The 57671-nt window shown below is 58.4% G+C and carries 48 protein-coding genes and 1 pseudogene (1 of these 49 running past the window's edge); 31 read left to right on the top strand and 18 right to left on the bottom strand.

Features of this window, described 5'->3' with window-relative positions:
- A protein-coding gene (locus MFP24_RS04235; RefSeq protein WP_249229359.1) for a (Fe-S)-binding protein crosses the window boundary here: on the bottom strand, window positions 1-219 show its beginning. Its footprint begins 501 nt before the window's first position; the window shows 219 of its 720 coding nt (coding positions 1-219); its start codon is at window positions 217-219; the stop codon falls past the left edge of the window.
- Window positions 220-308: 89 nt separating this feature from the next.
- A complete protein-coding gene (locus MFP24_RS04230) occupies window positions 309-1847 on the bottom strand; it encodes an L-lactate permease (RefSeq protein WP_249229360.1) in 1539 nt (512 codons plus the stop codon).
- 177 nt (window positions 1848-2024) lie between these two features.
- Between MFP24_RS04230 and MFP24_RS04225 the strand changes: the two genes are divergently transcribed.
- Together MFP24_RS04225 and tilS are read left to right on the top strand one after the other, a co-directional pair.
- Window positions 2025-2414: a VOC family protein gene (locus tag MFP24_RS04225; RefSeq protein ID WP_249229361.1), complete on the top strand. Its 390-nt coding sequence runs from the start codon at window positions 2025-2027 to the stop codon at window positions 2412-2414.
- Window positions 2404-3744, top strand: a complete 1341-nt coding sequence (gene tilS / locus MFP24_RS04220; RefSeq protein WP_249229362.1) for a tRNA lysidine(34) synthetase TilS — start codon at window positions 2404-2406, stop codon at window positions 3742-3744. The genes MFP24_RS04225 and tilS overlap by 11 nt, the downstream gene beginning before the upstream one ends.
- Window positions 3745-3800: 56 nt before the next feature.
- On the opposite strand, the gene rof is transcribed toward tilS, so the two are convergent.
- Both rof and MFP24_RS04210 read right to left on the bottom strand, forming a co-directional pair.
- Window positions 3801-4061, bottom strand: coding sequence for a Rho-binding antiterminator (gene rof / locus MFP24_RS04215; protein ID WP_249229363.1), 261 nt, complete (start codon window positions 4059-4061; stop codon window positions 3801-3803).
- A complete protein-coding gene (locus MFP24_RS04210; RefSeq protein WP_249229365.1) occupies window positions 4048-4248 on the bottom strand; it encodes a YaeP family protein in 201 nt (66 codons plus the stop codon). Before MFP24_RS04210 ends, rof begins: the two co-directional genes overlap by 14 nt.
- A gap of 234 nt (window positions 4249-4482) precedes the next feature.
- On the opposite strand from MFP24_RS04210, the gene MFP24_RS04205 reads away from it, so the two are divergent.
- Window positions 4483-5037 carry a YaeQ family protein gene (locus tag MFP24_RS04205; RefSeq protein WP_249229366.1) on the top strand — a complete coding sequence of 185 codons (555 nt, stop codon included), beginning with the start codon at window positions 4483-4485 and terminating at the stop codon, window positions 5035-5037.
- Between the two features lie 93 nt (window positions 5038-5130).
- Window positions 5131-5535, top strand: a pseudogene (locus tag MFP24_RS04200) (copper resistance protein NlpE N-terminal domain-containing protein); the annotation flags it as partial.
- Window positions 5536-5592: 57 nt separating this feature from the next.
- Here MFP24_RS04200 and mutS read toward each other — a convergent pair.
- The 3 genes from mutS to MFP24_RS04185 form a co-directional block, all read right to left on the bottom strand.
- Window positions 5593-8157 (bottom strand): DNA mismatch repair protein MutS, encoded by a 2565-nt coding sequence (mutS, locus tag MFP24_RS04195; RefSeq protein ID WP_249229367.1) that lies wholly within the window; start codon window positions 8155-8157, stop codon window positions 5593-5595.
- Between the two features lie 293 nt (window positions 8158-8450).
- Window positions 8451-9779, bottom strand: coding sequence for a D-serine ammonia-lyase (gene dsdA / locus MFP24_RS04190; protein ID WP_249229368.1), 1329 nt, complete (start codon window positions 9777-9779; stop codon window positions 8451-8453).
- A 30-nt stretch (window positions 9780-9809) separates the two neighbouring features.
- Window positions 9810-10406: a short chain dehydrogenase gene (locus MFP24_RS04185; protein WP_249229369.1), complete on the bottom strand. Its 597-nt coding sequence runs from the start codon at window positions 10404-10406 to the stop codon at window positions 9810-9812.
- A 270-nt stretch (window positions 10407-10676) separates the two neighbouring features.
- On the opposite strand from MFP24_RS04185, the gene MFP24_RS04180 reads away from it, so the two are divergent.
- The 10 genes from MFP24_RS04180 to MFP24_RS04135 all read left to right on the top strand — a co-directional run bounded on the left by MFP24_RS04180 (window position 10677) and on the right by MFP24_RS04135 (window position 20766).
- Window positions 10677-11510, top strand: coding sequence for an amino acid ABC transporter ATP-binding protein (locus tag MFP24_RS04180; RefSeq protein ID WP_249229370.1), 834 nt, complete (start codon window positions 10677-10679; stop codon window positions 11508-11510).
- 12 nt (window positions 11511-11522) lie between these two features.
- The gene (locus tag MFP24_RS04175) at window positions 11523-12194 is read left to right on the top strand and encodes an amino acid ABC transporter permease (protein WP_249229371.1); all 672 of its coding nucleotides are present in this window, start codon (window positions 11523-11525) and stop codon (window positions 12192-12194) included.
- A gap of 7 nt (window positions 12195-12201) precedes the next feature.
- Window positions 12202-12870, top strand: coding sequence for an amino acid ABC transporter permease (locus tag MFP24_RS04170; protein WP_249229372.1), 669 nt, complete (start codon window positions 12202-12204; stop codon window positions 12868-12870).
- Window positions 12871-12895: 25 nt separating this feature from the next.
- The gene (gene dapA, locus MFP24_RS04165; RefSeq protein ID WP_249229373.1) at window positions 12896-13774 is read left to right on the top strand and encodes a 4-hydroxy-tetrahydrodipicolinate synthase; all 879 of its coding nucleotides are present in this window, start codon (window positions 12896-12898) and stop codon (window positions 13772-13774) included.
- Window positions 13775-13854: 80 nt separating this feature from the next.
- Complete coding sequence (locus tag MFP24_RS04160) at window positions 13855-15336, top strand: aldehyde dehydrogenase family protein (protein ID WP_249229375.1); 1482 nt, start codon at window positions 13855-13857, stop codon at window positions 15334-15336.
- 11 nt (window positions 15337-15347) lie between these two features.
- On the top strand, window positions 15348-16373 hold the full coding sequence (locus tag MFP24_RS04155) for a proline racemase family protein (RefSeq protein WP_249229376.1): 1026 nt from the start codon (window positions 15348-15350) through the stop codon (window positions 16371-16373).
- 427 nt (window positions 16374-16800) lie between these two features.
- Complete coding sequence (locus MFP24_RS04150; protein WP_249229378.1) at window positions 16801-18075, top strand: NAD(P)/FAD-dependent oxidoreductase; 1275 nt, start codon at window positions 16801-16803, stop codon at window positions 18073-18075.
- A 117-nt stretch (window positions 18076-18192) separates the two neighbouring features.
- The gene (locus tag MFP24_RS04145) at window positions 18193-19038 is read left to right on the top strand and encodes a transporter substrate-binding domain-containing protein (protein ID WP_249229379.1); all 846 of its coding nucleotides are present in this window, start codon (window positions 18193-18195) and stop codon (window positions 19036-19038) included.
- A 149-nt stretch (window positions 19039-19187) separates the two neighbouring features.
- Entirely contained in the window at window positions 19188-19895 is a 708-nt protein-coding gene (locus tag MFP24_RS04140) for a GntR family transcriptional regulator (RefSeq protein ID WP_249229381.1), read from the top strand.
- Between the two features lie 220 nt (window positions 19896-20115).
- The gene (locus tag MFP24_RS04135) at window positions 20116-20766 is read left to right on the top strand and encodes a DUF421 domain-containing protein (protein WP_249229382.1); all 651 of its coding nucleotides are present in this window, start codon (window positions 20116-20118) and stop codon (window positions 20764-20766) included.
- A 55-nt stretch (window positions 20767-20821) separates the two neighbouring features.
- On the opposite strand, the gene MFP24_RS04130 is transcribed toward MFP24_RS04135, so the two are convergent.
- From MFP24_RS04130 to MFP24_RS04115, 4 genes are read right to left on the bottom strand one after another with little or no spacing between them, the layout of a single operon-like run.
- Window positions 20822-22474: a dipeptide ABC transporter ATP-binding protein gene (locus MFP24_RS04130; protein ID WP_249229383.1), complete on the bottom strand. Its 1653-nt coding sequence runs from the start codon at window positions 22472-22474 to the stop codon at window positions 20822-20824.
- On the bottom strand, window positions 22471-23379 hold the full coding sequence (locus tag MFP24_RS04125; protein ID WP_249229385.1) for an ABC transporter permease: 909 nt from the start codon (window positions 23377-23379) through the stop codon (window positions 22471-22473). The genes MFP24_RS04130 and MFP24_RS04125 overlap by 4 nt, the downstream gene beginning before the upstream one ends.
- The gene (locus MFP24_RS04120) at window positions 23376-24326 is read right to left on the bottom strand and encodes an ABC transporter permease (RefSeq protein WP_249229386.1); all 951 of its coding nucleotides are present in this window, start codon (window positions 24324-24326) and stop codon (window positions 23376-23378) included. The genes MFP24_RS04125 and MFP24_RS04120 overlap by 4 nt, the downstream gene beginning before the upstream one ends.
- Entirely contained in the window at window positions 24326-25981 is a 1656-nt protein-coding gene (locus MFP24_RS04115; RefSeq protein WP_249229388.1) for an ABC transporter substrate-binding protein, read from the bottom strand. The genes MFP24_RS04120 and MFP24_RS04115 overlap by 1 nt, the downstream gene beginning before the upstream one ends.
- Before the next feature lie 407 nt (window positions 25982-26388).
- On the opposite strand from MFP24_RS04115, the gene MFP24_RS04110 reads away from it, so the two are divergent.
- Window positions 26389-26730, top strand: coding sequence for a zinc ribbon domain-containing protein YjdM (locus MFP24_RS04110; protein ID WP_249229390.1), 342 nt, complete (start codon window positions 26389-26391; stop codon window positions 26728-26730).
- Between the two features lie 115 nt (window positions 26731-26845).
- The gene (gene mltB / locus MFP24_RS04105; RefSeq protein WP_249229391.1) at window positions 26846-27937 is read left to right on the top strand and encodes a lytic murein transglycosylase B; all 1092 of its coding nucleotides are present in this window, start codon (window positions 26846-26848) and stop codon (window positions 27935-27937) included.
- Window positions 27938-27952: 15 nt separating this feature from the next.
- Here the strand turns inward: mltB and MFP24_RS04100 are convergent, their stop codons facing one another.
- A complete protein-coding gene (locus tag MFP24_RS04100; RefSeq protein WP_249229393.1) occupies window positions 27953-29104 on the bottom strand; it encodes an alpha/beta hydrolase in 1152 nt (383 codons plus the stop codon).
- A 155-nt stretch (window positions 29105-29259) separates the two neighbouring features.
- On the opposite strand from MFP24_RS04100, the gene MFP24_RS04095 reads away from it, so the two are divergent.
- The 5 genes from MFP24_RS04095 (at window position 29260) to MFP24_RS04075 (ending at window position 35539) form a co-directional block, all read left to right on the top strand.
- Window positions 29260-30906 carry a multidrug ABC transporter permease/ATP-binding protein gene (locus tag MFP24_RS04095; protein ID WP_249229394.1) on the top strand — a complete coding sequence of 549 codons (1647 nt, stop codon included), beginning with the start codon at window positions 29260-29262 and terminating at the stop codon, window positions 30904-30906.
- Window positions 30907-31090: 184 nt separating this feature from the next.
- Window positions 31091-32140 carry a type II asparaginase gene (locus MFP24_RS04090; protein ID WP_249229395.1) on the top strand — a complete coding sequence of 350 codons (1050 nt, stop codon included), beginning with the start codon at window positions 31091-31093 and terminating at the stop codon, window positions 32138-32140.
- 301 nt (window positions 32141-32441) lie between these two features.
- Window positions 32442-32963, top strand: a complete 522-nt coding sequence (aroL, locus tag MFP24_RS04085; RefSeq protein ID WP_249229396.1) for a shikimate kinase AroL — start codon at window positions 32442-32444, stop codon at window positions 32961-32963.
- A gap of 155 nt (window positions 32964-33118) precedes the next feature.
- Complete coding sequence (ppnP, locus tag MFP24_RS04080; protein ID WP_009114072.1) at window positions 33119-33403, top strand: pyrimidine/purine nucleoside phosphorylase; 285 nt, start codon at window positions 33119-33121, stop codon at window positions 33401-33403.
- 345 nt (window positions 33404-33748) lie between these two features.
- Window positions 33749-35539 (top strand): methyl-accepting chemotaxis protein, encoded by a 1791-nt coding sequence (locus MFP24_RS04075; RefSeq protein WP_249229398.1) that lies wholly within the window; start codon window positions 33749-33751, stop codon window positions 35537-35539.
- 55 nt (window positions 35540-35594) lie between these two features.
- Here the strand turns inward: MFP24_RS04075 and rdgC are convergent, their stop codons facing one another.
- The 3 genes from rdgC to sbcD form a co-directional block, all read right to left on the bottom strand.
- Window positions 35595-36506, bottom strand: coding sequence for a recombination-associated protein RdgC (gene rdgC / locus MFP24_RS04070; RefSeq protein ID WP_249229399.1), 912 nt, complete (start codon window positions 36504-36506; stop codon window positions 35595-35597).
- Between the two features lie 146 nt (window positions 36507-36652).
- Window positions 36653-40336: an SbcC/MukB-like Walker B domain-containing protein gene (locus MFP24_RS04065; RefSeq protein WP_249229400.1), complete on the bottom strand. Its 3684-nt coding sequence runs from the start codon at window positions 40334-40336 to the stop codon at window positions 36653-36655.
- A complete protein-coding gene (gene sbcD / locus MFP24_RS04060) occupies window positions 40333-41559 on the bottom strand; it encodes an exonuclease subunit SbcD (RefSeq protein ID WP_249229401.1) in 1227 nt (408 codons plus the stop codon). Before sbcD ends, MFP24_RS04065 begins: the two co-directional genes overlap by 4 nt.
- 217 nt (window positions 41560-41776) lie before the next feature.
- Between sbcD and phoB the strand changes: the two genes are divergently transcribed.
- From phoB to proY, 5 genes are all read left to right on the top strand, one after another.
- On the top strand, window positions 41777-42466 hold the full coding sequence (phoB, locus tag MFP24_RS04055) for a phosphate response regulator transcription factor PhoB (RefSeq protein WP_009114067.1): 690 nt from the start codon (window positions 41777-41779) through the stop codon (window positions 42464-42466).
- A gap of 27 nt (window positions 42467-42493) precedes the next feature.
- Window positions 42494-43816, top strand: a complete 1323-nt coding sequence (gene phoR / locus MFP24_RS04050) for a phosphate regulon sensor histidine kinase PhoR (RefSeq protein ID WP_249229402.1) — start codon at window positions 42494-42496, stop codon at window positions 43814-43816.
- A gap of 238 nt (window positions 43817-44054) precedes the next feature.
- Window positions 44055-45161 carry a cobalamin-independent methionine synthase II family protein gene (locus MFP24_RS04045; protein ID WP_249229403.1) on the top strand — a complete coding sequence of 369 codons (1107 nt, stop codon included), beginning with the start codon at window positions 44055-44057 and terminating at the stop codon, window positions 45159-45161.
- Between the two features lie 801 nt (window positions 45162-45962).
- Window positions 45963-47282: a branched-chain amino acid transport system II carrier protein gene (gene brnQ, locus MFP24_RS04040; RefSeq protein WP_249229404.1), complete on the top strand. Its 1320-nt coding sequence runs from the start codon at window positions 45963-45965 to the stop codon at window positions 47280-47282.
- A 72-nt stretch (window positions 47283-47354) separates the two neighbouring features.
- Entirely contained in the window at window positions 47355-48716 is a 1362-nt protein-coding gene (gene proY, locus MFP24_RS04035; protein WP_249229405.1) for a proline-specific permease ProY, read from the top strand.
- Window positions 48717-48772: 56 nt separating this feature from the next.
- On the opposite strand, the gene MFP24_RS04030 is transcribed toward proY, so the two are convergent.
- The 3 genes from MFP24_RS04030 to MFP24_RS04020 all read right to left on the bottom strand — a co-directional run bounded on the left by MFP24_RS04030 (window position 48773) and on the right by MFP24_RS04020 (window position 51639).
- Complete coding sequence (locus tag MFP24_RS04030; protein ID WP_249229406.1) at window positions 48773-50044, bottom strand: mechanosensitive ion channel family protein; 1272 nt, start codon at window positions 50042-50044, stop codon at window positions 48773-48775.
- A 201-nt stretch (window positions 50045-50245) separates the two neighbouring features.
- Window positions 50246-50848, bottom strand: coding sequence for a peroxiredoxin C (locus MFP24_RS04025; protein WP_249229407.1), 603 nt, complete (start codon window positions 50846-50848; stop codon window positions 50246-50248).
- 209 nt (window positions 50849-51057) lie between these two features.
- The gene (locus MFP24_RS04020; RefSeq protein ID WP_249229415.1) at window positions 51058-51639 is read right to left on the bottom strand and encodes an acyl carrier protein phosphodiesterase; all 582 of its coding nucleotides are present in this window, start codon (window positions 51637-51639) and stop codon (window positions 51058-51060) included.
- A 112-nt stretch (window positions 51640-51751) separates the two neighbouring features.
- Between MFP24_RS04020 and queA the strand changes: the two genes are divergently transcribed.
- From queA to secF, 5 genes are all read left to right on the top strand, one after another.
- Complete coding sequence (gene queA, locus MFP24_RS04015) at window positions 51752-52819, top strand: tRNA preQ1(34) S-adenosylmethionine ribosyltransferase-isomerase QueA (RefSeq protein ID WP_249229408.1); 1068 nt, start codon at window positions 51752-51754, stop codon at window positions 52817-52819.
- Window positions 52820-52925: 106 nt separating this feature from the next.
- Window positions 52926-54071, top strand: a complete 1146-nt coding sequence (gene tgt / locus MFP24_RS04010) for a tRNA guanosine(34) transglycosylase Tgt (RefSeq protein ID WP_249229409.1) — start codon at window positions 52926-52928, stop codon at window positions 54069-54071.
- A gap of 100 nt (window positions 54072-54171) precedes the next feature.
- Window positions 54172-54504, top strand: coding sequence for a preprotein translocase subunit YajC (gene yajC, locus MFP24_RS04005; protein WP_009114057.1), 333 nt, complete (start codon window positions 54172-54174; stop codon window positions 54502-54504).
- 27 nt (window positions 54505-54531) lie between these two features.
- Window positions 54532-56379 carry a protein translocase subunit SecD gene (gene secD, locus MFP24_RS04000; protein ID WP_249229410.1) on the top strand — a complete coding sequence of 616 codons (1848 nt, stop codon included), beginning with the start codon at window positions 54532-54534 and terminating at the stop codon, window positions 56377-56379.
- Between the two features lie 10 nt (window positions 56380-56389).
- Entirely contained in the window at window positions 56390-57358 is a 969-nt protein-coding gene (gene secF, locus MFP24_RS03995; protein WP_249229411.1) for a protein translocase subunit SecF, read from the top strand.
- Window positions 57359-57671: the final 313 nt, after the last annotated feature.

Here is a 57671-nt window from a genome sequence, read left to right as displayed (position 1 = left end):
AATCGGATAATCATTCTCTTCCAGCGCCGCGATCAGCGACTTCATGGCGGGTTTGGCGTCCTCGACGTAGCCGCTGTTCAGCGCGGGCTGGCCGCAACATCCTTGTTTTTCAGGGAAAAAAACCTTACAGCCCAATTGCTCGAGCAGCAACACCGTGTCACGCGCCATCTTGGCCTTCAAGGCATCGCCGAGGCAGGTGACATAAAAATTGATGTTCATTGACGTTTGCTCCATTGCTAACGGTTAAAACAGCCGTACTGATAATTTTTATTTTTGAAATTATTTTTTAATTCAACGCCTTATTAAGGCTAGTAGAAAAAGTAGTACAGCGCGCTCACTTTAAACCCGAGAATAATGATGTAGATCAAGCAGTAGCGCAGCACGCCGGACATGATGGCGCTGCTTTGTCCCTCCATGCGCGTCGCCGAAACCGCTATCGAGATGCTTTGCGGCGAGATCATTTTTCCGCCCGTCGCGCCCGAGGTGTTGGCCGCCGCCAGCAACAGCGGGTCGGCGCCTATCTGCTGAGCCGCGGTGGTTTGCAGTTTGCCGAACAGCACGTTGGAGTTGGTATCGCTGCCGGTGACGAAAGTACCCAGCGCGCCGATCAGCGGCGCGATGAAAACGAAGCCGCGTCCGGTGACCGCCACCAGCGAATTGGCGACGTCGCCGATCATGCCGCTGATATCCATTACCGTCGCCATGGCGACGATGGCGCAAATGGCGATGATGGAGTTTTTCAATTGCACCAGGGTGCGCCATAGCACCGTCAGCATCACGCCCGGTCGTGCGCCCTGAATGGCGCCGCCGATCAGCGTCGCCAGGATAATCAGTACGCCGGGGGTTCCCAGCCACTCAATCTTCAGCAGCAGCGTTTGCCCGCTGCTCAGCACCAAAGGGAACTGGCTGGAAATCAGACCGACGATTCGTTTCAGCGCGGGAAACAGCGGAGAACACAGCAGGATAAAAATAAAGGTCAGCAGATAGATGGCGCCCGCGCGCAGCATCTGCCGGCGGCTATAGGTCGTCCGCGGCGCGGCCTGTTCCGCCTCCGCGCGCCGCGCGGCGGGGCGGCGTTTCGCCAGCCACATGACGACCGCCATGCTCGCCAGGCTGCCGGCGAAGGCGGGCAGTTCGGCGCCGATGTATGCCGCCACCAGATACTGCGGCACCAGCGAGGCGACGCCGCACATCAGGGTGATGAAGACCACGCCGCGCAGCGCGCGAATACCGCCGTTGGTGATGGCGACGACGACGAACGGCAACAGCAGATTGAACAGCGCCAGCTGGATGATCACCATGCCGCCAAGGTCCGTTACCGGCAGCCCGGTCTGTTGCGCCAGAATCGCCACCGGAATGCCCACGGCGCCGAACGCGGTCGGTACGGTATTGGCCACCAGCGAGGCGATGGCGGCCTTGAGCGGGTCGAATCCCAGGGCGATCAGCAGGCTTATCGGAATGGCGACGGCGGTGCCGAATCCGGCGGCGGCTTCCAGAAACCCGCCGAAACACCAGGCGATGAGCAAAACCTGAATACGCGGATCGTCGCTGATGGCCGCCAGCCAGTTTTTCAGCACCTCCATGGCCCCGGTTTTCTGCATCAGGTTATAGCTGTAGATTGCGCCGAGTATCACGATTACAATCGGCCATAGCCCTTTGATTGCGCCATAGGCGGATGACAGCAGCAGATCCGACGGCGATGACTGCCAGTACCAGCCGGCGATAATCAGCGTCAAAATCAGGGAAAGCAGAACGGAGTAGTGCACGGGTGTTTTCAGCCATAAAATCATGACGATCAATGCAATTAACGGCGAGCTCCCCAACATAAACATCTGCGGGTCAAACATACCGACTCCTCTTTTTTATCTGTTAGATTTATTACTGAGTCCGCTATTGAAGTGCGGACTGTATCAGCAGTCGGGTGAGAGGGGTCTGTGAGGTGGATCGTTTCAAGTGAACGGGATGATAAAATTTGTAGCATCAAATGATATAGATCAATCTGCGACAGAGAATAGGACGGCGTTATGTTACAGCTGAAAGGTATTCATCATATTGCCATCATCGCTGCCGATTATGCGCGGAGTAAAAGTTTTTATTGCGATATCATGGGCTTTACCCTGATCAATGAGGTCTATCGGGCGGAGCGGGATTCCTGGAAAGGCGATTTGGCGTTAAATGAACGTTACCTGATTGAGCTGTTTTCTTTCCCCGCGCCGCCGCCGCGGGTCAGCCGGCCGGAAGCGTGCGGCCTGCGGCATCTGGCCTTTGCGGTTGACGATGTGGAACAGGCCATTAGCGCGCTGACGCAGGCCGGCGTGGAATGTGAACCGATTCGCATCGATGCCGAAACGCAGCGCCGGTTTACTTTTTTGCGCGATCCCGATGGATTGCCCCTGGAACTGTATGAACGATGAAGCGTTGAACCCTGCCGCTCCCGACGACGCGCTGCTTGCCGCGCTGGCGTCGCAAACCGCCGGGCATCGGCGGATCCTGGTGGCGTACAGCGGCGGGCTGGATTCCAGCGTGCTGCTGCATCTGCTGGTGAGGCTGCGTCAAGAGCGCCAACTGGATATCCGCGCGGCTTACGTGCATCACGGTTTAAACCCGCTGGCGGAGAACTGGGCCGAACACTGTAGTCGCCAGTGCCGGCAATGGCGGGTGCCCTTTGCCCGGCTGGCGGTGACGGTGGCGGCGCAAAACGGCGGGATTGAGGCGGCGGCGCGCGAGGCGCGCTACCGGGCGTTGCGAACGCACCTGCGGGACGATGAGATTTTGCTTACCGCGCAGCATCTTGACGATCAAAGCGAAACGTTTTTACTGGCGCTTAAACGCGGCAGCGGCCCGGCGGGGCTGTCGGCGATGGCCGCCAGCGCGGCGTTGGGCGAACACAGGCTGCTGCGTCCGCTGCTGGAGTTTACCCGGCAACGGCTGGCGCAGTATGCGCGCCATCATCAGTTGGAGTGGATTGAGGATGACAGCAATCAGGATGAGCGCTTCGATCGCAATTTTCTGCGTCATCGGGTATTGCCGCTGTTAACGCGGCGCTGGCCGCATTTCCCCGCGGCGGCGGCGCGCAGCGCGCGGCTTTGCGCCGAACAGGAACAGCTGCTGGATGAACTGCTGGCGGCATCGCTGCGGGAACTGCGCCGGCCGGACGGTGCGCTGAGTATCGAGGGGCTGCTGCCGCTGAGCCCGCTACGCCGCTTTGCGCTGCTGCGCCGCTGGCTGGCCGGGGAGAACGCGCCGATGCCGTCCCGCGAACAGCTGCAGCGGCTGTGGGACGAGGTGGCCGTCAGCCGTCAGGATGCCGAGCCGGTATTGCAGCTTGGTCGGCGGCAAATCCGCCGTTTTCGTCAGCATCTTTACCTCTTGCCTTTGCTGCCGGCGGTGAAAGGCCGCGTCGTGCCGTGGTCATCGTTCACTACTCCGCTGACGCTGCCGGAGGGATTGGGGCAACTCTCTCTGGCGGATAAGGGCACGGCGGTGCGGGCGCCGGCGGAGGGCGAACGGGTCAGCGTCCGGTTTGGCGCCGCCGGCGTGGTGTATGCGGCGGGGCGGCGACACGGCCGGCAAATCAAGAAGCTGTGGCAGGAGCTGGCGGTGCCGCCATGGTGGCGCGATCGCACGCCGCTGGTGTTTTACGACGAGCAACTGATTGCGGCGGTCGGGCGGTTTGTTACCTGGGAGGGTCGGCCGAAAGAGGGGGAGCCGGTGTGGCATTTCGTCTGGCGCGAAGGCGGCTAAAACGCAAACGGACAACGCAGGGTTGTCCGTTTAAGCGCCAAGCCGACGGAGGCAGGCTAGGATTCGCTGACCACCACTTTTCCTATTTCCGGGTGGCTGAAGCTGACGATGTGGTCGAGGCGCAGTTCGCGCGTGGCGCCGGACTCCTCGATCACCAGATATTCGACGTGCTTGCGTAAGATCAGGTCACTGGCTTTACCGGTAACGGTTTCACCGCTACGCAGTTCCAGCGTCAGCGTGAGATTCTGCTGGCAGGTGGCTTCCAGATTTTCGTAATCATCACAGTTAATGGGTTGATATTCGTTACTCATTGACATAATCGCTCACCAATAAGTTAGCGGCGGCATAAGCCGCCTGTTCCCTGACAGAGGAGGGCAAATCGCCGTTGGCGGCGATGCCGTCCAGGGTTTTCAATACACAACCCAGCGCGTCGGGTATATAGCCCAGATCGCCGCTGGCGATCTCTGAGTATAAGCGGCGTACCAATTCACAGTATTCTTGCACTATATATCCTCCCTTGAAAGCTTAACCCGGTAGACATTCATGCTGTTACGACACCCGATGCTGTAAAGCCTACGAAGATAAACTCTATTTATCAAACCGACTATAGCATAGGCTCCGGCAGGATATCAGTATTACTCGGGAGCCTAATCTGTCGGTTACGTGGCGTATATCACCTTTACTGTGATGATAGAGGCAACTCAAGTACACTAGGGTGAAATAGACTTGAGGTCACAGATGGCATTAAAAGCAACGGTTTATAAGGCGGCGGTGAATATTGCGGATATGGATCGCCATTTTTTCCATGACGTCAATCTGACTATCGCCCGGCACCCCTCGGAAACGGATCAGCGCATGATGCTGCGTTTGCTGGCGTGGATCTGCCACGCGGATGAAAATCTGCGTTTTACCAAGGGGTTGAGCGCCGACGATGAGCCGGAGATCTGGCTACGCGACGACACGCTGCAGCTGCTGTTGTGGATAGAACTGGGGCTGCCGGATGAAAAGCGGCTGAAAAAAGCCTGCGGCCAGTCGCGCTCGGTGGTGCTGTACGCCTACAGCGAACGCGCCGCGCAGGTGTGGCGGCAGAACGTCGCGGGCAAGGTGGCCGGGTATCCGAATCTGACCATCCGTTTTCTGGACGATAGGCAACTGGCCCTGCTGACGGCGCTCGCCCAGCGCAATATGGCGCTACAGGCGACGCTGCAGGAAGGGACCATCTGGCTATCGGATGATAAGAATAGTCTTGAAATTTCATTTGCCGAGTGGCAAATCGCCGCAACGGAGGGATGATCGCCGGTAACGTTCTTTTTCCGGACGCAGGCTGCGGCCTGATGGCGCCGGCGATGGATATAATAAGCAAACCAACACGGCAGGAGGGTAAGGGTGAAAAAACTGGCTATCGGTGTGCTGCTGATCTCGGTGATCTCTGCGCTGATTGGGTGTCATACGCGTTCGCGGATTCAGGAAGCGCCGCTGCAGCCGATGGCGCAAAGCTATCGCGGCGTGTTGCCTTGCGCGGATTGCGCGGGGATCGATACCTCGCTGTTTCTGGACCAGGACGGCACCTTTATCCTGAAAGAGCATTATCAGACGACGCGCGCCGGACAGACGACCTTTGCGGAACAGGGGCAATGGCAGCGCACGGCGGATAAACTGGTGCTGACCGACAGCCAGGGTGAAAAACGCTATTTCCGTCCGACGGATAACGGGCTGGAGATGCTCGACAGACAGGGAGTGCCGATCCAGTCCGGCAATTCCTATCGGCTGACCGCCTCCGACGGGGCGCTGTGAGCGGGCCGGATCGCAATGGGCGCGGCGGGCGCTGATCTCTCAGCGCCCTGGCGCTTACAGCATTTTCTTCAACTGATACAGCCAGTCCAGCGCCTGACGCGGCGTGAGCGCGTCGGGGTCGATGGATTCCAGCGCCTCAAGCGCCGGGGAGGACTCATCATTGGCCAGCAGCGCCAGCTGCGCGCCGTCGATATGGCTGGATGAGGCGTTGTTGGAGAGCGTTTCCAGTTCTTTAAGCTTCTGACGCGCGCGCTTGATGACGTCTTTCGGCACCCCCGCCAATGCGGCTACCGCCAGGCCGTAGCTCTTGCTGGCCGCGCCGTCCTGTACGCTGTGCATAAAGGCGATGGTGTCGCCGTGCTCCAGCGCATCCAGATGGACGTTCACCACGCCTTCCATTTTTTCCGGCAGATTGGTCAGCTCGAAATAGTGGGTGGCGAACAGCGTCATGGCCTTGATGCGATTCGCCAGATTCTCGGCGCAGGCCCAGGCCAGGGACAAACCGTCGTAGGTCGAGGTGCCGCGTCCGATTTCATCCATCAGCACCAGGCTGTTTTCCGTGGCGTTGTGCAGGATGTTGGCCGTTTCGGTCATCTCCACCATAAAGGTCGAGCGTCCGGAGGCCAGATCGTCCGCCGCGCCGACGCGGGTGAAAATCCTGTCCACCGGACCGATGGTCGCCCGATCGGCCGGTACGAAGCAGCCGATGTGCGCCATCAGTACGATCAGCGCCGCCTGACGCATATAGGTGCTTTTCCCGCCCATATTGGGGCCGGTGATAATCAGCATGCGGCGCTGCGGCGACAGCGACAGCGGGTTGGAAATAAAGGGTTCGCTAAGCACCCGTTCCACCACCGGGTGGCGGCCGCCGCTGATTTTTATGCCGGGTCTGTCGCTGAGCGTCGGACACACGTAGTTCAGCGTGTCGGCGCGCTCCGCCAGGTTCGCCAGCACGTCCAGTTCGGCCAGGGCGGCGGCGCTCTGCTGCAGATCCGCCAGATGGGGCAGCAGCAAATCGAAGAGTTCGTCATAGAGCGCTTTTTCCAGCGCCAGCGCCTTGCCTTTGGAGGTCAGCACCTTATCTTCGTACTCTTTCAACTCGGGGATGATATAGCGCTCGGCGTTTTTCAGCGTTTGGCGACGAACATAGTGGATAGGCACCAGATGGCTCTGGCCGCGGCTGACCTGAATGTAATAGCCGTGAACGCCGTTAAACCCGACCTTCAGCGTATCCAGCCCCAGCTTTTCCCGCTCGCGGATTTCCAGCTTATCCAGATAATCGCTGGCGCCGGCGGCCAGCGCGCGCCATTCGTCCAGTTCGGCGTTGTAGCCCGGCGCAATCACGCCGCCGTCGCGCACCAGCACCGGCGGCGCCTCAATGACGGCTCGTTCAAGCAGATCCCGCAGCTCGTCGAACTGCCCGATCTGCGCGACCAGGCGGCGGATAGCGTCGCTTTCCAGCGGGGCCAGCTGCGCCCGGATATCCGGAAATTGCTGAAAGGCGTGCCGCATGCGCGCTAAATCACGCGGGCGGGCGGAACGCAGCGCCAGACGCGCCAGAATACGCTCCAGATCGCCCACCTGCCGCAGGTAGGGCTGTAATTCCGGCGTAATATCCCGCAGCGCCGCTATCGCCTGCTGACGCTGCGTCAAGGCGGCGATGTCCCGGCTGGGCATATGGATCCAGCGTTTCAGCATCCGGCTGCCCATCGCGGTCACCGTGCAGTCAAGGACGGCCGCCAGCGTATTTTCCGTGCCGCCGGAGAGATTTTGCGTCAGTTCCAGATTGCGCCGCGTGGCGGCATCCATAATGATGCCGTCCTGCTGCCGTTCCATGGTGATGCCGCGAATATGCGGCAGGGAGGTGCGCTGGGTATCCTTGGCGTATTGCAGCAGACAGCCCGCGGCGCGCAGCGCGAGTTTGGCCTGCTCGACGCCGAAGCCGTTGAGATCCCGGGTGCCGAACTGCAGATTGAGCTGCTGGCGGGCGGTATCGAGCTCGAACTCCCACAGCGGACGGCGGCGTAAACCGTGGCGCTGCTCAATCAACGACATGGATTCAAACGACTCGGGGTAGAGCAGTTCGGCCGGATTGGTGCGCTGTAATTCGGCGGCCATGGTTTCGCTATCGGCCGGTTCGGTGACCCGAAAACGTCCGGAGCTGATATCCAGCGTGGCATAGCCGAAGCCGCGGCCGTCTTGCCAGATCGCCGCGAGAAGATTGTCCTGTTTTTCCTGCAGCAGCGCTTCATCGCTGATGGTGCCGGGGGTGACGATACGCACCACCTTGCGCTCCACCGGCCCTTTGCTGGCGGCCGGATCGCCGATCTGTTCGCAAATGGCGACCGACTCGCCCAGTTGCACCAGCTTGGCCAGATAGTTCTCGACGGCATGGTGCGGCACGCCGGCCATGGGAATAGGCTCTCCGGCGGAAGCGCCGCGTTTGGTCAGCGAGATATCAAGCAGCTGCGACGCCCGTTTGGCATCGTCATAAAACAGCTCGTAAAAGTCGCCCATGCGATAGAACAGCAGAATTTCCGGATGTTGCGCCTTGAGCTTGAAATACTGCTGCATCATTGGCGTATGGCTGGCAAGGTCCTTGTCAATCGACTGATTCATATTGATTTTACTCGGTTTTTCACTCTATCTGTTAGCTCTGGAGGCGCTGGGAAAATGGTCGAGCCTTATCTTATCACCGACACCCCAGATTATTCACCTGTACGAGGCGGGGTGAAAATCAGCGCAACGGCGAATATACAGGATTCGGCGGCGGATTGATTGCGGCGGAGGTCGCGCCCACGGCGGTAAAGCACCACCGGACGTTATCAGAGCCGCGATGGAAAATGTATCTGATTTTGCGAATATTGATCGGGCGCGCGAAGCGGCTCGCAACTTTGTCGAGGTAAAGCGCGTTAGCGTCCTTTCGCCAGGTACTGCGCCATTTCCGCTTCCGGCACCATCCCCCCGCCGGTCGCCCACACCAGATGCGTGGCGTTATTTAATCGCCCCGCGCTGAATGCGTGCATCCGCTGGTAATCCGTCGAGGCGCAAACGCGCTGAGGTCCGGCCATGCCTGCCAGCGCCGACGGCTCCAGGCGAATGCCTTCTTCCTGCGCCAGCCAGCCCAGCATGTCATACATGGTTTGATCGTCGAGGGTATAGAGCCCGTCAAGCAGTCGCTCCATTGCCCTGCCGACAAAACCCGAGGCGCGCCCTACAGCCAGACCATCCGCGGCCGTCAGGTTATCGATGCCAATTTCCTGTACGGAAATAGCATCGTGCAGACCGGTGTAGACCCCAAGCAGCATGCAGGGTGAATGGGTAGGTTCTGCGAAGAAGCAGTGTACATTGTCGCCAAACGCCAGTTTTAGGCCAAACGCCACGCCGCCGGGACCGCCGCCGACGCCGCATGGCAGATAGACAAACAGAGGATGGTCGGCATCCACCACGCGCCCTTGCCGCGCGAACTGCGCTTTCAGGCGCTGCCCGGCGACCGCATAGCCTAAAAATAGCGTGCGGGAGTTTTCATCGTCGATAAAGAAACAGTTCGCATCGGACTCCGCCGCCTTACGCCCTTGCTCCACGGCCACACCGTAATCTTCCTCGTATTCCACCACCGTTACGCCGTGACTGCGCAATTTGGCTTTTTTCCATGCGCGCGCGTCGGCCGACATATGCACCGTGACGTTAAAGCCGATGCAGGCGCTCATGATGCCGATCGACAGTCCCAGGTTACCGGTCGAACCCACGGCGATGCCGTACTGGCTAAAGAACCGTTTGAATGCTGGGGAGAGCAGAATGCCGTAGTCATCTTCGGTGGTCAGCAGGCCGGCGGCCAGCGCCAGTTTTTCAGCATGCGCCAGTACTTCATAAATGCCTCCACGGGCTTTGATGGAGCCGGAAATCGGTAAGTGGCTGTCTTTTTTCAGCAATATTTCGCCGCTGATTTTCTGTCCGTACTCTTTTTCCAGCCGTTTTTGCATGGCGGGAATGGCGGCCAGCTCGGACTCGATAATCCCGCCGGTTGCGGCGGTTTCGGGGAACGCTTTTGCCAGATAGGGCGCAAAACGGGTCAGGCGGGCATGGGCGTCCTGAACATCCTGCTCCGTCAGGCCGGCATAGGGCAAACCATCGGCCAGAGAGGTGGTGGCCGGGTTAAACCAGGTCGTTTCCTTGAGCGCGACCAGTTCCTCCACCAGAGGATACCGGGCGATTAATGCGTTTATGTCGGCGTTTTTCATAGTACGTCTCGTTATCCTCGCGAAAAGGGTTTACCACACCTGATAGATCCGGCCGCTTTCGACGCCTTCCACGCTGCGGCGGTAGGCTTTGGCGACGCGCTCGCCGGGGGCGCTTTCAAATCCGGGGAAGAACGGACCGTAGCTGTCCAGGGATTCGGTCAATACCGTAGGGCTCACGCCGTTGAGCCTGATGTTGCGCAGCTCGCAGGCGGCCGAGAGGATAAACCCTTCCAGCGCGGCGTTGACCGTGGTGGCATTAACGCCGTCCCGGATGGGGTTCTGGGCCAGAACGCCGGTCGTCAGGGTGATCGAGCCGCCCGCCGAGAGGTGATGCTGCCCCTGGAGGACGATGCGGACCTGGCCCAGCAGCTTGTCCTGTAGTCCGATCTGGAATTGTTCGGCGCTCATGCCGTCGAGCGGGCCGAAGTGGACGTTGCCGGTGGCGCTGACGATGGCGTCCAGCGTGCCGACATTGGCGAACAGCGCCGAGACGCTGTCGTCCGAGGTCAGGTCCACCTGAAAATCTCCCGAATGCCTCCCTGCCGTCAGAATATGATGATCCTTGCCAAGCTCGCGGGCGACGGCGCTGCCGACGGCGCCTGAGGCGCCGATGATAAGTATTTTCATAAATGCTCCTTTAACTGCCATGGGTTTAACTCTGGACCCTGTTGCGCAATAAGCCGTGGAACCGACGCGCGGCGGCGGAACCGCAGTCTGTTTTACCATATCCGTCCGACCGGTTCCCCCCTGTTATCGCGGATGTTAAATATAAGTAAATAGTATTATTTAGCGTTATTCGTTTTGTGATTTTATAATTTCATTCTAATGCATACAATTTTGCACACAATAGTGATGGCAAAATAAATGTGCTTTTCAGCGCGCTGTGGAGGAATGATGATGAGTACTGGTTATTTAACGGCGGTCGAAAAGCATTCTGCGCAGCAAAAGACGCAAAATTCCGAGGATTACGCCAGCGGAGACTTTATTCAGCTACAGAAAGTGAATAAAGCCTACGGCGATTTGTCGGTGATGAAAGATTTTGATCTGACGATGAAAGCCAGCGACCGGCTGGTTATTATCGGCCCCAGCGGAAGCGGAAAAAGCTCTTTATTAAGAGTATTGATGGGGTTGGAGGGAATAGATTCCGGGACGATAAACTTTCAGAAGCAGCACTATATTACCGGCAGCGATTTCAAAAAAGTCAATATTCTGGATTTCAATATTCAAAGACAGATTGGCATGGTTTTTCAGCACTATACCTTATTCCCGCATTTATCGGTGCTGCATAACCTGATCCTGTCGCCGGTGAAAGTTCATGGCGTAACCAAAAAAGCGGCGATCGACAAGGCGATGTCCCTGCTGGCCAGATTCGGCCTGGAAAGTAAACGCAGCGCCTACCCCAGCCAGCTGTCCGGCGGGCAGAAGCAGCGCGTCGCCATCGCCCGCGCGCTGATGCTGGAGCCGAAACTGATGCTGTTCGACGAGGTGACCTCGGCGCTGGATCCGGAAATGGTGACGGAAGTACAGAAAGTGATGATGCAGCTGGCCGAACAGAATATGGCGATGATTATCGTCACGCACGATATGCATTTCGCCCGCCATATCGCCACGCGCGTGGTTTTCTGCGCCGAAGGCAAAATCGTGGAGCAAGGCCCCCCGGAAAGAATATTTACCCAGCCTGAAGAGGCGCGCACCCGCGAGTTTTTAGAGAAAGTCCTCCACCTTGATTAAATGAGGCCGGCAATGAATTACCAATTCGATTTTCATTTTCTCAACGGCAGTTTTCCCGCCCTGTGGGATGGATTAATGGTGACGCTGGAGCTGGCGCTGCTGGCGAATATTATCGGCCTCACGCTGGGTTTTCTGGTCTGCCTGATGGCGATGAGCCGGGTATTTATTTTCCGCTGGCCCGCGCTGTTATTTATTGAGTTTTTCCGCTGTACGCCGGTGTTATTGCAGATTGTCTGGTTCTACTACTGCGTGCCGATACTGTTTAATCTTTTTATCGATCCGCTGTTTATGGGGATTCTGGCGCTGGGGCTTAATTTGACCGCTTTCAACGCCGAGGCCTATCGCGCCGGCGTCCAGGCGGTGCCGCGCGAACAGCGGGACGCCGGCGTCGCGTTGGGTCTGCGGCCGTGGCAGCAGACGCTGTATGTGGTGCTGCCGCAGGCGTTCAGATCCGCGCTGCCGGTGTTGATGACCAACGGCATCTCCATCCTGCAGCAGAGCGCGCTGGTCGCCATTGTCGCCATCGCCGACCTGATGTACGTGGGCAAAAGTATCGCCACCGAATCCTACCGCCCGCTTGAGATCTATTCATTGATCGCCCTGATCTATTTCGCCTTGTCGCTGCCGGTTTCGCTGGTGGTCGGCGGTATTGAACGCCGTCAGAACGCGGCGAGCGGACGCTGAGGTAGCTATGATGACTCTCGATTTTTCAATCGTTTTTTCCTACTGGCGGGTACTGCTGGACGGCCTGGGGCTGACGCTGGCGTTTACGCTGAGCAGCGCGCTGATTGGCTGCCTGGCGGGGTTTTTGGTGGCGTCGGTGCGGCTGTCGCGCTTCAAAATACTCGGCTGCCTGGTCACGCTGTACGTCGAGTTTTTTCGCGGCACGCCGCTGCTAATCCAGCTGTTCTGGGTGTTTTTCTGCTTTCCGGTGTTATTCCGCATCGATATTCCCCCTTATGGCTGCGTGATGATATCCCTGGTGCTCTATATGGCCGCCATCAGCAGCGAAACATTCCGCTCTTCGCTCAAGTCCATCGAAAGAGAGCAGTACGACGCCTGCACGGCCCTCGGACTCGGCTGGCGGGTGAGAGTGTCATACGTCATTTTCCCTCAGGCGCTGCTACGGGCCGTTCCCCCGCTGCTTTCCAATATCGTCAGCCTGTTTAAAGAGAGCGCGCTGATTTCGTCGGTGGGCGTGGCGGACCTGATGTTCGTCGGACAGAACATATCGAACAGCACCGCGCGTCCCGTTGAGTTTCTGAGTGCGGTCGCGGTGATCTATTTCGTCGTCGCCTTTCCGCTGACGCGCCTTGTCGGCGTGATAGAGCAGCGCTTACTGCGCCGTTATGCCATGTAATTTTTCATTAACTGGAGATGTGAATATGCAACTGACCGGCATTCTTCCCGCCCTGGTGACCCCGTTCACCGCCAAGGGCGCCGTGGATTACGACACCCTGGCGGCGATTCTGGAGTATCAGCTGAAAGCGGGCGTCAACGGGTTTGTTCCGCTGGGATCCACCGGCGAATATTACGCGCTGACCAACGAAGAGCGGCGCCAGATCCTCAGGACGGTGCGCAGCGTGGTCAACGGCCGCGGCACGCTGATCGCGGGGGCGAACGGCTCCTGCACGCGCGAGGTGATCGAGCAGGTAAAGCAGGCGGTCGACGAGGGCTATAGCAATCTGCTGATTGCGCCGCCTTATTACGCCCTGCCTTCGCAGGAAGAGCTGATCGGCCATTACCAGGCGATCCTCGACGCTTTCCCGCAGATCAATCTGGTGCTTTATAACTACCCGATTCGCACCAACGTCGAAGTGGGATTCGGCGTGCTGGAGGCGTTTAAGGATCATCCGCGGGTGGTCGGCATCAAAGAGAGCAGCGGCAGCGTGCAGCGCGCCATCGAAATCAGCGACAGCTACGGTGAAAACTATCAGCTCTCCTGCGGCTCCGACGACGTGGCGCTCGATTTCTTCCTCTGGGGCGCCTCAAGCTGGATATGCGGGCCGGCCAACTGCTTCCCGGAAAAGATTGTCTCCTTCTACCGCCGCTACGCCGCCGGGGATCTGGCGGGCGCTCAGGAGGTGGTGCGCGCGCTGTTCCCGGTGATGGCGAGCATGGAAGCCGGAAAATTCATTCAGAAGGTGAAGTATGGCTGCGAACTGGCGGGTTTCGCCGTCGGGAATGCGCGTATGCCGCTGCAGCCGCTGACGGAAGAGGAAAAGACGGCGTTCCGTGAGGTGTTTACCGCGGCTAACCGCTGAATTCGTTCGCGAGCCGTTACGTGAAAACGGCCCGCGGCGCTGAAACTGAATTCCCGGCCTTTGGCCGACGGAGTGTACGTATGCAGTTGTTTAACCAGCTTTATATTGACGGTAAGTGGGTGGACCCGGTGCAAGGCGGCCGCTTCGCCACCCTCGATCCCAGCAGCGAAGAGGTCATTTCTCAGGTGGCCGCGGCGACGGCGGAAGATATCGATCTGGCGGTGAACGCGGCGCGCCAGGCGTTCGACCAGGGGCCGTGGGGCGCGACCACGGGCCGGGAGCGGGCCGGCGTGCTGCGCCGCATGGCCGATTTGATTCGCCGGCGCCAGCAATTCCTGGCCGAACTGGAGGTGCGCGATAACGGCAAGCCGCTGCCCGAAGCTCTGTGGGATATCGGCGACACGGCCGGTTGTTTTGATTTCTACGCCGATCTGGCTGAAAAACTGGACCAAAACGGCGAACAGCCGGTGCCGTTGCCCGATGAGCGCTTCAGCTCCGTTGCGCGCAGGGAGCCGGTAGGCGTCTGCGGCGCCATTATTCCCTGGAATTTCCCCATGCTGATGGCGGCGTGGAAAGTCGCCCCCGCGCTGGCGGCGGGCTGCACGGTGGTGCTCAAACCGTCGGAAGTCACGCCGCTCACGGCGCTGCAACTGGCGGATATCGCCGATAAGGCCGGCTTGCCGCCCGGCGTGCTGAATGTGGTCACCGGGCTGGGGGCCGAGGCCGGCGCGCCGCTGACGGAGCATGAGGGCATCGACAAGCTGGCGTTTACCGGCAGCGTGCCGACGGGCAGAAAAATCATGCAGGCCGCGGCGCGGGAGATTAAAAACGTCAGTCTGGAACTGGGGGGGAAATCGCCTTTTCTGGTGTTTGCCGACAGCGACGTCGACGCCGCGGTGGAGTGGATCCTGTTCGGCATTTTCTGGAACAAGGGCGAGGTTTGCTCGGCGACCTCCCGGGTGCTGGTGCAGCGGGAGATCTATGACCAACTGATGAGCCGGCTGATTGAAGAGACGGAAAAAATCACCATCGGCAACGGCATGGAGAAGGGCGTTCTGCTGGGGCCGCTGGTGAACGGCGACCAGTATCAGAAAGTGCGCGACGCCATCGAACGAGGGAAGCGGGAGGGAGTCCGGCTGGCGACGGGCGGGGCGCGCCCGCTGCACGTCGACAAAGGCTATTTTATCGAGCCGACGGTATTTGCCGATGTGCCGACCGACAGTTGGATCTGGCGCGAAGAGATCTTCGGTCCGGTGGTGTGCGTGCGCGCTTTCGACAGCGAAGCGGAGGCGATCGCGCTGGCCAATGACTCCCGTTTCGGGCTGGCGGCGGCGGTGATGTCAAAGGATCTGGCGCGCTGCGATCGCGTCGCCCGCCGGTTGCGCGCCGGCATCCTGTGGATCAACTGTTCCCAGCCCACCTTTACCGAAGCGCCCTGGGGCGGCGTCAAGCAGAGCGGCATCGGCCGGGAGCTTGGCGAATGGGGATTGAATAACTACATGGAGGTCAAGCAGATAACCCGTTACGACAGCGCTGAACCCTGGGGCTGGTATCTTAAATAAGGAACGCAACCATGCGCTGGAAAAAAACGCTGCAACTGGTGGATGTGCACTGCGAAGGCGAGATAGGCAAAGTGATCACCTCGGGCGTAATCGATATTCCCGGCCGGACGATGCTCGATAAAATGAACTACATCAACGAGGTGGATGACAGTATTCGCCGCATGGTGACGCTGGAGCCGCGCGGATGTTTGCAGATGTCGGTGAATCTGCTGCTGCCGCCCACCGTGCCCGGCGCCCATGCGGGGTTTATCGTGCTGCAGGCGGACAGGGCGCACCCGATGTCGGGCAGCAACTGCATTTGCGTGGTGACGGCGCTGCTGGAGCTGGGCATGGTCGAGATGCAGGAACCGCAGACCAGGGTGGTTCTCGACACGCCGGTGGGGCTGGTCACCGCGCTGGCCAGCTGTTCGGCGGGCCGCTGTACCGGCGTGACGCTGGATATGGTGCCGGCATTCGTTGAAAAGCTGGACGCGGGGTTCGCCGTCAAGGAATTCGGTGAAATCAAGGCCGATATCGCTTTCGGCGGCGTCTATTACGCGCTGGTCGACGTGGAGCAGGTCGGGCTGCCGATCGCGCCGGAAAACGCCAGAGCCCTCGGCGGCTATGGGATCATGCTGCGCGACAGTATCAATCGGCAGATTCAGGTGCGCCATCCGCTGTTTGAACAGGTTCGGGGCATCGCCTATGTCATGTTCCGCAGCAAAGAGGAAGGAAACGTCTGGCGAACCTGCACCACGCTGCCGCCCGGACGCGTCGATCGCTCTCCCTGCGGCACCGGCAGTTCGGCCAATCTGGCGGCGCTGCATGCCCGGGGCGCGGTCGAAACGGGGAGTAAACTGATTTCGCGTTCGATCATCGGCGGCGAGTTTCACATCGAACTGCTGGGCACGACCACGGTCGGCGATAAGATCGCCGTCTTGCCCAGAGTTACCGGGCGCGCCTGGATTTACGGCATTCAGCAGTTGGGTATCGACCCCGATGACCCGCTGGCGGCGGGGTTTATGCTGAGCGATACCTGGGGACCGGCTTTATCCTGAAATATTTTCCGGGAGGATTAAATCGGCCGTAAAAAAATAGGAAAAATATTAGGAAAAATAATATTTCGCGTTATTGGATAAATTAAATTCCATCGGTTTTCGACGGAATGGTCGCGTTCGGCCAAATAAAAATCCGTTCAAAATAAGAAATAAATATGCCGTCTGCTATTTATTTGCGTTAAATGAATGGCAGCGTATTGAAAATAAATAAATATATCTGGGAATTATTTTTTGTGCCGGTTAGCGCTTAAAAGATAAAAAAATAATATTGGATTCCAGCTGGTTTTTTATGTTGTTATGCCATAAATATTATGTGTACAGTTTTGTATGCATAAAACGGAACCACAGTATTAATTCAGCCGGTGAAATAAAAATATTTCGTCGACAGGTCGCTTTTTATTAATCAGCAGGCGTCGGGGTGAAGATAATGAATGGCAGCGTAAAGGGTGAAGCACCAAAATCGGTGGTGGTCGGGGGAGGCATTGTCGGGGTCTGTTGCGCCTTGTACCTGCAGCGCGAAGGCCACAGCGTTTCGCTGGTCGATCCCGCTCCGCCCGGAGACAGCACGGCCAAGTGGAGCTGCGGGTTGATGGCGGTCAGCGAGATTATTCCGCTGTCCAAGCCCGGCATTCTCAAGCGTATTCCCGGCTGGCTGCTGGATCAAAAAAGTCCTCTGGCGCTGCGACCGTCCGCGCTGCCGACCGTTTTTCCCTGGTTTCTGCGTTTCGTCAGCAATGCCCGCCACAGCCGGATCGGCGCCATCGCCCATGCCATGTCCACGCTGTCGCACCAGGTTTATCAGGATTACACGCCGCTGCTGGCGGAGTGCGAGCAAAAGAATCTGCTGGGCGAGTATCCGGTGATCGAACTGTTCGATACCGCGGCCGGCATTGAGGACGAGCGCGCGCTGCTGGAGCTGCGCCAGCAGCTGGGGTTCAAGCTGGAGATACTCAACGGCGATCGGATCGGGGAGCTCGAACCGGCGCTGGCGGGGAAATTCCGCTACGGCCTGCTGCTGCCGGACTGGCGGGCGGTGCGGGATACGGAAGGATTTATCGCCTCGCTGACGGAAAGCTTTATCCGCCAGGGGGGACGTCGTATTTCCGGCGTCGTCGAGCGTATTGACGAGTCCGACGGGCGGGCCAGCGGCATCAGGCTGAGTGACGGCCGGGGGCTTCCCGCCGACCATGTGGTGATCGCGGCGGGCACCGGGGCGCGGGCCTTCTTTAAACAGCTGGGGGTGAATATTCCGCTGACCGGCATCGCCGGCTATCAGGTATTGCTCCCCACGCCGGAGGTGGACATCCGCCATCCGCTGATCTACGCCGACGGCGGGTTCGGTTTTACCCCGATGACGCGCGGCTTGCAGATTGGGGGAACCATCGAGTTTGCCGGCGCCAACGCCGAACCGAATTTCAAACGCGCGGAGATCATTCTCGAACGGGCGAAACGGATATTGCCGCAGTTGAATACCGCGAATCTGGAATACGGCATCGGCAATCGTCCGTTTCTGCCCGATACCAAACCGGTGATCGATCGCGCCCGGCGCCTGCCCAACGTGCTGCTGGCGCTGGGGCACGGTCAACTGGGTCTGGTTTTGGGCGCCACCACCGGCCGTCTGATCGCCGATCTGGCCGCCGGACGGCGGCCGGCGCAGGATCTGACGCCGTTCAGCGCCGGCCGCTTCTCGTCGGGCGGCTAAGCCGGGTCCGGGGGAAATCGCATCCGCCTGCGCGGGTGCGCAATATGGCGCGCCGTCAGGCCGAGGCGCCGTGTTCAGGGTTACTTCGTAAACCACTAGCGTTCAGGGGAAAATACCATGAAAAATATCATTTTTCGTCATATCCGCAGGCTGTCGTACTCTTTGTTCGGCGCGGCGCTGCTGCTGCCGCAACTCCCCGCGCAGGCCGCCGAGCAGGGGTTCTGGCAGCGGGTGCAAAGCGCGGGCGTGCTGCGCTGCGGCGCGGCCACCGCTCCCCCCTATGTTATGCGCGACGCAAAAACCGGCGCTTACAGCGGCTACTTCGCCGAACTGTGCCGGGACTTCGGGGAAAAGGTGCTGAAGGTGAAAGTCCGTTTTGTGGATGCCAGCTGGGACACGATGGTGGCCGGGCTGCAGAGCGACAAATGGGATCTGGCCATGGCGCTCAATCAGACGCCGGAACGCGCCCTGGCCGTCGCTTTTTCCGTCGCCGCCACCGATTACCAGATCTCCTTTCTGATCAACAAAGACAACCCGAAACTCCGTGAGGCGGGCGACACGCTGGCGGATTACGATCGCCAGGACGTCACCTTTGTGGTCATGTCGGGAACGGCGGGGGACAAAGCCATCAGCGCCGCGGTCAAGAATGGCAAAATCATGCGCCTGCCGGGAAATGACGAAACGCGGCTGGCGCTGATGGCGCGCCGCGCCGATGTGCTGGTGGACGCCAGCGACACCAACCATCTGTTCGCGGTCGCCAATCCCGGCTGGACGAAAGAGATTTTTCCCGCTCCGGCGCTGGCCAAACAGGGGGTATCGTTCGGTTTGCCGCGCAACATTTCCGCGGCGGATCTGCAGGTGCTGAATATCTATCTTACCCAGCGCCGCGAAATGGGGGAGATCGACGCGCTCGTCAATCAGGCGTCGGAAGAGGCCAACGCGCAAAACAAACCCGCACAATAGTTTTCAATGGAATAGTTTCCAACGCAATAGTTTCCAACGGCTCTCCTGCCGGCAGCGGATGGTGGAAGCCTGCGTTAAGCTGTCCGGTCCGGCATGTTATGATGACGGCAGAGAAGCAATTTATTCTTCTGTCGATAGGATACTGATAAATGAGTAAGCCGTTTGCGGAAAACGAGAGTCAAGGCCGCCGTCATGCCGGCAGGTATATTTACGACACGCTGAGAAAACAGATCCTGACATTGCGGCTGAGGCCGGGAACGCAGCTTGACGAGATCTCGCTGGCCGCGCAGTTCGGGCTGTCCCGTTCGCCGGTGCGGGATGCGCTGGCGCGGCTGGCGGCGGAGAGTCTGGTGACCATTCTGCCGAACAGGACCACCATCGTTACGCCCTTCGAGATCGAAGAGTTTCCCAACTACATCGCGGCGCTGGATCTGATGCAGCGGGCGGTGACCCGACTGGCCGCGCTACAGCGCACCGATGAAGAGCTGGAGCATATCCGGGCGGCCAATACCCTGTATATGCAGGCCGTCGCCAGCGACGATTTCAGCCTGATGACGGAAAAAAATAAAATTTTCCATCTGGCCGTCGCCAAGGCCGGGAAAAACCACTATCTGTCATCCCATTATGAACGCTTGCTGGAAGAGGGACAGCGGCTGCAGCATTTGCAGTTCGAGCATATGGCCCGCGGCGACGCGCCGATGAAGCTGGGGCGGGATCACGATGAGATGATAGAAGCCATCGCCGGTAAAAACCCCGACGTCGCCGAACGTTCGGCCCACGAGCATACGATGTTATTCCAGTCCCGTTTTCTCTATTTTATGCAGCAGAATCTGATTAAAGATATGTCGATTATTTAACCCCCGTCTCCCGGCGGCGGCAAACCGCGAGCCGCCGGGCCCGGCCGCGCCGAAGGCGTCTGCTTTACCAGTCTACTCCGCCTGTTTTTCCTGAAAAAACGGCGTAAACGCCGATTTTAATCTATATAAATCATGGAGGGCGCCGCGTCAGCGGCGGCCGGTTTTGTATCGGCGCAGGTCTTGCTATAGCAGACCGCGCAAGGCAGTGGATAGAGGATATATGGAATATTACGGTTTAGTGTTAATCAAATTCGTCATCGGCTTTTGCATCGTCATCATGCATCTCAATCTTTCAGGAAAAACCCAGCTATCGCAAATGACGCCGGTTGATTTCATCGGCAATTTCGTACTGGGGGGCATTATCGGGGGGGTGATATACAGCGACAGTATTCCGCTGCATCAATATGTGGTGGTGCTATTTATCGGCGTCGGGCTGATATCGTTGCTGAACGCCGTGAGTAAGCATGTGCATCTGTTTCGCGCCATCGCCATCGGCAATCCGCTGCCCATCGTGAAAAAAGGGCGCTTTCTGATGGATAATATTCTGCGCAAGAAAAATAAAATCGATATTTTAAACGTCGCTTCACAGCTGCATTCGCAGGGGATCAACGCCTTTCAGCAGGTAACCTATGCCCAGATAGAGCCCAGCGGACAGCTGACCGTGGTTTGCGATAACGCGAAAATGCCGTCGGTTATCGTGATGAAAGACGGCAAAGTCAGGCCGGAAGAGCTGAAACAGATAGAAAAGGATCGGGACTGGCTGGAAAAAGAGCTGAAGCGTCGCAATCTGGAGGATGAGGATATCTTTATCGCCGAGTTCTGGGACGGCAAGGTGATGTTTATCCTGCGCGACGGCGCCATCGTGAAGTGATACGGCGGCTCGGGCGGAAGGGGCGAAGCCGCGCCGCCCCCCCAATCACTTCGGTCTACAAGGCCGATGGCCGGCCGCCGGCCTGGTGGATCAGCCGCCGTCCGGGCACCGCATCCAGCAGTTCGCGCGTATAGGTTTCGGCGGGAGAGCCGAACACCTGGGCTGCCGGTCCCTGCTCAACCACGCGTCCCTGGCGCAGCACCACGATGTGGTGCGCCACCGCGGCAACCACCGCCAAATCGTGCGAAACCAGTACGTAACTCACGCCGAGTTCGCGCTGCAGTTCCCCCAGAAGTTCGAGAATCTGGGCCTGCACCGAGACGTCGAGCGCCGATACCGGCTCGTCAAGAAACAGCAATTCGGGTTTTAACGCCAGCGCGCGCGCGATGGCCACACGCTGGCGCTGACCGCCGGAGAGCTCGCGCGGCAGGCGATTGAGCATGGCGCGCGGCAGTTGCACCTGGTCGATCAGGCTCCTGGCCTCGCTCTCCAGGGCGGCCCCCTTGAGAAGACCGAATGCACGCAAAGGCTCGACGATGCTTTCAAAGATGGTCAGGCGGGGATCGAGGGAAGCGTAGGGGTTTTGCTGAACCAGCTGCATGCGTCTGCGCAATGGCCGAAACTGCGACCAGCTCAGGCGCGAAAGATCGGTGGCGCCGTCGAAGATGACCCTGCCGGCGGTCGCCTGCTCCAGCCCAAGAGCGATACGCAGCGACGTCGTCTTGCCCGAGCCCGATTCGCCTACGATGGCCAGCGTCTGCCCGGCCGCGACGCTAAAGGATACCGCGTCCAGCGCCTGAAAATGACTCGCCTGGCCGCGCGCGCCGGGTAGCCTGAACGCCTTGCCCACCTGCTCGAAGCGCAGTATCTCGCGCGCGGGCAAGTCCGGCGAAGCAGGGCGCGGCGGCACATTCAGCACCGGCGCCGCCTGCAACAGCATGCGGGTATAGTCGTGCGCGGGCGCGGCCAGCACGGTGGCGGGATCTCCCTGCTCCATAATTCGTCCGCTCTGCATGATTAGCACGCGGTCGGCGCGGTCGGCCGCCACGCCCAAATCATGGGTAATGATAAGCATGGAGATGCCCTGGCTGCGCACCAGCGTTTCCAAATGGTCGAGAATGCGGCGTTGCACCGTGACGTCCAGCGCCGAGGTCGGTTCGTCCGCAATCAGCAGCCGGGGCCGCCCGGCCACGGCGATGGCGATCAGTACCCGTTGGCGCTGACCGCCTGAAAGCTCGTGCGGATACTGGCGGGCGCGCAATAGGGGCTGATCCAGACCGACCTGTTCAAGCAATTCCAGCACGTCGGCGTCAAGGGCCCGGCCTCGCGAGCCGCGAACGCGCCGGACGACTTCGCCGATTTGCCGGCCAATCCGCATGGTTGGATTAAGCGCCACCATCGGATCCTGGGGAACCAGACCGACGGTACGGCCGCGCAGCTGTCGCCAGCGAGTCTCGGAGAAATGGGTAACATCGTCGCCGGCGATGGCGATCTTTCCCCCGGTGATGCGCGCGTTGCCCGCCAGCAGCCCCATAAGCGCGCCGGCCAGCGTAGACTTGCCGGAGCCAGACTCGCCGACGATGGCGACGGTCTCGCCGGGAAATATCGACAGGCTGACGTCATTTACGGCTCTGATATCCCGGTTTTGAACCTGATATTTTACGTACAGATTTTCCACCGTCACCAGCGGCTGCTCCGGGCGGCTCATCGCTGCAGCTCCTCCAGGGTTTTGGCTATATGGTTGAGGCTGAACACCACCAGCGCAACGAACAATCCGGGGAGCAAAGAAACCCACGGGGCGGTCATCAGATAACCGCGTCCTTCGGAAATCAGCGTCCCCCATTCGGCGGCCGGAGGCTGGGCGCCGAACCCGAGGAAGCTCAAGGCCGCAACCGCCAGCACGGCGCCGCCGAATTCGAGAATAACCAGCACCACCACGGGGCCGCAGGAATTCGGTAAAATATGCCGCCAGACAATCATCAACCAATTGGTGCCGCACAGGCGCGCGGCTTCCACGAAGGGAAGGGCCTTGACCTTTAGCACCTCCGAGCGGGTGGTTCTGGCGAATGCCGGAATGCTTCCCACGCCCACGGCGATAGCCACCTGGAGGGTGCCGAAACCTATCGCGGTCACGATTGCCAGGGCCAGGAGAAGCGCGGGAATCGCCAGGGTCACGTCGACTATCCTCATCAGCGCGGCGTCGACCTTTCCTCCTGAAAACCCTGAAAAAACCCCCAGCAGCAGCCCAACTACCGCGGCGATCAGGATGGCGAGAACGGTTGCCTGAATGGTCAGCTTTGAGCCGTAAAGCACCCTGGTGAAGAGATCGCGCCCGACGTGGTCCGTGCCGAAAAAATGCTCCCCCGAAGGCGGCAGGATTTTATTGGCCGGAGAGGTGGCGAAGGGATCGTGGCTGGTAAACCAACCAGGGAAAACGGCCGCGGTGACGACAAAAAGAATAAACAGTATCGCCATAGCCAGTCCCGGCCGCCGAAGCAGTAGCCCGAGGGCGCGAGCCAGCCTGGCCCGCCAGATTTCCGGCCGCGTGGCGGCGTCGTCCCACTCGTTGGCGTTATCAGCCAACTGCGGGCGTGAATTTACTTCACTGCTCATGTGACTTTCTCGACGTGACGTATGCGGGGATCGATGACGAGATAGAGCAAATCGACTATCAGGTTCGTCACCACAAAGGCGGTTGCCGCAATCACCACGATGGCCAGGACGACGGGAATGTCCTGAGCCAGTACGGCTTCCTGGGCCAATCTGCCGATTCCCACCCGTGAAAACACGGTCTCCGTTGTTACCGCTCCGGTAACGGTCGAGCCGATCAGCAGTCCCAGAATGGTGAGCGTGGGAAGGGCGGCATTTTTGAGCGCATGCCTGGTGTAAACCGCAAAATGGGATATTCCCTTCGCCTTCGCGGTCTGGATGTAGGGCTCTTTAAGCGTGTCATTCAGGCTGCGGATTAGCACCTGCGCCAGTACCGCCGCCGATGGCAGCGCCATGGTAATGCTGGGCAGAATCAGAGTCTTCCATCCATCCGAACCGCTTGAGGGCAGCCACCCCAAACCGAATGCGACCACTTGAATCAGCAGCAGGCCGACCCAGAATGATGGCAGCGAAACGCCGAGGACCGGCAGGCGGCTCAGGAAAACCTTGAGCGGCTTCCACTGCACATAGGTCGCCGCAATCGCGACGCTCAATCCGAGCACCAGGGCAAAAACCACCGAAACCGCGCCCAGTAGCGCGGTGCTCGGCAGGCGGGAAAAGACGATCTCGTTAACCGACTGGCTTTTGGTGGCCGAGGTCCCGAAGTCTCCCTGTAGAATACCCGCAAGGTGTGAAAAATACTGCGCTATCGGGCCTTTATCCAGCCCGTAGTATTCTTTGACTTGCTGTAGTTCCTGCGGGGAAAGCGCGTCTATCTGGAGATCGTTGGTGGCAAGCAAATACACCAGCGTATCGCCCGGCAGAACGTAAAGAATGATATACGACGCCGTGTAAGCCAACCACAGCACTAAAATGGCCTGCACAAACCGCCTGACGATATAGCCGGTCATTACTTTTCGATCCAGATATCATTGACGTGGAGAAAGGTTTCTCCGCTGAATTTCACCCCGTGGACCCTGGAGCCGACAGCCGCCTGCTGGGTACGCGCAAAAATCGGGAAATAGGCGTTTTCCTGCAAAATAAAGTCCTGCGCATCCTGATAGATCGTCCTGCGCGCCGCCGGATCCGCTTCAGCCAGCCCCTGGTCGAGAAGTTCCTGCAGTTTCAGCTGCGCCTGGGCGGTAAACCGATTTTTTGACACGGCGGATCCCGAATAACGCACGTCCGAGTGGGATTGGATCACCGCAGGATCGCCGCGCGTCAGGACCCCGCGTTGCAGGTCGTAATTGCCGGAGACATAGCGGGCATTAGCCTCGCCCGCCGTCACCGGCTGCAAAATCAATTCAAAACCCACCTGCCTGACCTGATCCTGAACCAGCACGTCTCCCGGTTTTTCCTCGGTAATCGGATAAACAACCGTCAGCCTTTTCCCATCGCGATAGCGATACCCGTCGTCGGCGACCAGCCAGCCCGCCTTTTCCAGCAGCTGCGCCGCGCCCTGTGGGTCGTGGGTCAAACCGTCAGCCTGGGATTGGTAATATAAGGTCGACGGCTCCACAACGCCTTCGGCAACCGGGAAATGCTGACCATAAATCGTCGCCGCGTAGCTTTTCCGATCGATGGCCTTCTGGAAAGCCTGCCGAACCGCGGCGTTGGAAAACGGCCGGTCATAATTTACATTGGGATATAAACTCTCGGTTATGCCCGGAATGGAGCGCTGAATGATATTGAGTCCTTTACCTTTAATATAATTGTAATCTTCATTGGTAAAGGGATCTCTGGGCCAGGCAATGTCGACTTCCCCGGCGATCACGCTTCCGACCCGGTTGCCGCTCTCCGGAATATAACGCACGATAATTTCATCCAGATACGCATCGCCCTTATTTTCACTGGCCGCGGACGGCCAAGCGTAGCCCTCACGTTTTTTCAGAACAATGCGTTCCTCCGGCGAGTACTCGGCTAAAATAAAAGGACCGGAGCCAATTATTTTGCCGAGATTGCGCTCCCGGATAGTGCTGTTTTTGTAGGTGGCCGGCGCTAAAATTCCCAGATTTGTGGTAGACGTCGCCTGTAGGAAAGCGGCGTTGGGAACGCTGAAATTGACCTTTATGGTGTATTCATCGACGACTTCCGAGGAAACGTAGCCGTCAATGTAGGATTTTCCGAAAGCGGTCGGAAGCTCCTTGAGCAGCGCGATATTGGAGTCGAACGAGAGTTTCACCGCCTCGGCGTTAAACTTTTCGCCATTGCTGAAGGTCACGTCGTCGCGCAGATAAAATGTGTATTGCGTGGCGTCATTATTTAATTCCCAGCGGGTGGCCAGCCAGGGAATAATTTCTCCGCTTTGCGGATCCTGGTCGGTGAGTTGATCGACCACCGCCCTTAACACCGAACGATGCTCGATCCAGTAAACCTGAAACGGATCGATGCTGACCAGAGCGGTATTGTCGCTGCGAAAAGCAATCTTCAGGGCGCCGCCGCGCTGGATCTCGGCCGACTGCGCCAGCGCCGGCAGGGATAGGCCGCCGACAAGCCCGCAGGCCAGGATGGCGGCGGCAAGAATGGCGCCGGAAAGGCGATTGAAATCACGTCTGGGGAAATTCATTGTTCACTCCTGTTATCGCGCGCAATTCGAACTGCCGGGAGGGCATAAAATCCCATGGAAGACCTTTCATCGCCGCAGGGCCGGTAAAGGCAAGCCAGATTGGTTGGCAGCAATAAAATATCTCTTTATTCTTGATATTTAATGGAATCTTGGAGGTAAACCTTTTTGGATGCAAACAAGAAAATCGGATAAATAATTGTATTTTTCGTCTATCGACCGGCGGTGTCGAATAAATCCAACCTGACGATCGGCAGGTTGCCGTTCCCCGTTCTGCGGCCAACGGGGAAGGGAATAAAACGCCGACTACTCACCGTGGCGATAACACGTTAAAATGTCCGTCGTTGGTTATGCCATCTTTGATTTTATTGGATTTTTACATAAACTTTATTCTTTTCAGGAATTTTATAATGCAACAGCTACCTAATTGTCCTAAATGTCACTCTGAGTACACCTGGCAGGATAATGAATTACTCAACTGCCCTGAGTGCGGTCATGTATGGGCAATGGACGGTGAATCGGCCGCTCAGGAGGAAGGGCTGATAGTCAGGGACGCAAATGGCAATCTGCTGGCGGACGGCGACACGGTGACGGTAGTTAAGGATCTGAAAGTAAAGGGAAGTTCCTCAACGCTGAAAATCGGCACCCGGGTTAAAGGCATTCGCCTCGTCGAAGGCGATCATAATATTGATTGCAAGATCGACGGTTTTGGCGCCATGAAGCTGAAATCCGAGTTTGTGAAGAAAAACTGACGGCAGAACGCGGCGCTCTGGCGTCAGGGCGCAGGGCGCCGCCGTTATTGCGTCAGGCAATGCCGGCCGCAGCCGCTATCCTTTTCTTATCTTAATCTGCTTATACGGACACCCAATGCGTCATTTGGCTACTCTCTTTTCACTGATTGTTTTGCTCTCAGCCTGTAGCAGTAAGCCCGCGCCTCCGCCTCCTCCCGCTGCCGCGCAGGGAAATCCTTTCAAGGGCGGCGGCTTGCTGCTAGAGCCCGCGCAGTCGGGGCATCTGCTGGGGGGCGATTTTGCCTTTAATCCGGCGACCAGCCGCTTTGTGGACAAAATGGTGAGCGAGCACGGCTTCGATCGCCGACAGCTGCATGACGTACTGGCCCAGGCGCGGCGGCTGGACTGGGTGCTGCGCCTGATGGACAGGCAGGCGCCGACTTCACGTCCTCCGTCCGGTCCTAACGGCGCCTGGATCCGCTATCGCAGCCAGTTCATCACGCCGGATAACGTGCAAAACGGCGTGCTTTTCTGGAATCAGCATCAGGATGCGCTGCAGCGCGCCTGGGAAATATACGGCGTACCCCCAGAGATTATTGTCGGCATTATCGGCGTTGAAACCCGCTGGGGGCGCGTGCTGGGCAAGACGCGCATTATCGATGCGCTGGCGACGCTGGCGTTCGACTATCCGCGCCGCGCCGACTATTTTACCGGCGAGCTGGAAACCTTTCTGCTGATGGCCCGCAATGAGGGGAATGACCCGCTCAGCCTGCGCGGCTCCTACGCCGGCGCGATGGGCTACGGTCAGTTTATGCCTTCGTCGTTTAAAAACTATGCGGTGGATTTTGACGGCAACGGCCATATCAACCTGTGGGATCCGGTGGATGCCATCGGCAGCGTGGCCAACTACTTCAAGGCTCACGGCTGGGTCAAGGGGGGCATTGTGGCCGTACCGGCCGCCGGTCAGGCGCCGTCGCTGGAGCATGGCTTCAGCACGCGCTACTCCCTCGCGACGTTGCAGGCCGCCGGACTGCGGCCGCAAAGCACGCTGGGCGGCTATCAGGAAGCCAGCCTGCTGCGGCTGGATATCGGCAGCGGATACCAATACTGGTACGGCTTGCCCAATTTTTACACCATCACCCGCTACAACCGCAGCACCCACTACGCGATGGCGGTATGGCAGTTGGGCGAAGCGGTGGACCGGGCGCGGCAGGGCGGCGCCTACTGATCGGCCGCGGGCGGGCTATTCGCTCTCCAGTACCTGATTCATCACCCGGGTTTGCCAGTCGAAATAGGGGTTGAAGGTCAGGCGGACGTGGGTTTTGCCATCTTCCTGATAGCCCCAGTCCGAATACCACAGTTCGTTTCTGTCCCGGCAGATCTGCCGGCTGGCCGGCGTTTGCCCGTTGGCGCAGACGATGACCGAGCCTGACTCGCCGTACTGTTTATTATCCGGCGAGAACAGTATCGACATATGGGAGAACTGGCTGATGCGCCACTCGGGCAAATAGTCGCTGCGGGTCAGCACGCGCGGCGAACGCGCGCCGGCGGGCCGGTCGCCGTACCAGATCAGCCTGCTGTGCGGGTTGGTGAATTTGCGCTCGAATAGCTCAAGCAGGTAGGGGGTGTCCAGCACCGAGTCATGCTCGGTGAGCACCATCAGTAGCGGCTTGTCGTAGGCGGTCTGGGCCAGCAGCCTGCGCACGGCGGCGCTGGAATGGTAAAACTGGGCGAAACCGTTGGTCGGCACCACCATATAGCGCGTTATCAACTGCTGCGGATAACCGGGCCGGGGTGTGAGTATCCAGTCTCTGAAGACGGAAAGCAGCGGCGTGAGGAAATCGTACCGTTCGTCGGATTTTATCGCCGGTGAAAACAGCAGCAACCCGTTGATTTCCGGGTGCTTCAGCGCATATTCCAACACCAGATTGCCGCCGGTGGAAAAGCCGCCCAGATAGACCTCATCCACGTCACGGCGCAGAATGGCCGCCTGCTCGGCGACCACTCTGCGCCAGTCGTCGACGGTGATATGCAGCAGATCCGCCGGGCGGGTGCCGTGTCCCGGCAGCAGCACGGTTCTGACCAGAAAGCCCTGCTGCGCCAGCCGCGGCATAATGTCGTTAAATGAACCGGGAGAATCCCCCAGCCCGTGAACCAGTAAAATCCCCTTGTCCGGCTTGCCGGCCGGACGCATTTCCTGCGGCGTATTCCAGGCCAGCTCGAGGTTTTTATCGCTGCTCTGAAAGGCGCGGTGCTGCGCAACCCAGCGCGCGGTATCCTGCTGATAGCGGGCGAAGGTCGTTTGCCCAAGCGGCGTAATGTCATGCTGCCTGCCCGCGCAGCCTGACAGGATAAGCAGGCCGGCGACGACGATCAGGCCGGATATTATTTTCATAAAAATCGCCGCCAAGGCGGCCCGTAAGGGGGCGGAAACAACAACGTTTTGTCCTGCGATTCGAATTATTCAGGGTATATGAGAATTATTCTTGATATCAACTCCCGTCCGATTAAACTGCGTGCGATTCCCACCATTATCGAGAACAGAATGTTATGGAGTTGCTTCGCATCGTTTACCAGCAGTACCGCTGGACTTTCCTTGCCGTTATCGTCTTAAGCCTGGTCAGCGCCGCTCTGGGAATCGGCCTGATCGCCTTTATCAATCTGAAACTGATTGAAACGGTGAGCCAGTCTCTGGCCGTGCTGCCCCAGTTTCTGGGACTGCTGCTGTTGCTGATGGCGGTGACGCTGGTTTCGCAACTGGCATTGACGACGCTGGGGCACCATTTTGTTTATCGCCTGCGCGGACAGTTTATTAAACGCATTCTGGATACCAATATCGCGCGCATAGAACAGATTGGCAATGCGCAACTGCTTGCCAGCCTGTCCAGCGACATCCGTAATATCACCCTGGCGTTTGTGCGCCTGCCCGAGCTGGTGCAGGGCATCGTGCTGACGCTGGGTTGCGCGGCCTACCTGGCCTGGCTGTCGCCGAAGATGCTGATAGTGACATCGCTGTGGATTGCGATCACCATTTGGAGCAGCTTCATCCTGGTTTCCCGCGTATACCGTTATCTTACCCACGTGCGGGAAGCGGAGGATCGCCTGCAGAAAGACTATCAGACGGTGATTGAGGGGCGTAAAGAGCTGGCGCTGAATCGAGATCGGGCGCAGCAGCTGTATGAAAACATTTATCAGGCCAACGCGCAGGACCTGCGCCAGAACATTATCCGGGCCGATACCTTCCATCTCAGCGCGGTGAACTGGTCCAACATCATGATGCTGGGGGCGATCGGCGCGGTGTTTTTTATGGCCAACAATCTGGGCTGGTCGGATACCAACGTCGCCGCGACTTACTCCCTGACCCTGTTGTTCCTGCGCACGCCGCTGCTTCAGGCGGTCGGCGCGCTGCCCACGCTGCTCAGCGCGCAGGTGGCGTTCAATAAGTTAAAAACCCTTAAGCTGACCGACTACCGCGCTGAATTTCCCGTCACTGCGGCGCCGGAAAACTGGCAAACGCTGGAGCTGCGCGATGTGGTGTTTCGCTATGCCGATTCGGCATTCGAGGTGGGGCCGCTGAATATGACCATCCGGCGCGGAGAGCTGGTTTTTCTTATCGGCGGCAACGGCAGCGGCAAATCGACGCTGGCGATGCTGCTGAGCGGTTTATACACCCCGGTATCCGGCTCTTTATTGCTTGATAATCAGCCGGTAACCGCAGCCACCCTCAAAGACTATCAAAAACTGTTTTCCGCCGTATTTACCGATTTCCACCTCTTCGGACAAATGATCGGGCCGCAGGGCGCGGCGCCGGATATGGCGCTGGTGGATGACTGGCTGGAACGGCTCGATATGCGCCAGAAACTGCAGCTGGATAATTACCGGGTGACGAACTTGCAGCTTTCGCAGGGGCAGCGTAAACGCGTCGCGCTGCTGCTGGCCGTGGCGGAGCAGCGCGATATTCTGCTGCTGGACGAATGGGCGGCGGATCAGGATCCGCAGTTCCGCCGGGTGTTCTATCTTGAGCTGCTGCCTCAGCTCAGGGCGCTGGGCAAAACGATTATCGCCATCAGCCATGACGATCGCTATTTCCAACACGCCGACCGGCTGCTCGAAATGCGCAACGGTCAACTGTCGGAGCTGACGGGCGCCGCGCGCGACCAGGCAAGTCAGGATGCCGTGGCGCAGATCAACCGATGAGCGCAAGGTATAACATTAACCTATGTCAATGATTTTATAGCCAAAGCTATACAGCCGCCGGGCGCTGAGGCATGATAAGCGCCAATGTCGGCCAGCCTCGGCCGACAGGCAGGATATTATTTATCACTCACCGGCAGCCTTCGAGCAGGGGCCTGCCGTTTAAACATATTGGGTCGGTATAGGTATGAAAAGGATATTTAGTTCACTGTTTGTGGTCGTGTTGGTCTGTTTTTCCGCCCTGGCGAGTGCGGCGGAAAACCTGCCTAACGTGGTGATTCTGGCGACCGGGGGGACCATCGCCGGTTCCGCCGCCGCCAACACGCAAACCACGGGGTATAAAGCCGGCGCATTGGGCGTGGATACGCTGATCAATGCGGTGCCGGAACTGAAAACGCTCGCCAATATCAGCGGCGAGCAGGTCGCCAATATCGGCAGCGAGAACATGACCGCCGACGTTTTGCTGAAGCTGAGCAAAAGAGTCAACGAACTGCTGGCCCGCGACGATGTGGACGGCGTGGTGATCACCCACGGTACGGACACGCTCGACGAGTCTCCCTACTTTCTGAACCTGACGGTAAAAAGCGACAAGCCGGTGGTTTTCGCCGCGGCGATGCGTCCGGCGACCTCAATCAGCGCCGACGGCCCGATGAACCTGTACGGCGCGGTTAAAGTGGCGGCGGATAAAAATGCCCGTGGCCGCGGCGTGATGGTGGTGCTGAACGACCGTATCGGTTCCGCCCGTTTTATCAGCAAAACCAACGCCTCTACGCTGGATACCTTTAAAGCGCCGGAAGAGGGTTACCTTGGCGTGATTATCGGCGATAAAATCTATTTCCAGAATCGCCTGGATAAAATTCATACCACCCGTTCGGTATTCGACGTAAGCGACCTGGAAAAACTGCCGGCGGTGGATATTATCTACGGTTATCAGGACGACCCGGAATATATGTATGACGCGGCCATCGCGCACGGCGTGAAAGGCATTGTCTATGCCGGCATGGGCGCGGGCAGCGTGTCTAAACGCAGCGATGCCGGTATTCGCAAAGCGGAAGGCAAAGGTATCGTCGTGGTGCGCGCCAGCCGCACCGGCAGCGGGATCGTGCCGCCGGATGCTTCCCAGCCCGGACTGGTCGCCGATTCGCTGAACCCGGCCAAATCACGCATTCTGCTGATGCTGGCGCTGACCAAAACCAGCAATCCGGCGGTGATTCAGGAATATTTCCACACCTACTGATATTTGTGGCCCTTATCTATATAGGGCGCAGACCATCGATAAAGCTCGTTATTAGGGAGAGCGTAGCGAGGGGTCGTAGCGGCGTAAGCCGCCGGAGCGCCCCTCGGTACGGTAGGCCCGTGTATCTCAGGCTTATAGGCGACTTTGCCATTTAACCCCAGGTTTTTCTTTTATGATATAAGCGGATTTTATATTCGCGAATTTTACCGGTATGATTCATCCTTCGAGTAAATATGAGTAACCCGCCGGCAGAATCACGCCGTTCAGAACGGGCCTGACGAAAACAAGGATACGTCATTAAATGACACAGCCCATTTTTATGGTTGGAGCCAGAGGTTGTGGTAAAACCACCGTAGGAAGCCGACTGGCGCAGGCATTAGGATACGAGTTTATCGATACCGACCTTTTTATGCAGCAGAGCGGCAGGATGACGGTTGCCGAGATCGTGGCGCAAGAAGGATGGCAGGGTTTTCGTCAGCGGGAAAGCCGGGTATTGCAGGAAGTGACCTCCCACCGTCGCGTGGTCGCCACCGGCGGCGGTATCGTGCTGTCGGCGTTGAACCGGCGGTTTATGGGCGACAACGGCTCGGTTATTTATTTGCGCGCGCCCGCCGAATTACTGGCCCGGCGTCTGGAGGTCAGCCCGCTGGCCCACCAGCGCCCGACCCTTACCGGGCGACCGATCGCCGAAGAAATGGCCGACGTGCTGGCCGCCCGCGAGGCGCTCTACCGCGAGGTGGCTCACCACGTCATCGATGCGACGCAGGACCCGACGATCATCGTGGCGAATGTGATGCGGATGCTGCGTTTATCGGCAGCCTAATCCTTCCCGCGTCGCCGCGTTTTCCCCTGATTGGTAAAATAATCGCCGGTCGATGCTACCGGCAGCGCACTTTCATTGAATAGATAGTGACAGCGGCTTATTGCACCTTTTAAGATGAATTTTCCTGGTTTTTTCCAACTTATAGGTGCCGCTCTATGTTGAAGGTAAACGAGTATTTTGCAGGGAAAGTGAAATCCATTGGTTTTGACAGCGGCAGTATCGGGCGCGCCAGCGTCGGGGTCATGGACGCCGGGGAGTACACCTTCGGCACCGGTCAGCCGGAAGAGATGACGGTGATCAGCGGGGCGCTGAAAGTGTTGTTGCCGGGCGCCCCTGACTGGCAGGTTTTCATGCCCGGCGAGTCGTTTTTCGTGCCGGCGCAGAGTGAATTCAATTTACAGGTGGCGGAGTCTTCCGCCTATTTTTGTAAGTATCTGTAGCTTCTTCATTTATACCCTAAATACTTCAAGCTGCTTGCGTTGATTAACGCCAAGCAGCTTTTTTACTATAAACGCGGAGCATGACTCGGTTTTTAAATAGCTTTTTCTTATGCGTGTAAACGGGTTTTATCTGCTGAAAATATGGCGTTTTTTGCTAAGCTAATCCATTATTTTAATATAAATCAACTGGCTGCGAATTACCTCGGCGTTAAACCCGCTGGACCCCATCACTCTTTCTCTCTTTATTGTCCTGATAACCCCCGGTCGCGCCCGGCGGGTGAACTCAAGTTTTATTTTATGGTGCCGTTATGACTCTCATTACCTTGTTGTGCCGGGAGCCTTCCTATGCTGAAAACGACACGCGCCCGAATTTTGGCGGCCTGTACGACCATTGTGGTGCTTTCTCTCGCCATTAATACTTTGCTTAATTACACCATCGCCAATAACGCTAACGAGGAGTCTATCGACAGCATGCTGCATGCGGTGGCCGCCAGCCACGGCATGGCGATCGGCGAGTGGGTGGAATCCAATACGCGGATGATTACCTCGCTGCACGACGGCGTGCTGGCGGATGAGGATCCGGTTCCGCTATTTAGGCAGATCGCCGCCGCGGGCGGCTTTATTAATGTTTATATGGGATACGAGAATAAAACGGCGAAATTTTCCGACGCCGCCGGCATCCCCGCCGATTACGACCCGACGGTTCGCCCCTGGTATCAACAAGCGGTGAAGGAGGGCAAACCGATCGTCACCGCGCCCTATATCGACGTATCCACCAAGGAACTGATCGTTTCTTTCGCCGCCCCGGTGCTGGAGGACAACAGGGTCAGGGGAGTGACGGGCAGTGATTTGACGATGCAGAGCGTGATTGAAAACGTGAAGTCAATCAATCCTACGCCTGCCAGCTTTGGCGTATTGATAGCGCAGGACGGCACGATTATCGCCCACCCGGATGAAAGTCTTACCTTGAAAAACATCACCGAGATTGCGCCGGGTATTAATCTGTCCGCGCTGCTGACGGCCGCGCGTCCGCTTGCCGTCGATGTCGCCGGGGCGGAGAAGCTGGCGATCGCCCAGCCTATCCGCGGTACGAACTGGTATGTCCTGGTGGCGCTGGATAAAGCGGAAGCCACCGCGGGTATGCGCTCTCTGCTGCTTACCTCCGTGGGCACGCTGTTGGCGATCGCCGTACTCGGCGCGCTGGTGCTGGGGGTACTGGTGACGTCGACGCTGCGGCGTTTGCTGCTGATTCGCGATGCGATGGACGATATCAGCAACGGCAATAACGACCTGACGCAGCGTCTGCCTGATGAAGGGCATGATGAGGTGGCGCAAATCGCGCGTTCATTCAATACCTTTATCGACAAGCTCGGCCAGGTGATGATTCAGATCCGCGATATCAGCGCCTCGCTACAGCTGGCGGCGAACGAAATATCGGCCGGCAATAATGACCTGTCGTCGCGCACCGAGTCCGCGGCTTCCAGCATTCAGCAAACGGCGGCCGCGCTGGAGCAGATTTCCGCCGGGGTCACGCAGTCCGCGGGCTCTGCGCGGCAGGTGAATGACAAAGCTCTGCTGCTGGCCAAGGACGCGGGCAGCGGCGGAAAAGTGGTCTCGGACGTGATGACGACGATGGACGATATCGTGGTCGCGTCGGGTAAAATCGGCGACATTATCGGCGTGATTGACGGCATCGCCTTCCAGACCAATATCCTGGCGCTGAACGCGGCGGTGGAAGCGGCGCGCGCCGGCGAGCAAGGACGCGGTTTCGCCGTGGTGGCGGGGGAAGTGCGCAATCTGGCGCAGCGCAGCGCGCAGGCGGCGAAAGAGATTAAAGCGCTGATTGAGTCTACCGTCGCCAGCGTCACCTCCGGTTCGGTTCAGGTTCGCCAGGCCGGCAATACCATGAATGAAATTGTGGGCGGCGTCTCGACGGTAACCACGGTGATGTCTGAAATCACCCATGCGGCGGATGAGCAGATGCGCGGCATCAATGAAATCAACCAGGCGGTGGCGCAGTTGGATTCAATGGTGCAGCAGAATGCGGCGCTGGTTCAGGAGTCGGCCGCCGCATCCGCGGCGTTGCAGTCCCAGGCTGAAGACCTGAGCGCGGCGGTAGGGCACTTCCGCGTGTGAACAGCCTGCCCGCCGCGGCGAGGGCGGCGGCGGGCGCACGGCATAAACGCCGAGGCTAGCGCTGAGCCTCGCCGCCCAGGGCTTCAATCAGGTTGGCGATCAGCGCCGCCAGTTCGGCGGTCATCAGAATAAAGTCGGAGTCGAAGCGCTGAGCGAAATCATCCCGATCGATATCATCGTTTTGTTCGCGCAGCGTATCGGAGAACTTCAGCCGTTTCAGCGAGCCGTCGTCCGACAGCACCAGCTGTACCCGTTCCTGCCAGTCCAGCGCCAGTTTGGTGACCAGCTTGCCCGCTTCGATATGCACCGCGATTTCGTCGCTCACCAGATCCTGTTTTTTGCAGCGGATCACGCCGCCGTCTTCCAGAATCGCTTTTAGCTCGGCTTCATCCTGTAGGGCGAAACCGGCCGGAGGAGTACCGGAGCGCACCCATTCGGTCAGCGTCAGCTCGATGGGATTTTCCATCGTCAACGGCACCACCGGCAGCGAGCCGAGGGTCTTACGCAGCAGCGCCAGGGTGTCTTCCGCTTTCTTGGCGCTGGCGGCATCCACCATGATCAGGCCGTTGACGGTATCGATCCATAACCAGATTTGGCTGAAGCGGCTGAACGCGCGCGGCAGCAGGCTGTGCAGCACCTCGTCTTTCAGCGAGTCTTTTTCGGTTTTTTTCAGCTTGCGGTGCTGTTCCGCCTCCAGCCGCTCGATTTTGGCCTGCAGCGCCTGCTTAATCACCGGCGAAGGCAGGATCTTCTCCTCTTTACGGGCGCAGATAACGATCTGCCCGTTAACCACGTGCGTTAAGGCGTCGCTGTGGGAGCCCATCGGCGACACCCAGCCGCTTTTCATCATGTCCTGACTGCCGCACGGCGTGAAGGCAAAGGCGCTTAACTGTTTTTCCATCTCATCCGCCGCCAGAACGACGTCGCGGTTCAGGCGGTAAATCATTAAATTTTTAAACCACAGCATGGTGTTATCCCTGACTGGGCGCGCAGGCTTGCACGCGGGTTCATTAATGCAGCGCGCATGATAACGAATTCGGGCGGGCGATGCAGAATAAAATCAGCTTATCCCCGTCATACTTCAAGCCCCATACGCGTTCGCCGCGGCCTGAACTAAAGCGCGAATTCCGGCGCCAGCCGGCTGATGCCCAGGCCGTTAACCTTGGCGACCTTAATCTGTACGGGAATGCGCTCTTTCATCGCTTCGACGTGGCTGATGACGCCGATGGTTTTACCGCCGGCGTTGAGGTTATCGAGGGCGTCCAGCGCGGCGTCCAGCGTTTCCGCATCCAAGGTGCCGAAGCCCTCGTCGAGAAACAGCGAGTCGATGCTGGTTTTATTGCTCACCAGATCGGAGAGCGCCAGCGCCAGCGCCAGACTGACCAGAAAACTTTCCCCGCCGGAAAGCGTGCGGGTATCCCGCAGCGCGTCGGCCTGCCAGGTATCCACGATCTGCAGCTTCAACTCGTCATTGGTCTGGCGCTGCAACAGATAGCGGCCGTGCAGGCGGGCAAGCTGCCGGTTGGCCAGATACACCAGATGATCCAGCGTCAGCCCCTGGGCGAATTTGCGGAACTTATCGCCTTTCTGGGAGCCGATCAGCTCGTTCAGACAGCTCCAGTCGTCATAGTGCCGCTGGCTTTGGGCGATTTCCGCCAGCAGCGCCTGCTGATTCTGGCGGTGACGCTGGTCGGCGGTTAATTGCTGACGCATTTCCCCCTGCTGCTGAAGATTGCTTTTCAGCGTTTCATTTAATTCGCCCAGCCTGTGCTGCACCGAGGAGAGGGCGGCTTCCGCCGCCAGCGTTTGCGGGCGCTGCTGCTGATGGGCGGTCAGAAGCCGCTCCGCCTGTTGATACAGCGCGGTCGCCTGTTGCCATTGCTGATGCAGTTTTTCTTTGCGCTCGCGCAGTTCGTTACGCTCCCGCTCATCCAGCAAGGCGCGTTGAAATGCCTCTTCATCCGCGAAAACGCTGTGTTGCAACGCCTGGGCGAAATCCTGCTCCGCCTGCCGCCGCAGCGCGGCGACGCGGGTTTGTTGCTGCTGTACGCCGGTTAATTCGCCGGTCAGGCGGTCCAGCGACGACTCCGCCTGCTGGCGCTGCGCCTGAATTTCCCGGCCGGCCTGTTCGCACTGCCGGCTTTTTTCACGCAGTTGGGCGCTGACTTCCGCCGTCGATTTATCACCGAAAAGCTGTTGCCGCTGCCGTTGGGATTCTTCCAGCGCGCTGGCGTGCGACAGCAGCTGTTGCCGTAACGCCAGCAACTGCTGTTCGCCAAGCTCGATGGTTTTGGCAAGATGCTGACGCTCCGCCTCCAGCGTCGCCGCGCCGTTCGATAGCCGCTGTTGTTCCTGCTCGGCCTCTTTCCAGACCCGCCACTCTTCGGCGCGTTGCGCCAGCCAGCTCTCCTGTTGCGCCGTTTCCGGCACGGCAAGGGAGAAATCCGCCAGCGTTTTTTCCATTTCCTGCCGATGCCGTTTCTGCTGCTCCGCGCTCTGTTGCTGCGCTTGCCGCAGCTCGGAGAGGGCGTTTTTCAGCGTTTGCCGCTGCTGGGTGTTCAGCGCTATCTGCTGCTCCGTCTGTTGCAGCAGGGTATTTGCATTGGTCAGTGAATCCTTACTTTCCTGCCGATGCCGCTGGGCCTGCTCGCGCAGCGCAATCTGCCGTTGAAGCTGCTGTTCCTGGGTTTCGCACTGCGCCAGCCACGCGGTTAATTCGGCGAATTGTTCGGGGGCGTAATCCCCCGGTAAGCGCTCACTGACCTCGCGCCACTGTTGCAGCAACGTCTGATACTCCTCATCCATGCGTCCGCGATCGTTGTGCAACTGGTCGATCTGTTGTTGCAATGCCGCCAGCTGCGCCTCGACGTGCGCCAGCGCGCTTTCCGACTGGCCGACCTCTTGGCTCAGTTGGAGCAGGCGTTGTTCGGTTTCCGAGGGCTGCAGCGCCTGATAGCGTTCAACCGCCGGGTGGTGCGTCGAGCCGCACAGCGGGCATGCTTCTCCCGGTCCCAGTCGCCGTCTTTCCTCTTCCAGCGCTACGATGCGAATTTCCAGCCGATGATTTTTATCCACCTCGGCCAGATGCTGACGGCGTAGCTCAAGCTCCGTGCTCTGCCGCCGGCGCTGTTCCTCCAAGCCGACGCGCTGTTCCTGCAACTGCGTTTGCCGGGTTGCCGACTGCTCCCTGCGCGAAGCGAGCCGCTGGAACAGCTCGCCGAGGGTGGCCAGGCGCTGGCGATCGGGCCGCCGGTCGATAGACTGGCTAAGCTGCTGGTACAGATCGCCGATCGGCTGCCGGCTGTCCGCTTCCTGCAACGCCTGCTGATGCTGGTCGAACCGTTGCTGCGCATGGCTGACCGCGCCGTGCTGTCCGCCGCGCCGGGCGGCCAGCGTGTCCGCTTCCTGGTTCAGCTGCGCCGTCTGTTGCTCATAGCGCGCCTGTTTTTGGCTCAGGTTCGCCAGTTCTTCTACCAGCTGCTGCTGCCGCTGAAACTGGGTGCGCCACAGCGAAAGGTATTCCCCCCAGCGCTGATGATGCGGGTGCCGTTGGCGATAGTCGTGGATCTGCTCCAGCCGTTGCCGGGCGGACTGGTACTGCCGCTCCGTTTGTTCCAGCTTGCGGCGATCGTCCCGCTGGCGCGCCTGCGTTTGCTCCAGTTCCTGCTGCTGTTTGTCCCTCTGCTGGCGCAGGGTGTCGATCTGGTGATCCAGCGGAATGATGCGTTCCCCGATCAGCGTCTCCTGCTGCTGGCGGTGGTCGGCGTGCCGGCGCAGTTCTTGCTGCGTTTTATCCTCTTGCCGGCGCAGCGCCAGCAGAACGCTCTCCTGGGTTAGCCGCTGTTGCGTCAGGGCGGCGAGCTGCTTTTGCAGCGCCGCGGACTCGGCGTGGCAACGGTCCCGCTCCTGCTGGAGCGGCCTGAGTTTTTCCGCCGGTTCGCTTTGCGTCAGCCGTTCGAGCGCCGGCTGCGCCTGCCGCATCTCCTCCTCCGCCGCGGCGAGCCGCTCTTTGCCGGCGGTCAGCGATTGCTGATGTTGAGCGAGTTGTTCAAACCAGCGCTGATGAGTTAGCGCTTGCTCACGCTCGCTAATCAGCGCCTGCTCCCGTTGCGTCAACGATGACAGCTGCGCCTCCAGTTGCCGGCGCTGTTCGTCATCCAGCAGTTCGATGCCCGCCGCGCGCGCCTGCAGGGTATCCAGGGCGATTCTGGCCTGTTTGTGCCGGTCGAAAACGCGCTCGGAAATCAGCCCGTATATATCCGTGCCGGTCAGTTCCTCCAGCAGTTCGGCGCGCTCGTTGGCGTCCGCATTCAGAAAGGCGGCGAATTGCCCCTGCGATAACATCATCGAGCGGGTAAAACGGCCGAAATCCAGCCCGGTGATGGCGGCGGTCATCTCCAGCTTTTCGGTCAGCTTTTCACACAGGATCGTGCCGTCATCCATGCGCGCCAGTTCGGCTTTCGGCGTTTGCAGGTTGCCGTCCGGGGAGTTTCTGGCCCGGCGCTGGCTCCAGAAGGCGCGATAACCGACGCCTTTGACCTCGAACTCCACTTCCGCCAGGCACTCCGCCGTGTTGCGGGTCATCAGCTCATTCTGGCTGGCGGAAATGTTTTTCAGCCGCGGCGTCGCGTGATACAGCGCCAGGCAGATGGCGTCGAGCAGCGTGGTTTTTCCCGCGCCGGTGGGGCCGGTAATGGCGAACAGGCCGTTGCTGGCAAAGGGCTCGCGAGTGAAATCAATTTTCCATTCCCCTTTCAGGGCATTGAGGTTTTTTAACCGCAGGCTGAGTATTTTCATGCGGCGGGCTCGCTATTTTCCAATTCATCCATCACCTGATCGAACAGCGTGCGTACGCGCTGCTGACGGCTCTCTTCCAGATCGGCGGCGCTCGCCAGCCGGCGTTCGAAAACCTCGTGCACCGTCAGCTCGTTCAGCGTCTCTTTCTGCTGGCGCACTATCGCCTGCAGATGTTGTTCGCGGGCGCGGCGCAACAGCAGCACTTCGACGGGTAAACCGTCGGTCAGCGTCTGAATGCGTTTCTGCATATCGCTCAGATAATCCTGCGTGGTGATTTCAATATCCAGCCACACCGGCTTTTCGCCCTGATAATCGCTGAAGGCGGCCAACTGCCGTTCTATTTCCGCCAGATCGCCTTTGATAAGGCGCATCGGCTGGGTGGCCGGCACCGGGAGCGCCTCTACCGTCGGCGGACTGCCCGGCGCCAAATCCACCAGATAAACCGATTTCCGGCTGCTTAATTCATCAAAGCTCAGCGGGATGGGGGAGCCGCTGTAGTAAATGGGCGCGCTTTTCGTCACCCGCTGCGGGCGGTGAATATGGCCGAGGGCGATATAGTCCGCCGGCGGAAAAGCCTGCGCCGGAAACGCATCCAGCGTACCGATATAGATATCGCGCACGGAATCGGAGGCGGTGACGCCGACGGTGGTCAGGTGCCCGGTGGCGATGATGGGCAGCGGCAGCCCCAGAATATCGCGCTGCCGGCAGGCCGACTGGTAACACTGCCGGTAATGCGTGGTGATGGCGTCCAGCAGGGCCTGCTGTTTTTCATCGCCGGATTGCCCGGCCCGGCTGGCGATCAGATCGCGCGGGCGTAAAAAAGGGATGGCGCACAGCAGGGCGCCGGGCTGATTCCGGCGGTTTTCCAGCACCAGCACCTGTTTGTCGACGTCGCCGTCGACGCTGGCGATAACCCGGGTATTGAGGCAGGCCAGCAGATCCCGCGATTCGTTCAGCGTGGCGACGGAATCATGGTTGCCTCCCAGCACCACCAGCCGGCAGCCGGTGCGCTGCATATCGACCACGAAACGGTAGTACATTTCCCGCGCATAGCTCGGCGGCGAACCGTTATCAAAGATATCCCCTGCTACTATTACCGCATCCGCCTGCTGCTGTTCGACCTGTTCCAGCAGCCAGTGCAGAAAAGCCTGATGTTCGGCCGCCCGGCTTTTGGTGTAAAAATACTGTCCCAGATGCCAGTCGGCGGTGTGGATAATACGCATGGAACTCCCTGAACGGCATGTAATCGCAATGCGGTTGATTATAAACAGCCATCGGGGCACTGTCGTGGCGAAAACCGAAAGTTTGGAAAGCGGCTCGAAAATGCGTCGGGCCGTTATTGTGCGAGGTTGAAAAAATCCTTTTAATAAATCTGTCACAAAACTGACGCATAATGCCTTCCGCATGCAACGGCGACGATGATTAATGGCAGGATTAATGATGGCTAGACGCATATTGGTCGTGGAAGATGAAGCACCGATTCGGGAAATGGTATGCTTCGTACTGGAGCAGAATGGTTATCAGCCGGTCGAGGCCGAAGATTATGACAGCGCGGTAACGCAACTGTCGGAGCCTTTTCCAGAGCTGGTGCTGCTGGACTGGATGCTGCCGGGCGGTTCGGGCCTGCAGTTTATCAAGCATATGAAACGCGAGGCGCTTACCCGCGATATCCCGGTTATGATGCTGACCGCGCGCGGCGAGGAAGAGGACCGCGTGCGTGGGCTGGAAGTCGGCGCGGATGATTACATTACCAAGCCGTTTTCCCCCAAGGAGCTGGTGGCGCGAATTAAGGCGGTGATGCGCCGCATTTCGCCGATGGCGGTTGAAGAGGTGATTGAAATGCGCGGATTGAGCCTCGATCCCTCCTCCCACCGGGTGACGACGGAAGAACTCGCGCTGGATATGGGGCCCACGGAATTTAAACTGCTGCACTTCTTTATGACGCACCCTGAGCGGGTTTACAGCCGCGAGCAGTTGCTGAATCATGTGTGGGGCACTAACGTTTATGTGGAAGATCGTACCGTTGATGTGCATATCCGCCGGCTGCGCAAGGCGTTGGAAACCAGCGGGCATGACAAAATGGTGCAGACCGTTCGGGGAACGGGGTATCGTTTTTCAACGCGTTATTGAAGGTTGCCGTAGCGGAGAAACATTAACGTGCTAGAACCTCTCTCATGGAAAAGGCTGGCGCTGGAGTTGGCTTTTTTTTGTCTGCCCGCGCTATTACTGGGATTGATCTTCGGCTATCTGCCCTGGTTTCTGTTAGCCGCCGTTCTGGCGGCGCTGTGCTGGAATTTTTATAACCAGCTTAAACTCTCCTATTGGCTGTGGGTCGATCGCAGCATGACCCCGCCGCCCGGCCGCTGGAGCTGGGAACCGCTGTTCTACGGTCTTTATCAGATGCAACTGCGCAACCGGCGGCGGCGGCGCGAGCTGGCGCTGTTGATTAAGCGTTTTCGCAGCGGCGCCGAATCCTTGCCGGATGCGCTGGTGATCACCACCGAAGAGGGCGCCATTTTCTGGTGTAATCATCTGGCGCAACACCTGCTCAGCTTCCGCTGGCCGGAAGATAACGGGCAGAATATCCTCAACCTGCTGCGTTATCCCGAATTCGCCGACTATATGAAAAGGCGGGATTTCAGCCGTCCGCTGACGCTGCAGCTGAATAACGCCCACCACGTCGAATTCCGCGTGATGCCCTATTCGGAAGGGCAACTGCTGATGGTGGCGCGCGATATTACGCAGATGCACCAGTTGGAAGGCGCCAGACGCAACTTTTTCGCCAATGTGAGTCATGAGCTGCGCACCCCGCTGACGGTATTGCAGGGCTATCTGGAGATGATGCAGGATGAAACGCTGGATAACGCCCTGCGCAACAAGGCGCTGAATACCATGCAGGAGCAAACGCGGCGTATGGACGGACTGGTAAAACAGCTGCTGACGTTATCGCGTATCGAAGCGGCGGCGGCGATCGATCTCAACGAGAAGGTGGATATGCCGCTGATGCTGCGCGTCTTGCAGCGTGAAGCCCAGGCGCTGAGCCAGGATCGCCACGAGCTGGTTTTTCGGGTGAATGAGCAACTGCAGATTTTCGGCAACGAAGAACAGTTGCGCAGCGCGGTTTCCAATCTGGTCTACAACGCCGTTAACCATACGCCGACGGGCACGCGTATTGAGGTTTGCTGGCAGAAAACGCCGCAGGGCGCGCAGTTTCAGGTGAGCGACAACGGGCCTGGGATCGCCGGTGAACATCTGCCGCGCCTGACGGAGCGCTTTTATCGCGTCGATAAGGCGCGTTCGCGGCAGACCGGCGGCAGCGGATTAGGGCTGGCGATCGTCAAACACGCGCTCAGCCACCATGATTCCCGGCTGGAGATCCTCAGTGAGCAGGGGGCCGGTTCGCGCTTTGTGTTTACGCTGCCGAATCGGCTGATTGCGCCTGCGTCCGCGGCTGAAAATACCGTGAAACCCTTAGCCTGACGGCGGCGGACGCCATTGCTTAACCTTGAGACGGGGGGGAGGCATAAACTTGAAATTTACTCAATCACGGTGAAAATTCTTCAATTGCCCGCGAATCGGGCGCGTGGCAGCATACGGTAAATTTAGACGTCCAGATGTCTGAATGGTTGCCGTCGGTGACTATCACGCAGGCTGCCCATTATTCCACTATTTCGCCGCCGTCGCCCATCGGGGCGCGGGCCGGCAACCAGGAGCGACCATGGCTAAAACACTTCCCCCATTCCGCGCCGACGTCGTCGGCAGTTTGCTGCGTCCGGCGGCGATCAAGCAGGCCCGCCTGCAGTATCAGTCCGGCGAGATTGATGCGCTGCAACTGCGGCAAATAGAAGATCGGGAAATCCTGCGGATTGTCGAGCGGCAGCGCGAAACGGGCCTGCAGGTGGTGACGGATGGCGAGCTGCGCCGCAGCTGGTGGCATTTTGACTTCTTCGGCGAGCTGAACGGCGTTGAACGCTACGAAGCCGAGCAGGGGATCCAGTTCAACGGTATTCAGACCAAGTCGCTGGGCATTAAAGTGACGGGGAAAGTGAGCTTTAATCCGCGGCACCCGATGCTGGAGGATTTCCGCTATCTGAACGGCATTGCGGGGGATGCGGTGGCGAAAATAACCATTCCCAGCCCCAGCGTGCTGCATTTCCGCGGCGGCCGTAAAGCGATAGACAGCACGGTATACCCGGATCTGGCGGACTATTTCGACGATCTGGCGCAAACCTGGCGCGATGCGATCCACGCCTTTTACAATGCCGGCTGCCGTTACCTGCAGCTGGACGATACCGTGTGGGCCTATTTGTGCTCGGACGATCAAAAGCGCCAGATCCGCGAGCGCGGCGAAGATCCCGACCAGCTGGTGCGCACCTACGCCGCGGTGCTGAACAAGGCGCTGGCGGATAAGCCGGCCGATCTGGTGATTGGGCTGCACGTCTGCCGCGGCAATTTCCGCTCTACCTGGATTTCGGAAGGCGGATACGAACCCGTGGCGAAAACGCTGTTTGGCGAAGTGAATGTGGACGCTTTCTTCCTGGAGTACGACACGGAACGCGCCGGGGGTTTTGAGCCGTTACGCTTTATCAAGCCGGGTCATCAGCAGGTGGTGCTAGGACTGATTACCACTAAAAACGGCGAACTGGAAAATGCGCAAAGCGTTCAGGCGCGTATTGCAGAAGCGGCGAAGTTCGTCGATATCAACCAGCTTTGCCTTAGCCCGCAGTGCGGCTTCGCCTCCACCGAAGAGGGCAACAGCCTGACGGAAGAGCAGCAGTGGAATAAGCTGAGGCTGGTGGTCGATATCGCCGATCGGGTTTGGTGATCGCCTCGTTTTTATACTGAAGATCCTCCGCGCCGGGAGCGACGTTGAAAACCGCTCCTGGCGAGAGGAATCCCCAGAAAATAATTAAGTATTATTTGATAGATCGTCTTAGATAGCAGGATGTGGTCTTTTAAAGGTTTTCCTTCGCGTAAAAAATCGCGCTGAGGTGGGCGTGACCGCCGGGTGAGCCGCAGGGACGCGGCGAAAGCCAGTGCCGCGCCGGGAGCGCGTCAATGGCGGCCCGATCAGCGGTCACGAACGCCGAAGGCATCGCGTAGCGACGCGATTTTGCGAAAAGCCCGGGGCCACGGGGCGGCGGCGACTGAGCCGCCTCGTGTCGGGCGCGTGCAGCGACGGTTGCAGAAATCGACTGAGGTTAGCGTGCACGAAACCCTCACCAAGCTTACAGACATTCCTTTCCCTGATTTGTGGGGATTCCTCAGACTCCCGGCGTTTTTTTATCCCATAAGTTTATTCTATGGCTTCATCATGCATTTTTTATGATTTTTGTGCAGTTTATTGCAATGTATCGTCTTTAAATGCACAAATCATGTATCAGGTAATTTACGATAGTTGATATTATCTGTTGTTTACATTATTTAATTCAGTTGAAAACTCTAGTTTTTCGATATCGGCTTGTCTTTTAGCGCTATAAACGTTCTAATTGCCCCCCAATATGGCTGTGCGCCAAAAACAAACTCCTATAAATCTGCACGCCGCCTTTGTCTTGGCTGAAGGACGGTGGTAGCAGCACAGTTTTTTCTTCTTCTTATCGATTTATACAGGCAACGCGACATAACTATGAGTCATCGTTTAACGTCCAAAGATATCATGGCATTAGGTTTTATGACCTTTGCCCTGTTTGTCGGCGCGGGGAATATCATTTTCCCGCCGATGGTGGGGTTACTGGCGGGCGAACACGTCTGGATGGCCGCGGCCGGCTTTCTGCTTACCGCGGTGGGGTTGCCGGTGCTGACCGTCGTGGCGCTGGCGCGCGTCGGCGGCGGTATTGACGCATTAAGCTCCCCGATCGGCAAAAAGGCGGGGGTGGTATTGGCGACCGTCTGCTATCTGGCGGTTGGCCCGCTGTTCGCCACGCCGCGTACGGCCACGGTCTCGTTTGAGGTCGGGCTGGCGCCGCTGGTGGGAAACGCGGCTTCTCCGCTGCTGATTTATAGCCTGATCTACTTTGCGATCGTCATCGCGGTTTCGTTATACCCCGGAAAACTGCTGGATACGGTAGGTCACGTGCTGGCGCCGCTGAAAATCGCCGCCCTGACGGTACTGGGCATCGCCGCGGTGCTGTGGCCGGCCGGTTCGCCCATCCCGGCGACGGAAACCTATCAGCATGTGCCATTCTCCAACGGTTTTGTGAACGGCTATCTCACCATGGATACGCTGGGCGCGATGGTGTTCGGTATCGTTATCGTCAACGCCGCCCGTTCGCGCGGCGTTGATAGCGCGCAACTGCTGACGCGCTACACCATATGGGCGGTGCTGATTGCCGGCATCGGCCTGACGCTGGTCTACCTGAGCCTGTTCCAACTGGGCGCCGCCAGCGGCGCTTTGGTGCCGGAGGCCTCCAACGGCGCCGAAATTCTGCATGCCTACGTCCAGCACACGTTTGGCGGCCTGGGCAGCAGTTTTCTGGCGTTGCTGATATTTATCGCCTGCATGGTAACGGCGGTCGGTCTGACCTGCGCCTGTGCGGAGTTCTTCGCGCAGTATCTGCCGTTCTCATACCGTACGCTGGTCTTTGTGCTGGGCGGTTTCTCCATGGTGGTGTCCAACCTTGGTTTAAGCCACCTGATTCAGCTCTCCGTCCCGGTGCTGACGGCAATCTATCCCCCCTGCATCATTCTGGTATTGCTGAGCTTTACGCGCTCCTGGTGGAATAACAATTCGCGTATTGTGGCGCCGGTTATGTTGGTCAGCCTGTTGTTCGGCCTGATTGATGGTATAAAATCGTCGGCCTTCAACGCGCTGTTGCCGGCGTGGAGCCTGCGCCTGCCGCTGAGCGAGCAGGGGCTGGCCTGGCTGCCGCCATCGTTGGTGGTGTTGCTGGCGGCGGCGATTTACGACCGGCTGGGTGCTCATCAGGAAGCCAGAGTACATCAATAACGCGGTCGATTTGGGATGTATGCGCCACAGGCAATAGCCTGTGGTTTTTCTTTTTCAACAGGTTGCTTATCTATGGAACAACAAACCGCCAGGCTTAAGCGTGGGCTAAGTACGCGGCATATCCGTTTTATCGCCCTGGGTTCGGCGATCGGAACCGGTCTTTTTTATGGTTCGGCCAACGCCATTCAGATGGCCGGGCCCAGCGTCCTGCTGGCTTACCTGATCGGCGGGGTCGTGGCTTATATCATTATGCGGGCGCTGGGCGAAATGTCGGTGCATAACCCGCAGTCCAGCTCTTTTTCCCGCTATGCGCAGGATTATCTCGGGCCGCTGGCGGGCTATATCACCGGCTGGACCTACTGCTTCGAGATGCTGATCGTCGCCATTGCCGACGTCACCGCATTCGGCATTTATATGGGCGTGTGGTTCCCGGAGGTTCCCCACTGGATCTGGGTGCTGAGCGTGGTGCTGATTATCGGCGCCATTAACCTGATGAATGTGAAAGTCTTCGGCGAGCTGGAGTTCTGGCTCTCTTTCTTCAAGGTCGCCACCATCATTATTATGATTTTGGCGGGGATCGGTATTATCGTCTGGGGCATCGGCAACGGCGGCGAGCCCACCGGCATCCATAACCTCTGGACCAACGGCGGGTTCTTCAGTAACGGCGTGATGGGGATGATCCTCTCGTTGCAGATGGTGATGTTTGCTTACGGCGGGGTGGAAATTATCGGTATTACCGCCGGCGAGGCCAAGGATCCGCAAAAATCCATTCCCCGGGCCATCAATTCCGTTCCCTGGCGCATTCTGGTGTTCTATGTGGGCACGCTGTTTGTGATCATGTCGATCTACCCCTGGAACCAGGTCGGCACCCAAGGCAGCCCCTTTGTGCTGACGTTCCAGCATCTGGGGATTACCGCCGCCGCCGGCATCCTCAATTTTGTGGTGATCACCGCCTCGCTGTCGGCGATTAACAGCGATGTGTTCGGCGTCGGCCGCATGCTGCACGGCATGGCCGAGCAGGGCCATGCGCCGCAAATCTTTACCCGCCTTTCCCGTCGCGGGATCCCGTGGGTAACGGTGATGGTGATGATCACGGCGCTGCTGGTGGCGGTATATCTGAACTACATCATGCCGGGCAAAGTCTTTCTGGTTATCGCCTCGCTGGCGACGTTCGCCACCGTTTGGGTATGGATTATGATCCTGTGCTCGCAAATCGCTTTCCGCCGCCGCCTGAGCCGCGAGGAAGTGAAGTCGCTGGCTTTCCCGCTGCGCGGCGGTACGGCGACCTCGCTGTGCGCCATCATTTTCCTGTTGTTTATTATCGGCTTGATCGGCTACTTCCCGGCGACGCGGGTTTCGCTTTATGTCGGCGTTATCTGGATCGTACTGCTGCTGGCGGGCTACCTGATCAAGCTGCGCCATCAGCGGCGGTAGGGCGGGCATACGGGGATAAAGGTTTTATCCCCGTTTTACTTGCCGCGGGCGGTGAGTTAACGGGCGGCAACCACATGGCGCGCCAGCGCCTGCATATCATAGCCGGTCGGCGTCTGATGCACGCGCAAATCGAATTCCGGCATAACGGCGAAGATATGGTCGAAGATGTCCGCCTGTATGCTTTCGTACTCCACCCAGGCGGTGGTATTGGTAAAGGCGTAAATTTCCAGCGGTAAGCCTTCCGGCGTCGGCGCCAGCTGGCGCACCATCAGCGTCATGCCTTTATGAATCCCCGAATGCGCGCGCAGATAAGCCTGAAGATAGGCGCGGAACGTCCCCAGGTTGGTCAGCCGGCGTCCGTTGAGCGGGGAGGAGAGATCGACGCCGTCCTGCGCGTTATACTGCTGCAATTCATTGGTCTTGTGCGCGATATACGGCGAGAGCAGCCTGCTGCGCAGCAGCCGCTGCTGTTCGGCTTCGGTCATAAAATGCACGCTGGTGGTGTCGATATTGACGCTGCGCTTGATGCGGCGGCCGCCCGATTCCGACATGGCGCGCCAGTTTTTGAACGAGTCCGATATCAGGGCGTAGGTGGGGATGGTGGTGACGGTATTGTCCCAGTTTTTGACTTTAACCGTGGTCAATCCGATATCGATTACCGCGCCGTCGGCGCCGTATTTCGGCATTTCCAGCCAGTCCCCCAGCAACAGCATATTATTGGCCGAGAGCTGAATCCCCGCGACCAGCCCCATAATCGGATCTTTGAACACCAGCATCAGGACGGCGGTCATCGCCCCCAGACCGCTGATCAGAATCAACGGCGATTTTCCTATCAGCAGCGACACCACCATAATGCCGATCACGATGGTGGCGATCAGCTTCAGGCTTTGAAATATTCCCCGCAGCGGCAGCTGGGTGGCGACCTTCGAACGCGATGAAACGGTAAGAAGGATATCAAGCAGCGAAAACAGCACCAGCAAAGCGAAGATCATGATCCAGACCTGAGAACAGATCACCAGCGCTTCACGGGTTTCACTGTGCGACGGCAGCCACAGCACCACCTGGATATTGAGAATAATGCCCTGCAGCAGAAAGGCCAGGCGGTTAAACAGATTATGCTGCGTTAACGCCTGCTTCCATCCGGGGGCGCCGGCGTTGTCCGATTTGGTTAACGAACGTAATACCACTCTTTTTAACACCACCTGATGAAGAATCAGATGGATGACGGCTGAAATCAGCAATATCAGCCCGAGAACAATCAGTAGCGCAATCATGCCAGCCTGTTGCATTCCCGCGTTTTCCAGCCACAGTGCAAGATTTTGTTGCATGCGTTTCCTCTTTTTTATATCGGCAAACCGGCCGGGGGGTGTTTATGGTGCGTACCCTAGGCTAAAGATTTTGGGCGCGGTCCGTCAATTTTTGTTTTTAGGGCCTGAAGGGGATGACAATAGCAGGAAAAGAACGCTAAGCGGGGGATATAAAAAAGCCAGCGGCCTTGGGCCGCTGGCTTAGGGGAAAGTACGGCGGGATTACAGCTTGTCGGCGTTTTCCGTCAGGTATTTCGCTACGCCGTCCGGTGACGCGCCTATGCCGGATTTGCCTTTTTCCCACTGGGCCGGGCACACTTCGCCGTGCTCTTCGTGGAACTGCAGCGCGTCGACCATGCGCAGCATCTCATCGATATTGCGGCCCAGCGGCAGATCGTTCACCACCTGATGACGCACGATGCCCTCTTTGTCGATCAGGAAAGATCCGCGCAGCGCCACGCCGGCGTCCGGGTGTTCGATTCCGTAGGCTTTCTGGATCTCGCGTTTAACGTCGGCGACCATCGCATATTTTACTTCGCCGATGCCGCCTTTGGCGATCGGGGTTTGACGCCAGGCGTTATGCACGAACTCGGAGTCGAAAGAGACGCCGACCACTTCAACGCCGCGCTGCTGGAATTCGGCGTAACGGTGATCGAAGGCGATCAGTTCCGACGGGCAGACAAAGGTAAAATCCATCGGCCAGAAGAAGATCACCGCTGCTTTACCGTCGATATGTTTTTTCAGGTTGAAATTTTCAACGATTTCGCCGCTGCCGAGAACGGCCGCGGCGGTGAAGTCAGGGGCTTGACGAGTGACCAGTACCATAATTACTCCTGTAATTTGTCGTTAATGGTGGAGTGATGTACAAAACAGCAGTAAGTATAGGGATTTTAGCGCGGCGAATACAGGCAAAGAGACCAATCGATGAGATAGCTTTTACCCATTGAACCAATAGGGCATATATATCATAGCCTGGCGTTAACCATGCTAAATATAAGGATAATAAGCGGAAGGATGCCGATAAACGCGCCGGTTTACAGCCGCTGTGCCTGCGCCAGCGCCATCATCCGCGGATAGAATTGCCAGAAAAGCGTTTCAAATTGCGCATAGTTTTGCTCGATATCGCCGAACGAGCCGGAAAGCGCCGCCAGTTTAGGCCGCCGAAGCGACATTCTGTGCAGCACCTCGGCAATAAACGGCAGTTCCGCATAGCGTTCCAGCCAGCGTTCCGGCCACAAATAGCGATTCAGATGCTGAAAGCGATCGGGCGTTTGCGCCAGATGCGGCGTAATTTGCCCCTGCGCCTGGCTGACAAAGGAGGAGAGCGATATCCGCGGCTCCAGCCGTTGCCAGTGGCGGGCGAGAAAGTGATCCCATAACACATCCAGCGTAATCGGCGCGACGCGGCGGTAGTCGGCGCTGAAATGCCGGCGCGCCTGTTTCACCTCCGGCAGGCTGTCGGTCAGTGAATCGACCCGGCGATGCAGACGAATGCCCGCGACGATATCGGCGGGGTAGCCGTCCTGGGGATTGCCGCGGACGAAATCCGCCATCAGATTGCCTAACAGCGAACTGTCGGCCAGCGCGGCCAGGTGGAGGTGAGCAAGAAAATTCATGGCGACAGTATAATGCATTGCGTCCGCCGCGTGCTTATTTCTTGCAGCCTGCCGCTCGCGGCTCTAGACTAGGCCGCCTTTTTTAACGTATTAACCAGCTAAGTGAATTGTCATGCGCGTTGCCGATTTTTCGTTTGAACTTCCCGAATCATTGATTGCCCACTACCCACAGGCGCAGCGCAGCGGTTGCCGGCTGCTGTCGCTGGACGGGCCGACGGGAAAGGTGACGCACGAGGTGTTTACCGATTTGCTGAATAAGCTGGATGCGGGCGATCTGCTGGTGTTCAACGATACGCGGGTGATCCCCGCGCGGCTGTTCGGCCGCAAGGCCAGCGGCGGCAAGCTGGAGGTGCTGGTCGAGCGGGTGCTGGATGAACGCCGGGTGCTGGCCCACGTGCGCGCGTCGAAAGCGCCCAAGCCCGGAACCGAGCTGCTGCTGGGCGACGACGAGAGCGTTCGGGCGACGATGGCGGCCCGCCATGACGCATTGTTTGAACTGCATTTCGACGACTCCCGCGACGTATTGTCGATTCTGAACGCCATCGGCCATATTCCGCTGCCGCCTTATATAGACCGGCCGGACGAAGAGGCCGACCGCGAGCTGTATCAGACGGTGTACAGCCAGCGTCCGGGCGCGGTGGCCGCGCCGACGGCCGGATTGCATTTTGATGAACCCATGCTGGCGGCGCTGCGTGAAAAGGGCGTGGAAATGGCGTTCGTCACCCTGCACGTCGGGGCCGGAACCTTTCAGCCGGTGCGGGTGGAGTCGATAGAAGATCACGTGATGCACGCCGAATATGCCGAGGTGCCGCAGGCGGTGGTTGACGCGGTGCTGGCCTGTAAAGGGCGCGGAAACAAGGTGGTGGCGGTCGGCACCACGTCTGTGCGTTCGCTGGAAAGCGCCGCGCAGGCCAGCAAGGATGCGCTGATTGCGCCGTTTTTCGGCGACACGCGGATCTTTATCTATCCCGGCTATCGCTACCGGATTATCGATGCGCTGGTGACCAACTTTCACCTGCCCGAATCCACGCTGATTATGCTGGTGTCGGCGTTTGCCGGCTATCGGCACACCCTGTCCGCCTACCGGCAGGCGGTGGCCGAGCAATACCGCTTTTTCAGCTATGGCGATGCGATGTTTATTACCCGCAACCCCGCGGCGGAACAGGAGCAAGCCGGATAGTTTCCCGGCCCGATCGTCCATACGCGCCGCAGACCAGGCTCTGTCAGGCGTTCATTTGATATTATCAACATCAACATCGGACTGTTTTTCCGATGCTGGAGGTTAAGTGAAGTACGAACTGCAAACAACCGACGGCCGGGCCCGGCGCGGCAGACTGATTTTTGAACGCGGCGTGGTGGAAACCCCGGCGTTTATGCCGGTGGGCACCTACGGCACGGTAAAAGGGATGACGCCGGAAGAAGTAAAAGAGACCGGCGCGCAGATCCTGCTGGGTAATACCTTTCACCTGTGGCTGCGTCCCGGCCAGGAAATTATGAAATTGCACGGCGACCTGCATGATTTCATGCAGTGGCACGGGCCGATCCTCACCGACTCCGGCGGTTTCCAGGTGTTCAGCCTGGGGGATATCCGCAAGATCACCGAAGAGGGCGTGCATTTCCGTAACCCCATCAACGGCGACGCCATTTTCCTCAGCCCGGAAAAATCGATGGAAATCCAGTACGATCTGGGCTCGGACGTGGTGATGATCTTTGACGAATGCACCCCTTACCCCGCCGACTGGGACTATGCCAAGCGCTCGATGGAGATGTCCCTGCGCTGGGCGAAGCGTAGCCGTCAGCGTTTTGACGAACTGAATAATAACAATGCCCTGTTCGGCATTATTCAGGGCGGCGTTTACGAAGATTTACGTGACGTATCGGTAAAAGGGCTGGTAGACATTGGCTTTGATGGGTACGCTGTGGGCGGTTTGGCGGTTGGCGAGCCGAAAGCGGACATGCACCGTATTCTGGAGCACGTCTGTCCGCAGATCCCGGCGGATAAGCCGCGCTACCTGATGGGCGTCGGCAAGCCGGAGGATTTGGTGGAAGGCGTGCGGCGCGGCATTGATATGTTTGACTGCGTGATGCCGACGCGCAACGCGCGCAACGGTCATCTGTTCGTCACCGACGGCGTGGTGAAAATCCGCAATGCGCAGCACAAGGACGATGTGAGCCCGCTTGACGAGCATTGTGATTGCTACACGTGTCGCAATTATAGCCGCGCCTACTTGCATCATCTTGACCGTTGCAACGAAATACTCGGGGCGCGGCTCAATACCATCCATAATTTGCGTTATTATCAACGTTTGATGGCGGGTTTACGTCAGGCCATCGAAGAGGGTAAATTAGAGCGCTTTGTGGTGGATTTTTACCAACGGATCGGCAAACCGATACCGCCGCTTGCTGAAAAAAACGTTGCTGACAGTAACTGACCGCCAGCTTTGAAATGTGTTTTTTATATTATTCACTGTTGTAACGTTGATAGCCTATCTTTCGATAGCTTATCTTTTTGACAAAAAAGAGGAAATTTAAATGAGTCTTTTTATCTCCGATGCTGTAGCAGCGACTGGCGCTCCGGCTCAGGGAAGCCCGTACTCTCTGGTTATCATGCTGGCCGTTTTCGGTCTGATTTTCTACTTTATGATCCTGCGTCCGCAGCAGAAACGCGCCAAGGAACATAAAAAATTAATGGATTCCATCACCAAGGGTGATGAGGTTCTGACCACCGGCGGTCTGGTCGGGCGGGTGACGAAAGTGTCTGAAACCGGCTACATCGCCATTGCGTTGAATGACACCAATGAAGTGGTTATCAAACGTGATTTCGTGGCTTCCGTACTGCCGAAGGGCACGATTAAAGCCCTGTAATTTTTGATTTTCCCGAAGGGAACTGCCGTGTTAAACCGTTATCCTTTGTGGAAGTACCTGACGCTGATCGTGGCTTTGCTCATCGGTCTGCTCTATGCGCTTCCTAACCTGTATGGTGAGGATCCGGCGGTACAAGTTACTGGCGCGCGGGGAACCGCCGCCAGCGAAACGACGCTGATCCAAGTCCAGAATGTATTAAAAGAGCAAAATATCACCAGTAAGTCGATTGCATTGGAAAACGGTGCGATTCTGGCTCGCTTCTCCAACCCGGACGTTCAGATCCGCGCCCGTGAAGCTCTCCTCACTGAACTGGGCGACAAATTTGTTGTGGCGCTCAACCTGGCTCCGGCCACCCCGACCTGGCTGCGCGTCCTGGGCGCGGAACCGATGAAGCTGGGGCTCGACCTGCGCGGCGGCGTTCACTTCCTGATGGAAGTGGATATGGATACCGCATTGGGCAAGCTGCAAGAACAGACCCTGGATTCGCTGCGCAGCGATCTGCGCGAGAAAAACATCCCTTACGCCGCAGTGCGTAAAACCGAAAATTACGGCGTCGAAGTGCGTTTCCGCGATGCGCAGACCCGGGATGACGGCGTGAGCTATCTGACCAGTCGCCACCGCGTTCTGGTCATCAGCGCCAGCGGCGGCAATCTGCTGCGCGCGGTAATGAGCAACGAGCGCCTGCGCGAAGCGCGCGAATATGCGGTGCAGCAAAACATCAATATCCTGCGTAACCGCGTCAACCAGCTGGGCGTCGCCGAACCGCTGGTGCAGCGTCAGGGCGCCGACCGTATCGTCGTCGAACTGCCGGGGATTCAGGACACCGCCCGGGCCAAGGAAATTCTGGGGGCGACCGCCACGCTGGAATTCCGTCTGGTGAACAGCGACGCCGACGCCACCGCGGCGGCCAACGGCCGCGTGCCGGGCGATTCCGAATTGAAGAACATGCGTGACGGCGCGCCGGTCGTGCTGTTCAAGCGCGTTATTCTGACCGGCGACCACATCACCGACTCCACCTCGAGCACCGATGAATACAACCGTCCGCAGGTGAATATTTCACTGGACAGCGCCGGCGGCAACACCATGTCCAACTTCACCAAGGACAGCATCGGCAAGCTGATGGCGACGCTGTTCGTTGAATACAAGGACAGCGGCAAGAAAGACGCCAACGGCCGGGCGATCCTGGAGAAGCAGGAAGAAGTGATCAACGTGGCGACGATTCAGTCGCGTCTGGGCAACAGCTTCCGCATTACCGGCATCGACAATCCGAACGAAGCGCGCCAGCTTTCCCTGCTGCTGCGCGCCGGCGCGCTGATTGCGCCGATCCAGATTGTGGAAGAGCGCACTATCGGCCCGACGCTGGGGATGCAGAATATCACCCAGGGTCTGGAAGCCTGCCTGTGGGGCCTGGTCGCCTCCATCGTCTTTATGGTGGTCTATTACCGTAAATTCGGGGTGATCGCCACCACCGCGCTGATCGCCAACCTGGTGATGATCGTCGGCGTGATGTCGCTGCTGCCGGGGGCGACGCTGACCATGCCGGGCATTGCCGGCATCGTGCTGACGCTGGCGGTGGCGGTCGATGCCAACGTACTGATAAACGAGCGTATCAAAGAAGAGCTGAGAAACGGACGCAGCGTCCAGCAGGCGATTCACGAAGGTTATAAAGGCGCATTCTCCAGTATTGTGGATGCCAACCTGACTACCCTGATTACCGCGATTATCCTGTACGCTGTCGGTACCGGTTCGATTAAAGGCTTTGCCATCACCACGGCGATTGGGGTAGCCACCTCAATGTTTACGGCGATTGTCGGTACTCGTGCCATCGTCAACCTGCTTTACGGCGGCAAACGCATTAACAAGCTGTCTATCTGAGGAGTGCGTTGTGGCACAGGATTATACTGTTGAACAACTGAACTACGGACGCCGGGTCCACGACTTTATGCGTTGGGATAACGTCGCGTTTTTGATTTCGGGAACGCTGCTGATCCTCTCGCTGATCGTGATGGGCGTACGGGGCTTTAACTGGGGATTGGACTTCACCGGGGGGACGGTGATTGAGATCAATCTTGAAAAACCTGCCGATCTGGATCTGATCCGCGATTCATTACAGAACGCCGGGTTTCACGATCCGCTGATCCAGAACTTCGGCAGCAGCCGCGACGTGATGGTGCGTATGTCGCCGAACGTCGGCACCTCCGGCCAGGAGCTCGGCAACCGCGTATTGAGCGTTATCAATCAGGGCACCGAGCAACAGGCAACGGTAAAACGCATCGAGTTCGTCGGTCCCAGCGTGGGGAGCGATCTGGCTCAGGCGGGCGGCATGGCCCTGCTGAGCGCGCTGATCTGTATCCTGATTTACGTCGGCTTCCGCTTCGAATGGCGGCTGGCGCTGGGGGCGGTTATCGCGCTGGCGCATGACGTGGTGATCACCTTGGGGGTGCTGTCTCTTTTCAAGATAGAGATCGACCTGACTATTGTGGCGTCGCTAATGTCGGTCATCGGCTACTCGCTGAACGACAGCATCGTGGTCTCCGACCGTATCCGCGAGAATTTCCGTAAAATTCGCCGCGGCACGCCTTATGAGATCATGAACGTCTCGCTGACGCAAACCCTGAGCCGTACCATTATGACGTCGGCGACCACCCTGGTGGTGGTGCTGATGCTGTATATCTTCGGCGGCGCGATGCTGGCGGGGTTCTCGCTGGCGATGCTGATCGGCGTATCGATCGGCACCGTGTCATCCATCTACGTGGCTTCCGCGCTGGCGCTGAAGCTGGGGATGAAACGCGAGCATCTGCTGGTGCAGAAAGTGGAGAAAGAGGGCGCCGATCAGCCTTCGATCCTGCCTTAAGCCTGCGTTATGCGGTAATAAAAAGAACCCACTCCCGTATAGTCATCCCCGCGCAGGCGGGGATCTGCAGGAATGACGGATTTGGATTTGCTATTACCAATGGCTACTTTGTCAATGGTCTGAAAACCCCATTCGTTGGGGTTTTTTTATGGCGGCCGTCGCAAGCGACGTTGAAAATCGCTCCTGGCCTGAGAGATCCCCTCAAAATCTATCCTCCTGATAAATTTCCTCAATAATAACAGGGATTGCCGCCATCAGAGCCAGCAAGGTCTCGCGCTCTGTTTCCGGCATCCCTTCCTTCCTCAACACCTGC

The organism is Brenneria tiliae, from assembly GCF_023347575.1.
GTDB lineage: Bacteria > Pseudomonadota > Gammaproteobacteria > Enterobacterales > Enterobacteriaceae > Brenneria > Brenneria corticis.
The sequence above is the reverse complement of the archived record's forward strand: the minus strand, read 5'-3'. Positions and strand labels throughout refer to the sequence as shown.

What these genes read in the sequence shown, in the direction of transcription:
- dsdA (WP_249229368.1), bottom strand. Translation starts at nt 9,779, where the DNA reads ATGAAAAACGCCGACATAAACGCATTAATCGCCCGGTATCCTCTGGTG.
- MFP24_RS04150 (WP_249229378.1), top strand. Translation starts at nt 16,801, where the DNA reads ATGAATGGCAGCGTAAAGGGTGAAGCACCAAAATCGGTGGTGGTCGGG.
- MFP24_RS04155 (WP_249229376.1), top strand. Translation starts at nt 15,348, where the DNA reads ATGCGCTGGAAAAAAACGCTGCAACTGGTGGATGTGCACTGCGAAGGC.
- MFP24_RS04045 (WP_249229403.1), top strand. Translation starts at nt 44,055, where the DNA reads ATGGCTAAAACACTTCCCCCATTCCGCGCCGACGTCGTCGGCAGTTTG.
- tilS (WP_249229362.1), top strand. Translation starts at nt 2,404, where the DNA reads ATGAACGATGAAGCGTTGAACCCTGCCGCTCCCGACGACGCGCTGCTT.
- rof (WP_249229363.1), bottom strand. Translation starts at nt 4,061, where the DNA reads ATGTCAATGAGTAACGAATATCAACCCATTAACTGTGATGATTACGAA.
- queA (WP_249229408.1), top strand. Translation starts at nt 51,752, where the DNA reads ATGCGCGTTGCCGATTTTTCGTTTGAACTTCCCGAATCATTGATTGCC.
- dapA (WP_249229373.1), top strand. Translation starts at nt 12,896, where the DNA reads ATGCAACTGACCGGCATTCTTCCCGCCCTGGTGACCCCGTTCACCGCC.
- aroL (WP_249229396.1), top strand. Translation starts at nt 32,442, where the DNA reads ATGACACAGCCCATTTTTATGGTTGGAGCCAGAGGTTGTGGTAAAACC.
- MFP24_RS04145 (WP_249229379.1), top strand. Translation starts at nt 18,193, where the DNA reads ATGAAAAATATCATTTTTCGTCATATCCGCAGGCTGTCGTACTCTTTG.
- sbcD (WP_249229401.1), bottom strand. Translation starts at nt 41,559, where the DNA reads ATGCGTATTATCCACACCGCCGACTGGCATCTGGGACAGTATTTTTAC.
- yajC (WP_009114057.1), top strand. Translation starts at nt 54,172, where the DNA reads ATGAGTCTTTTTATCTCCGATGCTGTAGCAGCGACTGGCGCTCCGGCT.
- MFP24_RS04110 (WP_249229390.1), top strand. Translation starts at nt 26,389, where the DNA reads ATGCAACAGCTACCTAATTGTCCTAAATGTCACTCTGAGTACACCTGG.
- mutS (WP_249229367.1), bottom strand. Translation starts at nt 8,157, where the DNA reads ATGAATCAGTCGATTGACAAGGACCTTGCCAGCCATACGCCAATGATG.
- proY (WP_249229405.1), top strand. Translation starts at nt 47,355, where the DNA reads ATGGAACAACAAACCGCCAGGCTTAAGCGTGGGCTAAGTACGCGGCAT.
- MFP24_RS04065 (WP_249229400.1), bottom strand. Translation starts at nt 40,336, where the DNA reads ATGAAAATACTCAGCCTGCGGTTAAAAAACCTCAATGCCCTGAAAGGG.
- phoB (WP_009114067.1), top strand. Translation starts at nt 41,777, where the DNA reads ATGGCTAGACGCATATTGGTCGTGGAAGATGAAGCACCGATTCGGGAA.
- MFP24_RS04115 (WP_249229388.1), bottom strand. Translation starts at nt 25,981, where the DNA reads ATGAATTTCCCCAGACGTGATTTCAATCGCCTTTCCGGCGCCATTCTT.
- brnQ (WP_249229404.1), top strand. Translation starts at nt 45,963, where the DNA reads ATGAGTCATCGTTTAACGTCCAAAGATATCATGGCATTAGGTTTTATG.
- MFP24_RS04135 (WP_249229382.1), top strand. Translation starts at nt 20,116, where the DNA reads ATGGAATATTACGGTTTAGTGTTAATCAAATTCGTCATCGGCTTTTGC.
- MFP24_RS04120 (WP_249229386.1), bottom strand. Translation starts at nt 24,326, where the DNA reads ATGACCGGCTATATCGTCAGGCGGTTTGTGCAGGCCATTTTAGTGCTG.
- MFP24_RS04100 (WP_249229393.1), bottom strand. Translation starts at nt 29,104, where the DNA reads ATGAAAATAATATCCGGCCTGATCGTCGTCGCCGGCCTGCTTATCCTG.
- MFP24_RS04090 (WP_249229395.1), top strand. Translation starts at nt 31,091, where the DNA reads ATGAAAAGGATATTTAGTTCACTGTTTGTGGTCGTGTTGGTCTGTTTT.
- MFP24_RS04125 (WP_249229385.1), bottom strand. Translation starts at nt 23,379, where the DNA reads ATGAGCAGTGAAGTAAATTCACGCCCGCAGTTGGCTGATAACGCCAAC.
- MFP24_RS04205 (WP_249229366.1), top strand. Translation starts at nt 4,483, where the DNA reads ATGGCATTAAAAGCAACGGTTTATAAGGCGGCGGTGAATATTGCGGAT.
- MFP24_RS04180 (WP_249229370.1), top strand. Translation starts at nt 10,677, where the DNA reads ATGAGTACTGGTTATTTAACGGCGGTCGAAAAGCATTCTGCGCAGCAA.
- mltB (WP_249229391.1), top strand. Translation starts at nt 26,846, where the DNA reads ATGCGTCATTTGGCTACTCTCTTTTCACTGATTGTTTTGCTCTCAGCC.
- MFP24_RS04140 (WP_249229381.1), top strand. Translation starts at nt 19,188, where the DNA reads ATGAGTAAGCCGTTTGCGGAAAACGAGAGTCAAGGCCGCCGTCATGCC.
- ppnP (WP_009114072.1), top strand. Translation starts at nt 33,119, where the DNA reads ATGTTGAAGGTAAACGAGTATTTTGCAGGGAAAGTGAAATCCATTGGT.
- MFP24_RS04170 (WP_249229372.1), top strand. Translation starts at nt 12,202, where the DNA reads ATGATGACTCTCGATTTTTCAATCGTTTTTTCCTACTGGCGGGTACTG.
- MFP24_RS04175 (WP_249229371.1), top strand. Translation starts at nt 11,523, where the DNA reads ATGAATTACCAATTCGATTTTCATTTTCTCAACGGCAGTTTTCCCGCC.
- MFP24_RS04095 (WP_249229394.1), top strand. Translation starts at nt 29,260, where the DNA reads ATGGAGTTGCTTCGCATCGTTTACCAGCAGTACCGCTGGACTTTCCTT.
- MFP24_RS04130 (WP_249229383.1), bottom strand. Translation starts at nt 22,474, where the DNA reads ATGAGCCGCCCGGAGCAGCCGCTGGTGACGGTGGAAAATCTGTACGTA.
- rdgC (WP_249229399.1), bottom strand. Translation starts at nt 36,506, where the DNA reads ATGCTGTGGTTTAAAAATTTAATGATTTACCGCCTGAACCGCGACGTC.
- MFP24_RS04025 (WP_249229407.1), bottom strand. Translation starts at nt 50,848, where the DNA reads ATGGTACTGGTCACTCGTCAAGCCCCTGACTTCACCGCCGCGGCCGTT.
- MFP24_RS04230 (WP_249229360.1), bottom strand. Translation starts at nt 1,847, where the DNA reads ATGTTTGACCCGCAGATGTTTATGTTGGGGAGCTCGCCGTTAATTGCA.
- MFP24_RS04225 (WP_249229361.1), top strand. Translation starts at nt 2,025, where the DNA reads ATGTTACAGCTGAAAGGTATTCATCATATTGCCATCATCGCTGCCGAT.
- MFP24_RS04030 (WP_249229406.1), bottom strand. Translation starts at nt 50,044, where the DNA reads ATGCAACAAAATCTTGCACTGTGGCTGGAAAACGCGGGAATGCAACAG.
- MFP24_RS04185 (WP_249229369.1), bottom strand. Translation starts at nt 10,406, where the DNA reads ATGAAAATACTTATCATCGGCGCCTCAGGCGCCGTCGGCAGCGCCGTC.
- MFP24_RS04020 (WP_249229415.1), bottom strand. Translation starts at nt 51,639, where the DNA reads ATGAATTTTCTTGCTCACCTCCACCTGGCCGCGCTGGCCGACAGTTCG.
- MFP24_RS04160 (WP_249229375.1), top strand. Translation starts at nt 13,855, where the DNA reads ATGCAGTTGTTTAACCAGCTTTATATTGACGGTAAGTGGGTGGACCCG.
- MFP24_RS04075 (WP_249229398.1), top strand. Translation starts at nt 33,749, where the DNA reads ATGCTGAAAACGACACGCGCCCGAATTTTGGCGGCCTGTACGACCATT.